We start from the raw sequence: 57,671 nt of genomic DNA, 5'->3' as shown, positions 1-57,671 counted from the left end.
TAGAATCCAATATTATGACCGCCCCACTATCTGTAACACGCCTAATAAGTCGGCCAAAACCTTGCATGATTTTTAAAATCGCAATTGGTAAGGAATAATCATAAAATGGATTTTTCCCTTCACGTTCCAATTTCTCCATTCTCGCCTCTGCCACGGGTTCCGAAGGAACCGGAAATGGAATTTTACAAATGATAACTGTCATTAAATCATCTCCTGGTATATCCACCCCTTCCCAAAACGATTCTGCTCCAAATAAAACGGATCTATCCAGTTCTTTAAAATCCTTTATCATTTGCTCTCTATTCGTCCCAGCAGTTTGTTGAATAGGTGTAATCCCCATTTCCTCACACCAGGGTTGAAGTTCATTAAACGTTTTTTGAAGATGTTTATACGATGTAAATAAAATAAAAGTTCTTCCTTTGGTATACGTTAAAATTTCCTTACATGTATCAACTACATACTTTTCATACCTATTTTTTTTAGGTGTCGTTCCGTTTATTCGTTTTTCAATTGTTGGGGGTGGTGCATTTTCAGGAATCACTAATATAGCTTGCTTTTCATAATCAAACGGAGAATCAATTTGTACTCCTACATAATCATTTCCTATTCCAAGTCTTTTTGAAATAAAATCAAAATCCCCTGCAGTAGTTAAAGTTGCACTTGTTATTACACATGTAACTTCTTTAAATAGCGTTTTTTCGAGTACCGTAGAAGACTCTATCGGTGCCCCTATTAAGCTTGTACAATAGGCCGTTTGTTCATCATCCATTTCTTCTACCTTTACATCCTTTAATGGCTTAAAACTAATCCAGTTGGCCCATCTGCTTGAATCTTTATTTAAAAGAAGATGATCAATTTCTTCCCTTATTTTGTTTACAGACTCAATATAATCACTTAAACCGGAATCGATATTTTTGTGCCATAGTTGGGAACTCTTAATTGTTTTTAAGAAAGATATATAATTATTAAAGAGAAGATTAACTTTTTTACTAGAATTGATTACCGGACTCTGTAATAAGTATTGTCTTTTTTTATTTCTTTTTAATTCATTCCCTATAGCAGTAAAAATAAGTAATAAAGGATCCATTACTCTCTTTTGATGTTCTTTAACTTCCTCCAAAAACTCTTCAGGAAGAGTAATTATTGGCTCTTCATCAATTTCTATATCTTTTTTCATCCAATTAGATTTACGATTTATTAACCTTTCAAATAAACGGTTTATTGTATGTAAAGTTATTTTTTTCTGATAAAAATTTGAAAATACGTCTTCAATTCTATGTCCTTCATCAAAAATAACAGCATCATATTCAGGAAGTATACCAGGGATCCCTTTCTGTTTAAGGTTTAAATCCGTAAAAAATAATGCGTGATTACATATAATAACAATTGAATCCCTTATTTTAATACGATCAATCTGAACAAAACAAGATTCATGAAAAGGGCTATCTTTCCCTAAGCAATCGTCACCACTACTTTGAATTTCCCTCCATAATTCATCGGGAATATCTCCATAATTATCCTTACTATAATCAGAAGTCATATAAGCCGTTAAGTATTTTTTAGCTAATTGCTGCGCAATATCAAAGTGAGGTACTTCCTTTTCATATCCCTGTTTTATATATTCGCTTAGCCTCCTTTTACACATAAAATTCCCTCTACCTTTAGCCAAGCTATACGACAATTCTTTACCTAATAAATTTTTAATGACCTTTTTTACTAAAGGGAGTTCTTTATTTATAAGTTGATTTTGCAAAGTAATTGTATTTGTTGAAATAACAACCGTTTTATTTTCCTCAAGTGCGTATAAAGATGCTGCAACTGAGTATCCTAAAGATTTTCCTGTCCCTGTTCCAGCCTCAATAAGACCATGTTTACCCTTTACTAAAGATTGCATAACGTGTTTGGCCATTTTAATTTGACTGGTTCTTGGTTGATAATCTTTAAAAAAATTACTTAGCTCCCCCCCTTTCATAAATACCTTTTCTACTAACTCGTTATAATGTATATCTGTATTTTCTTTATTGTTACTCATGTTTATGTTTCCACCTCAATTAATGCCTTATATAGCCATTATGTTTTTTGGAAAGACTATCTAAAAAGGTATCATCGATGATAAGGCCTTTTTCCATCATGTTTTTAACGTCCATTTCCATATCCCTTTTATTAATCTCTCTTGGGAACGCAATTTCCTTCCCTTCTATTTCAAGAATATTATTTGGAAAAAACTCTTTAAAGGAAGTAAAAATCCAATTAATTAACAATTTATTCTTATTTTTATCGGTCCTTTTTTTAATCATTTCAAACATGTCCCATATTGGTTCCGGAATATCGAGATTCTGTTGTTTATAACTATTTTCTTTCAAGCAGAATCCTCCTTCCTTGGTTATTTTATACAAATATACACACTTATATTATACAATAACCTAGGTAATAAACCAACCTAAACAGATATAAAAAAGGAATAAAAAAAAACCAGCATTTTACCTTGTTAATGCCGGAAATCACTATCTCTTCAACAGATAAACTGCTGTTCTATTTTGTTTTGTTGAATCAACCATATTTAAATTGAAATTCTCCTTACAATACGCAATTTTTCTCACTATATCAGTATTTTTAATATTGTTCTTCATTTTATATAGATGTTCTATATATTCTTTAGCTAAAGTATAATCACGTGTTTTTTGATAAGTATCAAATAAAATTAACATCCCTTTAGCTAGTTCGTCGTACATACTTTCATCTTTAAAAATCGGTAAAGCTACTTCAATGTTTTTAATCGCTTCTTTATATTTTTTCATGTAAAAATACGTTTCACCAACAGCTAAATGAAAATCAGCGTAACAAAGTTCATTATCGATTTTTGATAAGTACCTTTTTACGGCATTAAAATGTGCAGATGCATCTTCATATCTAAAATTATTAAACATCAAAGAACCTTGAAAATAGTGATAATAAAATAATATTTCGTCTTTATAGTCTCTAGGTATTACTTTGGTTTTATTTTCTTTTAAAAGGTAATGCCAATATTCCAATAAGGAATAGTATATAAGTGCGCTTTCATTTTCATTACTGATCATTAATGTGTCAATTATCGATTTACTTTCCGTGGCTAAATGATAGTTGTTATCTCTAAGTTGTAGGTACCAATCATTCAAATGTGAAAACAAAAAATTGGTATTACCAATATTCATAAATAGAGCTCCTTCTTCGATAACTTAGATGCATTCATGCTTTGGGCCTACGACCATTATACCATTATTAGAAAATACTAGAAACACATTTTTCGACATTGGTTGGTAAAATTGTAATATTTTATAAAAGCAACCATGACGGTTGCTTTTACAATTAAACGGCTTTCTCATTTTCCGCAATTTGCTTCAATATGCTTTCAATATAAAAATGATCATCTTCATTTTCTACTTCTTTATAAGCTAGTTCTTCTTCCACCTTTATTAACTCAAAAAATACTAAAGGTTCTTCAAAATTGGCTTTTTGGCAAACAATAAACTTTTTGTCCTCTTCATTCTTTTCAACTTCTAAAACTATTTGATATACAATGTCTTTCTGTTCAATGTCATCGGTTAAAATGATAAACGACATAACCGGTTATCCCTCCGTCTGATTAGTATCCTTTTTCTTAAAGATTTGTGGTTTTATATCAAACATTTCTTGGACAAGATTCACACGACTTTTCGCATCCATGTACAACGCTCTATGGCTTTGTAACATTTCTTCAATTTGTGCAAATTCCTTCGGATCACTTGTTTGCTTTTTAGCTTTTTTAAATAACTGGATATTTTTATAATGGGTATTCTTTTTACTTTTCCATTCATTTAGATATTCTCTTGGTTGTACATCAAATAAGTTATGTTGCTTATTGAAATCATTAATAATGGATTGTTTAAACTCCTTATCTACCTTCACTACTTCTTCTATACGAATATTTTTTGGGATAGGATTGTTTATATAATGCTTTTCATAGTCTTCAGGAGTTCTGACTTTGATCTCTCTTTGACCGTCTACTTTTAGAGTACTTTTTGATTCAAAATTTAATTGTTTCTGTGCTGCATTTACTTTCATTTCGTAATTCTTCACATTTTTTTCAGCTAAAGATATTAAATCTTGTGTTCCTAGATTTAATGATTTTTTTAATTTTTGAATTTGTTCTGCTGCACCTTTATGATTCAATTGAAATTTATCCAGCTGACCCTTTGACTCGTATTCTTGATAGACCTTCAATTGATGTAGCTCGGCTTTAGCATTTTTTTCTCCTATCATAATCTTATGAACAAAATTCGCTGGCTTAGTTCCACTATTTTGTTTCCATTCAACCTTTACCTGTTCATGTATTTCTTGTGGAGATAATTCCTTTAATGACTTTTCAAGCATAAAATTACTCTTTGGCGGTGTACGCCTCATACTTCTTGCTTTTTCCTGTCTTTCTTTAATTGTGGTATTTGTTGGACCATCGATAGTAACATTTACGTGTTCAATTATTTTATTTAGCCCTGAATTAGAATTTTGTTTTACTTTAAGTATCGTTTCCGTTGGAATACCTAACATATTTTTGGCTACCTGTAATTTTGTTACGGTATTCTTGTAATTACTTTGAGCTTTTCCTATTAATTCTTTAGTTGATAAACCGGACGTTTCTTTTACATTACTAATTGCCTTATATTCATTTGGACTCAATGTTTTATAGGTATCTAAATTTGAATCATTTTCATATTTCTCATACATTTTCAAGTGATTTAATGAGGATTTTGCCTGGTTTTTATCCTCTTTCAATTGCCTAATAAATTCATTTTTGGATATACCGTTTTTAGCACGATTCCAATCTTCAGCAATTAAATTTCGCGCGCCTTCTTCTGATAAACTAGTTACATTTTCCGGTACGGTTACACTAGGTTTACTAGGAGTACGTCTTAATGCTTTAGCGATTGCCTGGCGATCTTTAATTATGTCACCATTACTCAAATGATTAAATTGCTGCATTGGTGTATAATCATTTTCGCTTGGAATCCTTGCTTTATATCCATGATTATCTAGTCCACTCTCCGATGCAGCTGTAACTTCATTCTCTGTATTTAAAAACTGACGATTGTTAATTATGTCACCATTACTTAAATGATTGAATTGCTGCATTGGTGTATGATCATTTTCGCTTGGAATCCTTGCTTTATATCCATGATTATCTAATCCACTCTCCGATGCAGCTGCAACTTCATTCTCTGTATTTAAAAACTGATTATTAAATCTTCTTAAATCTTTGGCAGCATTTTGCCTATTTAAAACTTCTGGTGACAACTGTATTTCATCATCTTCATAATTAGGTATACTTCCTTTTAGGTGCTTCATTGCAAATTGAGCCTTACCTTTATGCTCTTGTCGTTTTTGCTCAAATACAGATTTTTTCCTTAATAATTCATCTTGATAAGTTTGAGCTGCTTTTGTATAGCTGGCTGGATCCGTCGTATTTACACCTGTTGGTAATTGAAGGTTACGATAATCCCCACCTTGCTTTTTGATATCTTTAAGTGTATTAGTAGCATCTTCAATTTGTTTACCAGTAAAAAGGGGCAATCCCTGTTCCATTCTCTCATTAACTTGATTAACAAAATCACTGTAATAAACCGGATTTCCAGTTTCATAACTTCTGTCTTCTGCTTCTTGTTTTTGTCTTTCATACTGTTGATGTAAATATGTTTGAGCATCCGGCCGGAGTCTTTTATTTTGCCAGGAATGGAACCCTTTACTCGCTAATCTATATGCTTTTTCACCACTATATGCTAAAGCTAAAGCTTGAAAAGCTCTATTTTTAATCCTTTGGCCATAGTTACTAGGTCTTTCAATTTCATTTGCAACCGCATGACCACCTTTAGGCATAGCCTCGAATATTCCCATGATTCTCTTACGTTCTAATATTAAGACAATAGCCACTACAAAAAGGGTTACTAATTGCATAATGATATTTCCATCAAAAGCCTTATACATTAGTGTGGATAAGATCATATAGATTGATAGAAAGATGCTTATGAACACCTTATTTAAGATAGCACTAGCAATTCTTCCTAACCATCTTTGTACTACTATAGTTCCTATTCCTGGCCATAAAGATACCAGGAATATTACTCCTGTAAAAGCTATTAATAGTAACGGGATGATTTGGTACACTAACATAAGTACACTGAAAATCACTATTACCACCATTGTAATTAAGGCGTAAACAAGGAATAATATGACTAAAATAAATCTTAAAATGGAATAAGAAAGAGACATCATTTTATTGTCTTGCTTCTTCACTTGATTTTTAACAAAGTTGTCTCTTTCATCAGAATATGGAGCATACTTTAAAAGTTCTTCTCCATTCGCTTCACCTTTTTTTACATTTCCAAACTCCAATATATACCACGGATACTTTACATGGTTTTTCCAAATTGTGTTCCCCATGACAACTACTGCATCATCTATACCATTTACATCTTTATAAACAATTGGTGATGTAGTAGTTAAAATATCTGCAGATGCTTCCTTAGAAATTTCATTAAATTGAGTTAACATTTCGGTTGGCTTTGTAAAAAAGACAGTTGATAAGCCAATCATAATTAATAAAATTATTAACTGTTCCCAAGACTTTTGTCTCTTCATTGCAAACATAAAATTCCATAGTGCAACTAGAGCTGAAATAACAATAAATGTCTTAGAGAATACATCATAAGTAGATGTTTTAACTCCACTAACTATCTTCCCAACATACTTTAAGAGAGAATTTAGAATATCTAAAGTGTAGGCTTGTTCTAATATAAAAATGGCAAATTTAACAATAAAGATGGTTAAATACCATATCATATTATTTAGGCCATTAAATATTTGTAAAACAGGAGCAAAGTTTTCCAAGAAGCTTGCCTCTTTTGAATCCAATTGATAATTTAAAGTTGGTTCGGTACTATAATCTCTCTTTAGCTTAGAACCATTATGAGATGAATGATCAAACATATCATCTATCGGATCAGAGGCTGCATGAACTATAGTTCCTGGTTCGTTATTGGGAAAAAACAAAAAGATCGATAGAAAGAGGAATAAAACTAATATCATCTTATTCCTCATTAAGCAGCCCCTCCCTCACCTTTTTTCTTCTTCGGTGTTGTTTCAAGGGCTAAATGAATATGTTCAAAGATTACATCAATATTTACAATCCCAACATTACCGTCAATGTCCTGCATTAAAGGAGCACCTGATTGAATATTACGTACCATTTCTTTATTTTCTTCAGTAAGTTCTAAATTTAAAAACTCCAATATATCATCGACTTCATTAGAGTCTTTCGAGCGAAAAATAAATTTTACTCCTAAATTATTCTTTGCATCCATCAAGTCACGTACATTTTGCGATATTACATATACTGCAGCATTTAAACTTCTTCCGGTACGAATTAATCTATCAACTAACTCCGCACCTTGTTGAGTTGACATGAAGGCCCAAGCTTCATCTAATAAAGTAACTGTAAATTCTTCTGATAAGGAAAATTTAATAGCAAATTCGCCAATTGGATACATTAAGGCGACAGATAACATTTCAATAATGTCGTAATCCTCTTTTGCCTTACTACGTTTCGGTAATTTTAAACTATCTATTTGTAAAATCGTTACACGCTTATCCAGTTTAATAGTATTAAGCTTTCCATCGAAGAATATCAATTTACCAAACGGCGCTCTTTGAAAAGACCTACACTTTCTAGCTAAATTTTTCCCAATTTCATTTTTACTGCCTTCAAGTACTGTAATCAATTTATACATCGACGGTTCATTTATTCCTTGTAACTCTTCACAAGCATCAATTAATTCATCGTAAACATCATCACCTATTTTTATATCAGCAAGATAAGTAATAATGTTTTGTGCAACTTTGACAGCATCCGAGAACTCTAAGAAACCGAACGGATCTAGCTTTCCATAATCTTCTTCACGGTCATTTAAAGTAACATATTCAAGTTCACCGTCAAATTCTTTCAGGTAAGTTTTCCACTTTTCCCGGTCGCCTTTGGGATCAATGACTAAACCTTTCCCACCATATAAAGAATTTAAATAAATTCCTATATAATTAGCTGCATAAGATTTTCCTCCTCCTAGAGTACCAGTAAAGGAACCTGAAGCAGACTTATTTACTAACGGGGCTTTCCCAGGATTATAAAATACTGGTTTATTTAAATTTCCAGTAAATCCAATGAAAAATCCTTCATTATCTCCTAATTTTTTATGAGCACCTATCATAGAAGCTGCAATTTCAGGAGGGGTCATTCTATGAATATATTCCTTAATAAGATGGCGGTCCGCACCAGGAATAAATTGTTGCATAAGTTGCAATTGATCCCCAGCTGGCCAAACAACTTTAAAGTCAGTTTTTTCAAAAATGGATTTTAGCCATGTTCTTTGATTCTTTAAAGATTCTTCGTCCGGTGCATGGGTTTCTAAAATAATACTGATATCTAATAAAGGAAATTGGAAATTAGTTAAAACTTGGTCCAGGGATTTTGCAGACTCAAAAGCTTGCTGCAATTCTGATGAAAAATCCGTACCCGATTGAGCTGTCATATTACCTTGTTCATTAATTTCAAGTTGTTTATTAGCGACTTTGCGTTTACTTGTTTCCGGATCTATGGGGCTAATATTAATGACAGCACTAACAGGAAAATCAATTTCTTGAATTTGATATAACCATTCATTTCCTGGAATCCAATACCCATCTGGTATATCTGAAATTGTTAAAAACGAGCAGTAGCTTGACCTTATATCTCCTTGATATTCTTGGGTTAATTTAATAGTTCGTTTATCTGATAACTCAACTAATCCCTCCGACAAATTTAGAAACTCTGATTGACGAGGACGTATCACTTTCTTATTATTTTTATGAACAATGTCCATCTTCTTCTTATTTGAATTTATATATATTCCAGATTCAATAATGGCGTTATTTGAAACTTCTTTTTTCTTTTTCTGAAATAGTGAACTTTTTGGTGGCTGTGCAATGCCAAGCCAAAAGGACCTACGACAAAGCCACTCTATTTCTTCTTCATCTAACCTTCTTAACGACCTTCCATTAGAAAAACTATTTACTCTATATTCATTGTATTGCTGGGATTCCAAACCTTTCAAAGTCCTAATTTCATGGTCATAAATTTCAATCCCTGAAAATCCTGCAATTTCTTCTATATCTCTTTTTGACTCTTTAAAAAAGGCTATGATTGAATCTTTAGTAGTCTTTGCAACTTCATTCCATGATTTTATATTGTTTAATTTAAAGAAAACATATTGGGAATGATTAGAACCTTCATTACCTAATAAATCAACTAAATAATCCCTCGTGTCATCAGCATGAGCCTTCGCAAAATTTGCGAAAGGCCCCTGTATTTCTTTTTTCAAGCTATCAAAGTGCTCATGAAAAGAATAGACACGAGGGAGGATCATAATTCTTGTTTCTAGCTTCAAGCTAGAGAAAAAACTAACTAATCTTTTAAAATCCTGAACCTTTTTATTTCTCGATTTATGATCGTATTGAAAACCTACAATCTCATATCCTATCCAGCACTCTTTTTTTGTTGTTATTACAAGATTTCCTTCAAAATAACCAACTGGAAATTCATGAGTTAATACTTTAGGAAATTTCACTCGATTTCCTCCCTCGATTTCTGATTCATGACCCGTTTTTTTCTATTATTTTTTCTTTTTTTTATCTGTCCCAAGTGGTAATTCATAATTCTCTCTGAATTTAATCATATTGCTATATTTAATTATCCCAGGACGACTGACCTTCTTATATCGACAATAAATCTTTGGTAATAGATAATACTTAATTTGACTATAGAAAAACTTATGTGGACTTTTTCCATCGTGTTTTTTCCTACTTAAATAAAATGAAATTACTCCCGGAAATACAACAAACTTAACAATAAACGTGTTAACCCATACTAACAAAGGGGTGTTAGCATTAATGACTATTATTACTAGTTCTGCAATCAAGAAATACCATAATTGCCACCATGTGATAGGTCGAGGTAACTTAAATCTATCAAAACTATAAAAATATCTCTCAAACCTCCACATCCTCTTATATGTTCTTACATATACATGACCATCTTCTTGATATTCCATTTAGTTCAACCCCATCATTAAATACCTAATAAATCTTTTAACCATTTTGTCCCTGTTGATTGTAAAAGGGTTGGATTCCAAATAAATAATCCTGCTACCATCCCAATTACAAGAATCAACGCTAAGTATCCAAATGCACGTTTAGCAATTGCAACAATAAGTAAGATCGCAACAATTGCTGTGTATAGGCCTTTTGCTTGAGTTTGCGCCCAAGTACCTGCACTTTGTCCTGGACCACTGGCTGCAAAAGCTGAAGTTGATGAAAACATTAAATAAATATTCGTAGCTACAAAGGTTGTTAATAAAGCTAAATTTCGTTTAACCTTTTTAATGTTATTCTTTAATTTTGTAGTGATTTTTACTTTCTCCATTCCTTATAACCCCCTGAAAATTGTTTAATTAACCAACGGTCATTTTCATATTTATAAATAAAAGTATGATGTTGTTTCGATGTCATATTTGTAAGTGGGTCAATCCAAGATGTAGTTGTATAAACAAGTACTTCATTTACATCACTATTCGTTTTTGTGTCTGTATTTTTAGTTTTTTGAAAATCAATAACCTGAATATTGTCTAGACTCTCAAAATTAAGTACCCCCTCATACCCTTGCAATTCTTGATTATTAAGCATGTAAACGGCTAATTGACTACTTGAACCACTAGAATATGTTTTAAAAAAGTCTGTTGTCATTTTTTCAATTGTTTCCTTTAATCTACCATCAACTGACGGAAAATCGGGAATCTTAGCCGTCTCCCCTTTCGTTTCAGGGGTTCGATTTACAAAAGTAGGATAATCGTAAACAAATAATTTATTGTCCTCGTACTCTATTGGAACTTGAAGATAACGAACAATTTTTGCATTTCTAACTTTATCGTTATTAACACCTACCTGATCTTGAAGTACACTTGAGTCAACATTTCTAGCTTCGATATCCACTTTTATATAAATATCAGCACGTTTATTATTAATTTGTTTTAGATCTACTACATTTGCGTGATTAACAGTTAATTGAGTGTCCTTATTTGTATCAATTGGAATATCTCCCTTTAATCCATAGGACAAATATGGTGCTAATCTTTTCGAATATTCTTCAGTATCCTGTGAGTTAAAAGTTAAATAATCTGTTGCAAATGCAGAAGCAAATCCCTGTGCTGCACCACTTATAATATAAGGAATCTCATTCGTTACTTTTGCATCAACTTCATTGTGTTTAAAATATGAATTTATCCCCCTAATAAAAGTGAGTATTACAAAGATCCAAAAAACATATTTTCCTATTTTGATAAATTTCGCTTTCATCGGGGTCTTTGATTTAAACTTCAATGGATTCTTCAACATTTTCACCTCCTTTCAATTAATTAGTTTGTGAAAGATAAATCCTTACTTATATTTTTCATTTGTATCACTCCTTTTTGTGGGAAAAGGATCGATGGTTACATCTTTACGATTTTTTTCCATATCAAGTATTCCAATGAATAGAACAAAAATAGTAACTAATAAAACTAGAATTGCTGTTATCCAGCCTTTTCTTTCTGCTATTCTAAAAACCCACCCTAAAGGACCATCTTTCCATGATTCAGGAATATGTATCGATCCTGGTGAAAAATAGTGAAAAAATATTAGAAAACCGCATACAACAACTAAGAAAATTAGAACAAAAGTAAATATCTTTTTAATCTTCTTTTTAGCTTCCGATTGTTTATCTAATTTCAATTTCTCACTCCTTCCATAAATAAGCTTTTTCATGGTTTTTCACATCATAATAATTTGGCTTACCTGGTTGTCCAATAATCTCATTAACTGCTCCTACTAATATTCGACCAACATCACCTCCAAAATCTAATGAGCGTAAAAACAAGGATAGAGATTCTATTTCATCATCTTCTTCCATCAAAAATACTAAACTAGGGTTTAGCGTAGGTGAACTTTCGGAAAAAGATGCTGATAACAAAGAATGTTTTCTTAATCCATATTTTTTAATATTGGCTGCTAATTCATTTAAATACTCTAAGTTCTTGTTTTTAACATAAAAGACTAATTTTGCTTCAGAAAACATTGAGTCTATTTGCTTCAACAAAATTCCATCTGTAAATAGATAATTTTCACCAAATAATTTACTTGCTGTCATATACGAAGGGAGCCATTTAACATTTCCGGCACTTAACGTATGTGACCAGGAAGCTAAATTAGTAATCTGTTTCAAGCTTTTTCTTTGATTATTTAAATTTACAAATATATCACCAAAAGGATCTGTTAGATATTGCTCAATTGTAGTAAATAATAATTCGCTGCAATAATTTCCTTTTTCATACCATGTTCTATAATTTTTACCTATCAATCTTTGATAAGAAAAATTCGTTCTATTATCATTAGATATATAAATTAATACAGGTGGTACTTCTGCTGGGAAACTCTTTAAAACATCATGTTCTTTATAAAATCCGTTTTTAAAATAACTATTTTGACCATTTACTTTTTCGTGCATTTTCTTTTCAGATCGTCTTACAGTCCTTTCATACTCAACAAATATAGGTGTAAATTCAGAAGTAGCTTTATTTCTTATGAACCATAGCGCATCTGGTAAAATAATGTTTTTAAAAGAAGTACCATTTTCTATACGAAACGCAGCATCTTTTTCTCCTCTATATTGCATTTCATATTGTCTAGGAATACTCCTCATTGCTTGAATACTAAAATGTGCTAATTGTAAATGATGTTCAATGTATTCACCTTTTCGATATTTTTTATTTGGATCCCAAGTCACCTCTTTATCGCCATACAACCTTTTTACATATCCAACACCTTTTCCGGCCAATGTATACACATAACCGATTCTTCCTACAACGGACCCATTCTTAATAGATTTATACGGAATTGGATATATGTAACCTTCTTCAGTTAATTTCCTCATTTTTCTATTGACTGTAGATCGAGCAATTTTTTCATTATCAATTTCATCCCAATACTTTCTCCACAAAAACTCAAAATCCAAATAACCAAAATCATATATATCTAGAAAAATGTTTTCTTCTCTTTCTCCAATCGCTACTGCCATAAATTCAACACCTATCCATTTAATTTATAAAAGATCAAATGGATTGGAAGAATGCTTCGATGATTGTTTGTTATCATCAGGTATATTAAACGTAATAATCAAATCATCATCATTTGTATCACTATCACAATCTTCCTTCTCCTTATTCACTTCTAAATCTGAATTATTTTCTTCCCTGCTTAAATGGTTTTCCTGTTCATTATTTTCTATGACTTCATCGTTCACTAAGTTCGCTTCAGCATCACCTAATATTTGTTCCTCGTTTTTAGACTCTGAAGTAACTTGTGATTCATTTTCATACACTTCTTCATCAAGCTTGGATTCAATTGCTACAGAATATTGTTCATCAGTTACAGTTAAATCGCTTTTACAATCTTCCTCATTCTTATTCATTTCTATATCTGGACTTTTATCTTCCCTATCAACTTGATTTTCCTGTTCATTATTTTCTATAACCTTTTCAGTCTTTAAATTTTCCTCTGATTCAACAAATATTTTTTCATCAAACATAGGCAGTTCAATTCGTATACTCTGTTCATTCTTATCCTTCTCGATTTTTACTTTTTCTTCCCTTATCATTGCTTCTTCCCATGTTTTTTGAATGATTTCTTCTAGCAAGGAGTCACTGATTTCATTTGCTCTCGGTGGATCCATTAGAGCTGAAAAAGCTTTAGAAGAGGACCTACCAGTTACAATACTCATATATGCATGGTTTTCTTCAGTCCTCATAATATCCTCTGGATTTAATCGCTCATGATTATAATTAGCCGCTAACGCCAAAGCATCTTTGTTATTTTTAACCCTATATGAAATAATCGTATTAAAGTTCCTTAAAATAGCATTTGCTGCATCTTCAGGGAGTTGTGATACTAGCCCTTGTGCACCTGCAATTAAAGGCACTTTCACATAACGAGTTTTATCCGCCATATCTTCTACAACTTGAGCATTTGTATTAATAAATGAAGGTAATTCATCCACAATTAAAGGATATATTGATAAATTCTCTCCATTTTTAATTAAATCTGCCCTTGTTAAAGCAGCTTGAAAATTCATTGTTAATGCCATTGAACCGTACATCTTCTTTTCATCACTATTTTTTATTCCAGATAAATCCAAAATTGTTATCTTACCTTCATCCATCCATTCTCTCCACCTAATACCACAAGTAGCAGCACCAGTAGATTTACTTAATAACGTAGATAAGCTAAATTGTTCCAATTTATTTCTTGTACTATCTGTTAGTTCTCTGTGTTGCCTTCTATTTTGTGCCTTATTATTTGCATCAGGGTCCATCATTTCAGAAAGTTCCGACAACGTATCATATATTTCTTGATATTCTGGAACATCCTTAATTTGTTCCGCTATTGTTTTACAATATGAAAAATCCCTAAATAGACGGTTAACATTAATAATAGAAGCCTCGCCGCAATACTGAAGTGATATTCCCGCATGTAACATATTTCTATCAGGTCTTACCCCCCAGCCCTCCGGCCATATCCTTTTCAAAACATCAGATATATTTTTACTAATTGAATCAGGAGTAGAATCAAAATCAATATCAAACACATTAAAAGGAAATACACGTTTATCATTAGGACTTGGGCGAATATAAGCAATATGGTCCATTAATTCGCCAGGTAAACTAGTAACCAATTTTCCTGACAACTCACCATGAGGATCTATTAAAAAGAATCCAATTTGACTCTTACCAAACGCCTTTATCTCTTCTAATTTCACCCGTGCTATATCAAGCATTAAATTTTGTAAAAACACCGTTTTCCCTGAACCAGAACCCCCTTGAACTAATACGTGTGTTGATAAATGGTCCAAGTTCAAATATATATTTGTTTCTCTTAACTTATAAATATTTGTCCCTATTTTTAAATGCCTTCCTGGCCCTTTTTGGATTACATTGTTATGAGTAGCAATAACCTCTCTCGGTGGCTCTAAATTTTTCATATATAATCTTTTGAGTTTTGAATCATGAACAGCACTAGAAGGTAATCGCATTAACCCACTTAATTCTTCAATATTTAGAATTACTCTTTTTCGATTAAATTCAAAAATAGGGAATCTTCGTTTTTTCCAATCGGCCAAAAGTAAGGGCTTAATTTGCATCCACTTTTCAGTAACCCTAAAACGATTCAAAGCTTCAGATGTAAACTGTCCAAAACTTCTCCCCATTTCATTTACAATTTGAGTAGCCCTTTCCTTATTTTCAGCATGAGCAACTACTCTAATTACACAATGTCCTAATAGCTTTGTCTGTTTGGAGTAGACACTAGATTCAAATAACTCAACTTTTTCTCGATGTTTTTCAACATCCCATTTCTTAATAATCCTCAAAGCTTTATCAAAATTGTTCTGATATCTCGTCGCTGGCTGCAGCAATATTTGAATACATGCTTTTTCATTTAATCTTAAATCCGAAATACTATTTATTAATCCTGTTTGACTGTCCACTATATCGTTCATAAAGGTTTTTATCTTAACAGGATAGTCACGGTCCAATTTCATTGTTCTAGCTGTTATAAAAGAATCTATCCCCTGTACCATTTCATCCTCTACAGGGTAAATTTCCATTTCAGGATATTCACTTATAATTTTTCGTCTTATTTCTTCACCTATATTTTTATCTGTAGCCCAAAAATAATAAGCAATATCATTAAAATTACTTTCAATTTCCCAACTAAACCATGGCCATTTTACTATTCTACGATACCAAGGACGTTTCAAAACTTCGATGATTTCACCAACTAAAGTCTCGTCTTTAAAATAACTTAATTGATGATCCCTATGAACTAACATTCGATATCTTACTCCAGTTTTCAACAACGGAAATATATGATATCTCATAAACTCCACCCCCCTTACAAACATTTCAATCTAATTTCTTATTTACTCTTCTTAACTACTACTAACTCTTATACTACTCACTTACTCCCCTTACCCAATATTAATAATATATATATACTCTATCTATTCTTCTCTCACTCTTACTCTTACTCTCTCTTACTCTCTCTCTTACTCTACTTAACCACTTACCTCAACCTCATACCTCATACTCAACCTCTCGCACCCCGCCCACCTTCCCCTAAACCCAACCTAACTTCATAGAAAGCCTGGAGCGTTCTTTGCCTTTCTTTCTTAAGTCAGCCTATAGGGGTCACGGGTCGTAATGCAATGGAGAGCCGTGACCCCTATAGGCTGACTCGCCCCCAGAAAGGCTTTGCGGAAGGCTTCACCCCCACTCACAAACTACATGGAAGGTGGGCGGGGTGCGTTTCCAAGAAAACATAATTAAAACTAGTAAAAAACACATTTAAAACAGATAAATAAACAAAATAAAACAAAAGTATTTATTCTAAAATGATACACAAATACTGTTTGTATTGCAATAAATTTCTTGGTAATTTTATACTGGTTTACCTCTAATTTTTACAGAATCAGGATTAGTAATAGTTCCCTCCCGCCCTCCTAATAAACTTTTAAAAAGCGTATAGGGTTTTGGGGCATTAAAATTTGAACCCAATTTTTGACTGCTGCAAGGAAAAATGATGACCTTATTAGATTTTTTATTTGGATCTTGAGGCTTTGTTTTTAAGCGAAAAATGGTCTTTGCAAATCTACCTTTTCCGACAACCTCTTTAGTTATTCTTCCCTTCCGAATTAAATTTTCTACTATTCTATCGAAATTATTCTTTGATTTTTCCCCTAATTCCATCATTGCATTTCGAGTTGTAGTCTCCCAGATACCGCCAAAGTTATGTAAAATAATTAAAAACTCATTGCAAGATTTTTCTAGAGTACTGTTCTTTCTTTCTGCTTCCGATAGTTTTCTAGAATAGAATTTCGGATACATACCAGTGAACTCAAATACTTTCTTCGGAGCAAGATGAAACTTCCCTGCGTAAGCAGATCTAACTTCTCTTTCAACTTCTTCAAATTGGAAATCGTTTTTATCTTTCAAAACTGTACTATACCATTTTGCAAGTTCTGTTATACATTCTTCCATTGAAAAACCACGGTCAAAAAACATCAATCCAATCGTAAAGACCCAATCTCTTCTTTGGCCAACAGCTGGTGAATTTACCATTAATGCATTTAACGCAGGATCATTTTTTAACAAAGATTTAAGGCTGCTAGAACGAGCATAACTCAAACGTAAATTTGCTCTATTGTTCGTATTTTGCGGTTTTTTATGTTTTAAATAGTATTCTTTTCTTAACGCTACAAAATCATTTAATCTGTATCTTGTCTTTGTACAGTGGACAATATTTTGAGGGATTCTAATGTATCTTTCTCCGCCAAAAACATGGTCTGTTCCCTTTTCTTTAGATCCCTCATTTGAATTAAAACGTTCTTTAAAAATCGATACCAACCATTTATTTAGGTCATTATAAAATTTACCTACATTGGTTTCTTTTCCATCTTTTGTTTGGTGAGGTCCTACAGCAACAAATTCAGGAATAAAAGAAAACCAAACATGGTATCCACGTGGAGTAGCGTTAATAAATGTAGGTTCCATTCCAATTTCATCGCAAAATAATACAATGTCATTTAAATTAACGTTTGAATCATCAATATCGATGACAAACGCATGAACGCTGTTTAAAGCACTTCTTCTCTTCTCCCAGTAGTTTCTATTCTTGCTTAAATTAAACGTTCCATAGGTCATGTATTCATAACCATTTTGGACATATTGAAGTATAGTGCTAATGGTCCGTACCCAAGTGGTACCAGTTTGGTTTCTAAGGTCATTTTTATCTTTTCCTAAATGAATCCATCCTGGCCTAACTGGACCTTTTTCATAGCTTGAATATCTTTTAGGGGTGATACCAATCCGTTCATCAAATACGAGATGCAGGATCTCAGATAAATACAACTTCTTTCCGTTCTGGATCCCTACGACTTTATCGTTTTTTAAGGTAGAAAGTAATTCTGTATAGGATTGTTGTTTTACTATTGCAGAGGATTGTTGCAATGAGTTCATTGTGTGCAGCTCCTTTAAGGTATAAAAAAAGACGTAGGAGCACTCCTAACGCCTTGGTTTATTAGCACACACAACAAATAAAAATTAGAGGTTTTTTCATCAAAAATATTGTTTAAATTTTTGATTTAGGGTAAAATAAAGATACGAAATTTGTTTTTATAGTAAACGTTGGAGCGTTTACTTTCGATGCGTTGGAGCGCATCATAATTTCACAAAGTTTTTTTGGTGTGTGGCAGGCGTTGGAGCGTCTGCTCTATTTTTTTGTCTTTTTTATTTTATTATTTTGATAGAAAGTGTCTTTTTTATGTATATCATTTAATTTATAATTCTATTAATTTCGATTATATCTTTTTCAACAAAAAATTGGAATAGCTGACATTTTACGAGCAACAAGAGATGGAAAAATTCATCTCTTTTTTTCTTTTTCTATTCTACTTCATTTATAAAAATAAATAAAGATATTAATCCTGTTTTCATTGCATTTTTTTTAATGCTTTCTCTTACAATGTACTTTTACAATGTAAAATATGAGAATAACAACAATTGCATTGAACAATTACATTGTAAATTTTCTTTAACACACAAAAAACATTGATTTATCAATGTTTACACAATTAAAAATAACATTGCAAATTAACAATGTAATATGCTATAATTCTACTTGTAAATATATTAAACAATCATTTCTAAGGAGGAAATACAATGAGCTTTAACATTGCAAGCATTGATTTAGGAAATTCAGTCGTTCAATTCAAAATTAATGGTAGAAAAGGGGATATGCCAAATACATTAGCCCTTTGCACCGAAGATAAAGTTACATACTATGATTCATCAGAAAAAGACATAAAAGAGTCACTTATCGTAAAGATAGATTCAAAATCTATTAAAAACAAAGGCGAAAAACACTATATTGGTATAAGCGCCACTGATAAAGAAAATAATTCAGAGACAGAAAAAAATAATAAAAAAGCTTCACAAGATAGATCTATCTACATGGCGCTAACGCCATTAGCTTTAGATGCTGTTCAAAATAATACTGACAAAAATAAAATGGATTTAGAAATAGAAATCTTAACTACAGCATTACCAACAAAACAAGTGCTGGCTGATAGAGAAGTGTTAAAAGAAAAATTAATTGGACACCACACTGTTACTTTATGTGATGTTCCAGGTAGGGGAGACGTAACAGTTAATATTCATATTAAAGATTGCCTTGTTGCTGTAGAGTCTATGACTGCATTTTTAGCACTTTCAAGAGATCAAGATACATTACAAGTTAAAGATGAAAGTTTATTCAAAGAAACAATTCTTATCGAGGATCTTGGTGGAGGTTCATTGGATCCAGCTGGATTTGAGAATGGAAAAATTATCGATGGCATTAAAGGAAAGGTATTTGGAATCAATTCTTATTTAGATGATATTATTTCTGAAGTAGAAGATGAAACCGGATATTTGTTTCCTTCAAGATATAGTTTAGAGCAATTATTAATTCAAGGGAAATCTAATTGGAGTATATTAGTTGACCAACAAGATGAAAATATATCTGAAATCATATCTAAACACTTTAAAAAGATGGCCAATAAATATATTGATGAAATTTCCAACGACTTAAAACGTTACCCAAAACTTCAAAATACACGAAGAATATATCCAATTGGTGGACCAATTAAAGTAGCCAAAGAATATATTGAAGAAGAAAATAATAAGAGAGATAAACCATTGAAATTTACATTTGCTGAAGACATTAATGAGTTAAACTTAATTGGACTTTGGATATTAGCTCAAATGGCAAAGAAAAAAATTGAAGGTAGTAAAGAGGTCGCTGCATCAAAGGAAGAATAATTTATGGTCAAATTTAAGCCGAAAAAAATAGGAGACACAACTTCTTTAACTATTAAACCGGAATTTGTTCATATACAAACAGGGGAAACAATAGAAGTTTCACCAGAAATGTTGCGTTACATTAACGATCAATTAAAGGCTGCAGCTTTTACAAATATGATTCTTACTTTAATTTATGAACACATTGAGGGTAGAAATAAAGGAGGAGACATTCAGAGAGAAAAAAAGCTGGATGAAATTCTTTCTATATTAAAGCATGGCCCTATAAATGAAATTGCAGAAATATTGCGCTCCGGAAATCTCCACATAGAGAAGGGGAGTCCTACTTCAAAAGATAGCACCAATGTTAATACTAAAAAAGAAGATATAGAAGACTTTGATGATATCTTAAAGGACTATACACAATAGATTTTCTAATCGAGTAGGAGGAGGTGACTAACCCCCGACCTCTCACACCACCGTACGTACGGTTCCGTATACGGCGGTTCCATTTATGTCTGACGTAGTTGAGAATATCTCACATAAAGACTCTTCAGCCCTCGCATCTCCCAATAGGAGTTTGTGAGGGTTTTCTGTAGGATTGGGCTTCTGGCTATTCTCCAATATTTCTTTCTAGAGTTTCCCCATTCGTATGCCTTCTCTTTTGGAATCCCTAATCCAATGAGTTTTCTTACTTTGGTTTTTGGTTTCTTCCATTCTTTCCATTGGCACATTCTGAGACGCCTTCTAATCCATTCGTCTAATTCTTTGAAAATAGTGGGTGTATCTGCTAATGCATAATATCCGCACCAGCCAATCAAATATTGATTCAGCTTCTCTATTCTATAATCCATTGGAATTGGTTTTGACCTTGAAGTTAATTCTCGTATCCGTTTCTTGACACGTTGAATACTTTGGTTTGACATCCGCACCTTCGGTTTCTTATGAAATGTGAAGCTAAAACCTAAAAACTTTCTTTTCCAAGGTCTGTCTACAGCTGACTTTTCTCGATTCACCTTTAGTTTTAGAGTAAATTCAATGAAAGTAGTAATCGAGTCCATTACTCGCTCTCCGGCTCTTCTCGATTTTACGTAGATATTACAATCATCTGCGTATCGGACAAACTTGTGCCCTCTCTTTTCTAACTCTTTGTCTAGTTCATCTAGAACGATATTGGAGAGTAAAGGACTTAATGGTCCACCTTGGGGCGTACCCTCCTCGGATTTCGTTATGACTCCATTAATCATAATGCCAGACTGTAGATACTTCCGAATTAGTGATAGGAGCGTTCTGTCTTGAATCCTTTTGGATAGAGTCCGCATTAATCTATCATGATTGACTTTATCAAAGAATTTCTCCAAGTCCATGTCGACTACCCATCGGTATCCCTCTTCGATATATTTCTTCGCTTGTCTAACACCGTCATGACCTCGTTTGTTTGGTCGAAAACCATAGCTCTGTGTTGAAAAAGTCGGGTCGAAGATAGGGGTTAAAATCTGAGTAATCGCCTGTTGGATGAAACGGTCTGTCACGGTTGGGATACCTAATAACCTTACTCCACCGTTCGGTTTTGGGATTTCAACCCGACGGACAGGAGAAGGTTGATAAGTACCCTCCATTAAGGATGTTTTAAGTGTATCCCACGTTTCGAGAATATGTCTTCGTAGGTCTTTTACGGACATATTGTCTACTCCATGACTTCCTTTGTTCTTTTCTACTCGCTTTAATGCCAATAAAAGATTTTCCCGTGACAGCATTCGTTCCATTAACATTGAGATTTATCCTTTCTACGTGAACAATACATTCTCATTAAGTGGGTTCTTTACTAAGCCCTCCCGAAGTCCCCCATGGAATTCACCATTTCTTCCTTTCAGGTAGGTTCCGTAAGAATTTTCTGCTTTCATACATAAAGAACCGTTTGCCGAGTGTTTGTTCTCCTAAAATGGTTCAGTCCTTCCTTGATTCTCTCGAGCAAACCAAGTACTACGACTTCGGCTGACTTCTGATTGTTCAGCTATCCATTACTAGATAGGTTACCAAGTGTACTTGGCGTATCAACCAGACCTCCCCGGGTAAGAGTGCAATCTTTCCTTCCATCTATCTGCTTCATTTACTTTGTATCACCTTCGGCAGAAAGGACTTTGTTTTGTATTGCAAACTCATCCAATGATACCTAGCCTTGTATGAAGTTCGTGTTCCTCAGACCGGAAGTTTGCCGCTCGCTTCCTTCAGATTCCGCGTCACCACGGACACCCTTGCGTTAAGCTAACTGCTACTTCTGCCTTCACAGTTCGGGACTTTCACCCTAGAGACTACACCCATGCCGGGCGCACAATTAGAAAGAGCATGTTAAAAATAATTAACATGCTCTTTTTTAACTACTTTGTATATATTTTAAATGAACAATAGGATATAAATTTTTTTGTAAATTTTTCAACTAATATTTTATTTTACTACCTAGGTATACCTATGTTATTTTTAACTAGACGGACTTGAATTTTATTCTCGATTTCTGATTCAGAATCCGTCTTTGACCTGTTTTGCCCTCTATATTCATAGAGGGATTTTTTTATTTAATTATTAATGTCTCTATAGTAATTCATAGGATCAACTGGTTTATCATTAATACGAATTTCTAAATGTAAATGATAGCCCGTAGATTGACCAGTATTACCTACATTTCCTATTTTTTGCCCTTGATCCACTTTTTTTCCCGTTTCCGTTTTGATTTTAGACAAATGGCCATATCTTGATTCTATTCCATTCCCATGATTTATTATTATCACATTACCGTAACCATTCATCGGTCCGGCATATGTAACCTTTCCATCAGCTATAGCGTAAACAGTTTTTCCTGCTATTCCTGGCGCTGATATATCCATCCCTTTGTGAAATTCTGATTCGTTTCCAAATGGATCCTCTCTAGATCCAAAAGGGGAGGTAATATTTGTCGTGTATTTTACAGGCCAAATAAATTTTTCTCCTCCGATAACAACGCCAGCGCTGACATATAGCTCTGCAAAATGAAGCACTTCATTTACATAACTTTGACTATGATTATACGCATAAATCGCTTTTTCTATATTACCTGAAGATGCACCATTCTTTGATAGGTATTTAGCTGAAGAAAAAATAGCATCTTCTAAGTCAAACGGATCTGCTTTACCATCGTTGTTAGCATCTACACCATACCCTCCATATTTTTTTATAATGGCCGGATTAATTAAGTCGCTGTTTGGAATGTTTCCTTGTCCAAGACCAGAACATCCAGGATATGACCAACCAATCCATGTACAAGGCATAAACTGTAAATGTCCAACTGCCCCAACTGGAGAGATCATAGGGTCCATAGTTGAAAATCTTGTTTCTACTCTGTGCTCTGCAGCTAATATATTCCAAGGAACATCATATTTTTCAGCTGCGGCTTTATAAATGGGAATATACTGTGAGGGGATTTGCGCCTCACCAATTTCAGATATTGTTGCATCACCGTAACCAATTTTCACATTAGAGTTTAAAGTTCCGGCCATAAGAAACAAAATTCCGAACATGGCTCCTATACAAAGAATGAAGATAAGTATTGATAATGTTATAAGCTTTTTATATTTCCAAGTAAGTAGGTTTACTCCTATATCGATAACTTCTTTCATACGCAACCACCGTCATCAAAATAAGAGTCTACCTTCCAAGTTTCTTCTTCTTTTTTTAACTCTAAGGAGCCACATTGTTTTATTTCTGAAGTTTTCCCTTTAATATCTTTGTTTTGTAATATTACTTCATATTGCCACTTTTTATTAGTAATACCACCTTGATTGTTATATTCGCTATCGTCTTCCTGTGGATCAATATACAAACTACCTGATATATATTTTGTAAAAATACTGTCTAATGTTTGCCTTCTTATATTCTCTCTTTCATCGTCATAAAATGATTTGGTCATATATTTTTGGCTATTACGGATATACTGATAAGGGTCCTTGCTATTATAAGCTAAATAGTTTTTTAGAAAAGCTGCAGCCACTTCTTTTGAACTAAATTCATTATCACTATTTTGTTCTTTTTTGGCCGGACTAACATTTTTATCTTTAGTTTGTGGTTGTGATGAATCATTGTGCTTGACGTTTATAGTAGGGGCTTTGCTCTTGTCTAATTTATGGACTACTTTTTTAGTGCTAAGTTCATTCCGTTGTGAGTAAAAATGAAATACATTATAACCAATGACAATAAAAAAGAATAATAGGATTAAAAGAACTTTTCTTTTTTGTCGTCTATTCATAAAATGACACCTTCAATCATCTAAAAATTTCAGTCGTAACAAGAATTTTATCGTTTATTTTTATTCCAAAGATAGGGGTCTTAATAGGTACGGTAATTTCTGATACTATCCCAGGATGGGTCATTTGATCTCCGTGTCCATCATTGAAAGGGAGGTCCTCCATTTTAACTATGTGGATTTGATCAACTTTTGCCGGACCAGTAATAAATTTATTATTATCTGGTGAAAGTCTTCTTTGTATTATTTCATTAAACTGTTGTTTCGCATTAACATCATCCGTAATTTCCATATCTACGTTAAATGCGGTATTTTGTATATCTATTAATCTATATAAATCATGATTTGTATCATCTACTGCTTCAGAATACTTCTTATCTAGGTAATAAATTGCTCCTTTGTCTAACAAGATCGCTGCAAATAGAACAATAAAAGGAAATATCCCCATAAACCAAAACATTAAGGTTAGGGATACTCCACCACGTTCATTTTTAATAATGGATATCATTTATCGCACCACCTCTAAGGAAATTGGATATACAGGTGCAATAATTGGTGTATTTATGCTATTTGGATTACCTAATAATGTGGTAGGGTAGGGGAGACTGTATTCATATCTTAATGTTGCCTCCATCTGTTCACCGAAGTTAACTTCTCCTTTTTGAGTCCCTGTGATTCTTACTTTATTTAGGTCAAAGCCTTTTCTTCTTAATTCATCTTGTACAAAGGTTTCTAACTCTGGTGTTAATCCACCATTCATTTGCATTGCATCTTTTACCGTATTGTCAGCAACATAGTTTAATTCAGTTGAATAATGTATATACTTTACACCTGCTAATACAAAGCAAAAAAATACAACGATAACCCCGAAACAGTACAAAAAAGTTACTACACTATCAATTTGTCCCGTTTCATTTTTCAAACAATTTTTCATCAAATGATATTTGGTGACTTTCGCTTTCATTATTAGCTCCCCCCTTACTTGTCCAATTGAAAAGTTTAACAGTCTTCCAAACTATGATTTTTATTTTATATTTCCCTGTATCTATCCTTTTAGGATAAGCCCTATACCTTACGGTAAGTACATCACCTATTTTTGCATTCTGCAATTTCTCAACCTGGTCTTTTAACCAAGCTTCTAAAGGAAAATAATGGAGTTCATATTTCTCATTTACTTTATTCCAAGCACCGCCAGCTTGTAATTCAAAATTAGCCACTTGTTGATTTCCTATATTTTTAATTTCACAACTTGCTAATCTTCCTGTTATTTCATTTTCATGTTCCATATTTATCACCTTAAGAAAAAAAGAAGGGGATCCCTTCTTTTTATAATGTAGTTATATTTGTAAAAGTATCAGTTAGGGAAGTAATAAAGTTGGTTATGATTGTCCTTGCTTGTGGATTAAGAGCTAGAGCTAAACCACCTAATATTATTAATCCAAGAAGAATCATACCAATAGACTCCAAAACTGTTGCAGCACCTTTTTCATTTTTCATAGTTAATTTTGATAACCTAGCTACTTCTTTAATAAATTGAACCTTTTCTTTTAAATAGTTTTTCATCTTTAATTACCTCCAAATATAGTTAATTGTCCTAGCATTTGTATTAAAATAGGTATAGAAAAAAGCATCATAAAGTTAATTAATAACCCTAATGAAAAACACGCCAAAAGCACGTTTTTTTCTGCTGTTTGCTTTTTTATCATTTCTGTCGTAATAGTTCTTGTATTATTGTGCAAAAGCGTAAACATTTTTTGATATTTACCTGAATCATATCCACTAGATAAAGCCATGGAAATTTGGTCATATATACTATGGTTTATTCTAGTCTTCAGCAATTGAAGGCCCTTTATTAAGTTCCCTTTATCTTTTTCAAGCTCTTTATTTACATCCACTAAAATGATCTTTAAGTCTCCAGTAGTTTCTTCTGCAGCCTTTTCTAGGGCATGAAAAGGATTACCACTACCATTGACCATTTCTTTCTCTAAAACATCAATTAATTCAGGAGTTTCATATAAAATCCTTTGAATGTATTCTTTACGCTTCATGAAAGTCAAAATAATTAGCATAAAAGGGGACATTATGGTCAAAATTATTGAAATCACAATCATTATAGGATTATTTTGTGCGATTTTTATAAAAATCACCGTAATTAAACACATGCTAATAAGTATTAAAAGCATATAGTTTATTACTTGTTCTACTGTCCAGGATTCTTTATGTCTGCCCGTTTGGTACAAAAGATTTTCAAACTTTTTATACATTGACTCGGGGAACATTTTCTTAATAAAGTTGTACCATTTATCTTTTATACTAAATGCTCGATTTTCGTTGATAGCCGTATTCTTCCGGATCCGTTTAATCCCTGGGAGCCCTTGAACATATATTTGCTTTCCAACAATAGTCGATATTATCAATACTGTTAAACAAATTAATAATAAAACTAAGTACTTTAGCACCTCCATTTCACCCCTCAGATAGTAAAATTAAACTTCTTGAAACCATCGAAAGCATACCAGTTGTTAAGATCATTAGATTGACTGCAAATTGGCCAAGAATATTATGTTGAAATACCCCTAAGTAGGCAGGCTTGACCAAGAAAAAGATTGCAGCTACTACAAAAAAGAAGATAATCCCTGTACGAATCGTCATTACGTTAGAATAAGTATTAATCCTTCTTTCGGTCGCCAAATCCTTTCTATTTTCAGCTCTTTCAATTAACCTTTCTAACCTTTCATTAAACCCAAATCCTTCATATATTTCAGTTGCAAATGCCGACAAAAAATCCTGAATTATTGGATTCTTAAACTTAAACATCATTTTTTCGATTTCCATAATTGGATCGGCATTATTAACTAAACGAGTATGAAAGTCCTCAAATTCTTTTTTAAATATCGTAGGTGCATATCTATTGGCATATTCTAAAGAAAATAGAGGTTCACTTTTATGTTGGTATACATTGTAAAAAGCATGTAAATATTCTGGAAGCTTTTCGTCAATAATTTGGCTTCTCTTAATGCTCCTTGATTGTACATACTGTTTTGACTGAAAGATCAATAGCATTGATAATAATAAGCCAGCAAATAAATTATTCATTAAATTCGCAAACCCCAAGCCAATTAATAAAGAAATCCATATGGTGCCTATAAGATAGGCTCCCATAGGAATCGATATTCCACTCGTCTGATAATAGACATAAAATAGGGGTTTTGAACTTTCATAATCCTTTTTCCTTTGTTCCCCTGTATTTACTTTGAACCAGGTAAACAAGAGATAAAATATCCATACAGTTGCAACCATGATTAAGATAGCTTGCTTTATTCTCTCGAAATCCACTAACTAACCACCACCCTATCCAAAAATTCACTTGGGATTGGAGTTCCCGATAGGGAGGCTTTCGCTTGTAATTTATTACAGAGTTGAGCACCAGGAATCTTTCTCCATGAACCTTTTAATTCATATTGAGTTTCTTCACTTACATCAAACGTAAAAATTGGCTCATATTTCGGCATTCCATTGATTATCTCACCCGTAAATTGAACAATTTCCCTGACTCTCAATCTATCCATAATAATCATGATGTCATTGTACTTAGCTGATTCTGATATTATTTTCTCTTCAGAATATTGATTACTTGCAGCCATTTGAACCATATAATTGTAAGCATTAATAGCACCATCAGGGTCGTTAGCGTGATAGGTATATAAACTTTGGATACCTTGCTGTAACACGTGAAGCATAGTATGGGCTGATTCATCAAGAAACTCGCCTAAAACTAATACATGTGGAGTTATCTGTTTAACAAGATTCAGTAATTCACTTTCAGTTATCTTATTAGCTTTTTCCCCTACTAGTTCCCTTGTAAATAGCCTTGTTAAATATGGATGCACTTTTTGTATTTCATTAGATGATTGAATTAACGCTACATGTAGTAGAGGATTAATCCAACTAATTAATAGTTGTAATATAGATGTTTTTCCTGATCCGTAAGTACCAGTAACACCTATATTAAATTTTGCCCTTACACAAAACCTTAAAAAGTTCTCTACAGATTCAGACATTGCATATCGGACCTGTTCAGGTTTTAACGGTTCCTTCGCTAATCTCCTGATAAATAATTTAGGTGAATCAGGGCTTATATCAAAGCCCGTAGCTCGGATCCTTAAGTTAAAATCCTCGTCCTCTACCCTTGCGATAGGGGAACTTAAATTATATCTGCCGCCTAATCTACTAATTACCCTACGAGTAAAATTTTCTAGGTTTGAAGGGCTTCCAAAATCGATGTGAACAGGGCGCCATTTTAAATTTTGTTGTATAAATGTTTTACGGTAATCATGGACCGTTATATTATTAATTTCTTTATTTGCTATTAACTGATGGATTAAGCCATAACCAGTTATGGCCTCAATTATATGTTCAGAAAGTTGCTCAATTGGAACACCAGGAATATATAATTTTTTATCTTCAAGAATGGTCTTTACCTTTGGCACTAGAACTTTCATTCTTTTTCTTTCTATTTTTTCGTTATAGCGATCTACTAAAATTTCATTAGTTATATCTACTATATTGCTAAAAGACTGATATTTATTGATTCGTCTTGTTTGAGTCTGTTTTTCCTGGTATTCAATTAAATTAGCCGATCGATTTAAGGTGCTTCGCACTTTGTTTCACACCTTTCTTAAACCGCAATGTAAGTGGTTTAACTTGATCAATCTTTTTATCCTTTCTCGGTGCATATCTAAAAAGTAATTGGTCCATAGCTTTTTTTACTTTCTTTGCTTTAAGGTCATAAACAGCTGGCTTTTCATTTTCAGCACTTCTTAATATCTCTTTTGAATAGGGAAGGGTAGCAATACATTCTAAATTAGTATTTTTCATAATGATATCTTCATCAATATGACCACCTTCACCAGCTTTATTATGGATAATGTCACACTTCGAAATTGGAATATTGTATCGGTCCTTTAAGTTTTTAATTCCTCTTTGCAAATGGTATAGATCCGAAACATGCGTTGAGCAAGGAAACAAAATATTGTCCACCTTCTGCAGGACTGGTAGCCACGCAATTGAATAACCATTACTTTCAGTATCTATAATGACAAAATCATATTCGTCCTTTAAAACATCAATTAATGCTTCGAAGAAACTAGAATCCATATACTCAGAGTCTTCAGGATATTCCGGACCCACCAATACATCAAAACCTTCATGGTAGGTATACAATACATCACGAAGAGCATTTATACTCAATTCATCCACTAAGAATAACTCATGAGCTGCAAGTAATCCTTTTCCACTTTGCCGTTCAATCCCTAATCTTTCGGCAAGATCATCATTTTGTAGATTAAACCCTAATAAAGCAACTTTATAAGAACACTTATTTAGCCATGCGGAGAAATTGATTGCTATTTCAGTTTTGCCATTTCCTCCATTAAAACCGGCTATTGCTATACTTCTATTTTTTTCTGAAGTAGGAACTTTAATATCCGTTATTCTTTCCCACACTTTTTGCTTATGTTCTTCTTGTTCCTTTTCTTTCTTCTCTTCATCTATTACAGCTTGCATACTATCGCTGTATTCTTTATTCTCGATTTCTGATTCAGACTCATATATTTCGAAATGAGGTATTTCCATTTCACCATTGACCATTTTTATAATTTCTTCGCTATTATCATTCCAATAAATATAAGTACAAAATGGAAACTGTGTGTTTACTAACTCGAAAAACTCTTTAAAAGACTTTTCTCCAGGTAGGTCCCTTTGTACTATTACATATTCAGGCGTTGCTTGGATTAATAAATTCAATAATTCTTCTTGGTCTTGTGCATTTTTGTAAATTAAAAAATTACCATCGAGAATCGAAGAAAGTTCATCAAATTTATCCTTAAAAGCAGGAATAGCGAAATAGATTTTTTCAGACATTAGTTCACTCCTCCTTGACTACGCAAAAACAAAGAAAGTGCTCCGTTTTCTTGACCCCAAGCTAACTTCAGAGCATCTTCGGAAGTTACTTTTAGAGTAATCGCATAAGGCGTTGGGTTTCTTTTATCATCTTTAATATTTTGACCTTGTTGAGTTCTTACACTTATAACGGTTCCTTGAGCAATAACTTGACCTTGTTGATTACCTATTTTCCCACTAACTTGTCTAGGGGTGAATATAATGTCTACAACATCTCCTTCCGATACATCACCACCATTTACATATTCCGTTTTGGTTTTAATAGAGTATTCTCCTTCATTAATCTGATAATTAACAACTGGCCTACTATTAAAATCACTCATATCAAGAAAACGCCCTTTTGATACCTTTTTTTGTAAATTCTTTCCTTCGACTTTTTTAAAATCGTCTATCATCCATCCTTCCTTTTTAGTAACTGCTTGTTTTTTGACCACATTTTCGTCCAACTTTTCTCCTGGTTCTAAAGTTTGTTTCGCTACATATACCTCAAACTTTTTACCATTGTGAACACCTGGAAGAAGTAGGTAAATAGTCATGAGACACAATAAACCAAAACATGCGATTATTAAATACTTTTTCAAGTATTCCCCTCCTTTCTTTATATCTATTATGGTATCAAAATACTGTTGTCATTGCAATATTTTTTTGTTAAAATAGTATCATCAAGTAAAATACTGTAAAATATAGAAGGAGCGTGAGATTTTTTGATTCATAAAGGAGATTTATATTTATATGGATTATGTTCGAGTTGCCGACCTGGCGAGGATACTAAAAGTGGATTATGAATTCATTAGAAAGTATTTAAAAGAAGCTGAGGAATCAAAAAAATTCATGTCTGTCTTTGGAAAATATGATGTTGAAAACTTTATTGAACTTCATACTTTTCCTCGAACAAATAAAGATACACCGAAAGAAAATATTAAGGTGGATCTATTAATGAAAGAAGGGGTGGTATCATTACCAGAGGCTCATGAGATAATTCTAAAGTCTGGTATACAAATGCACTATACAACTGTTTGGAGAAAAATTATGAGTAAAAATGTGACCCACATTAAGGTCGGTGCTGCTATTCGTGTACCTAAATATGTAATCGAAAGAGAGATACAAAAGGGAACATTTAATCGAAAAAAATTATAAAAATAAACAGGTCAAAGACGGAAAAACAGGTCAAAGACGTATTCCTGAATTTGAAGCTATCTATTAAATATTTTCAAAAAAATTACTATTTTACAGATCATTTTATTTGATAATCAGGGAGGAATAAAAAAATGAAAAAGATCATTCCAGTTGTGTTAAGTGTTTCTTTATTAGGAGCAATAACTCCAGTCATAGATCAAAATCATAAGGTTGAAGCTGCAACAACAGTAAATAGTTCTCGTTTTAATGATACTAACCTTTATTTATATTCATCTGCGGATAAATACCGAGTAAAAAACGGAGTTTTACAAGTAATTTACAATAAAAAGTTTATTACACCATCCCAAAAATTAATAAAGAACTCTACTCTACTTAATATTGCAAGTTCTTTATTAGATAAAAAACAATATTTGTATATTGATTACAGGAATGGTACTAAAACGAAGCCGCAGACACTTACATTCAATTCAGCAACTTCAAGTACGGCTGCTCAATACGGAGTTAAGCCTATCAGTTATCAATTTTATTTAGATAAAACAAAAAAAACTGAACTTGCTAAGAATGTAAAGGTTAGTCTAACCTTAGATTATTTTTGGTATGACGTAAAAACAGATACCTATTATTCTAAAACATATGAAAATCAATTAAAAAATAGTTTACTTGCTTTATATGGTTCCACAACTGGAAAACAAATATTTAACTATTTGATAGATATCCATAAAAAATACCGTAAAAATATCCCTGATGACGATAAGAGCATAAAATTAAAAAGGAAAATCAAAAATGTACAAATTAATATCCTGGTGGATTCCTTAAATATGTATGTTGATTTTTCTTAATATTAGGGGTTGGATGAAATTTGAAAACAAAGAAAATATTCATTGTGTTCATGGTCGTATTATTAATGTCTTCTTTGATCATGCCAAAGTCAGCTTTTGCTTACCCTGATAATCAAGATGATTTTTATGAGTATATAAAAATGCTAGGTTATCCCGTTACTTTGCCAGATGGAAAAAAAGCCAATTGGACTACCTATAAAAATTACAACGTTATTGTTTGGGGATCTCAACATGGCCGACACAAAAACGGTAGTTTATGTAAAAACGATAGTGAGTACGAATATTTAGGATACGATAGAAAAGTAAAGGATGTTACAAATGCTTGTTTTCCTAATGATGATTCTAGTGGAACTCACCCGAAAAACTGGAACTATATAAGTGTTGATGGTGCTGAAAAAAGTTGGTCGGGTTTGGATGCAAGTGTTGAAAAACATATAAAAAGCAGTCCTTGGACCGGAAATGGGGCTACAGCAAGCAAGCCACTCTTTTACAAAGATATCGGAAGCGAAAGTAAAGTAAAAGTAGAGGTTTCTCCTACATGGCGTGGGAGTGGAGCAGTTTATACTAAAAATAGGGGAAGCAACGGAAAAATATACTACGCTACCTTCGTTGTACCTCCTTTAGCCGGAGCGAATGATGCTATAGTTGATGGTTCATTTGATACGAATAAGGATACTTATACAATAGAAAGTACAGATGATAAAGTTACTGTTAATTATACTGTTACTGCAAACGCTAAAATCTCAGGTTACATGCAATATTCACATATTACAGAGTTAAAAGCAGCTTATAAAAATAACAGCTCCAAAACTTCAGGGCAGTCTACAACAAAACTAAAAGATAGTTTCGATCTAACACGAGATAACTATGATGCTGGAACTTACAATCTTACTCTTGAGGGAACCGTATCATTAAAAACTAAATTTAATGACAATGAATCTAAAAAAGTTTTTAAGAAAATTACATTAGTTGTAAAAAAAGCAACACAGCCCACAATGAGCGCAAAAGGTACTACTGATCCAGGAACAAAAAAGTTTGATAAAGGACAAACTGTTACAGATGTTCCAGTTAAAGTTACTGCAACCGGAACTTTAAAAGGATTAGAAGATACAAGTAAAATCACAAAATACCAATTACTTGCTAGAAAAGAAGAAGATAAAACCGATGTTGTGAAAGAGTTTACGGGAAGCTCCGCTAAAAAGCTTTCTCAATCTAACGTTTTTAATTTTACAATTCCGAAATCAAAAATTGGAAAAAACGAATACACTCAGACTTTTAAAGTCCAGGCTAAAGCGTACTTAAATGATGGGAATGTAATTTCATCATCTGCTACCGTAAGAACAATTGTTTATCCGCCAGGAGTGGATCCCACACCAACAGAGCCACCAGAACCCGAAAACCCTGAGCCGGCTAATGAACCACCAACTGTCACAATCTATGGTCCTGATACTGTTAGGGCAGGGGATAATGTTTGTTTAAATTCTACTTCTCAAGATCCCGATGGAACTATTGAATCTCAGTCCTGGAACACCCCAGGAGCAACGGGGTCTATTTCTGGTAGTTCTGGATGTATTATTTATCCGGTAGAAGGTGACTACTCAGTTACCACTACAGTTACAGATGATAAAGGAGCAACAGGAAGTGACATTCATAATATTGAAGTTACACCCCCGTATCCCAATGCAAATTTTATTGTAACTGGAACATTAAAAGAAAATAGAAAAGTAACGTTAACAGATGCTACAGATACACCTTATCTTTATCCAGTTGATTGGAGTAAGTCATATTGGGAAATAAAAGCAAAAGATCCTTCAAATCAACAATATGTTAGATATAAAGGAAATCTTACGGCCAATGCTGATAAAGTAATTGACTCGCTGTTCAAAAAACAGGGCGATTATACCATTACATTATCTGTTACTAATACTGCAGGATATTCCGATACTTATGAACGTACTATACACATCAATGAGGATGAAAAACCAATTGCTGATTTTTCCACGGTTACAACGATCTATAGAGATAATGTAAATAATACTCAAGCATCTATTAAGCTAACCGATAATTCATATTCTCCTGATTATGATTTAATTGGTCAGCGAATTTGGAAATATAAGTTTGATAGTAATAACGATGGAAATTTCGAGGATGAAACTTGGCAAATTATCGATGACACAAACCTAGAGGATGTAACCTTTGGCGTAAATCATGTAGGAAAATATCTAATAGAATTAGATGTTGTGGAACAGTTTGCCCAAGAAACCATACCCGAGTTTGTGAATGATAGTGACTATCAAAAGGGAAATACCGATAAAAAACGATTAGAAGAAAAGATTGTTGAAGTGAAGAACCTTGCTCCAAATGTATCTTTTCAAGTAGGAAAACGAAAAACAGTTAATTTAAATATTGGTGTTGGTGGTTCCAAATACAATTCTCAGATAGTTCAAAGTAAAATAAATCAAAGCTTGAAACCCGCACTATCTGATGAAAACATCGACTTAAACCTTAATATAAACAATGTGTCTGTTAATGACCAACAAATATTACAAACTGGAGAAGTCCATAAGCTGAATACTTTTCCAACTATGCGTTACAATTATGCTAACGGATATTATTTTGGAGGACGACAATTTTCCTTAGATTCAAACCATTTAATTAGTTATTTAGGTGATTATAATGGAATGCTAACTTTAACCGATTTAACGAACGGGAAAGAAACGTCCTCAAAGCCTGCATATAAAGATTCTAGTGGTTACTATCATTTAGTTTTAACAAATATACTACAATTAAAAAATAAAAACTTATTCTCAGTAGGGGGATGGATGGCTAACAGTGACGGCGCCCACCAGGAACTTCAATATACTGAATCTGCTGTAAGAATTTATGACATTAAATCAGATACTTGGTCCACCGAACCAATTTCAATAGGTTCAAGAGGTTCATCAGCTTTAACTCAATTGAACGACGGAAGAGTGTTCATTGGTTTCGGTACAGATAATAAAGGCAATTGGAATAAGGATGCTTTGCTTTATGATACAGCTACGAAAAAGATTACTTCAACATCAACTGCTCACTATGGTGGTTTTAGATCCGCAACAACTTTAAAAAATGGAAAGGTTCTATTATGGGGCGGAGGAATATATCCGGATAAAGGTTATCCTGATTTAGGGAATAATTATTTAATCTATGACCCATCAAATGATACATGGACAAAAGTTCCAATTCCACAAAAATATGTAGATGATACTAATTTTTATATTGGGACCTTTTATTTAGCTACTTTAGAAGATGGAACTGTTTTTCTAACTAGCAAAAACGGGAGTAGAACTTGGCTATTAGATCCAAATAAAAATACAATTGTTGAAGGTCCGAATCTCCCCATTACAGGAGGAAATTTTTCATTAACAGAAGATAATAGAATTATAGTAACAAGAGGGGCAAATTCTATAGGAGAAGCCTCTCATGATGTATATGAAATTGTATTTCCAAAAAAGTATTCTTATGATTTACCAAAGCCGGATAAAGATGATTATAACTTTAATGCCTTAATTGAGGATAAGGCTTTATCTAATGAAGGTATTCAACTGATTAATAATAGACTCCAGGATACTAAAGAAAACTTTATTGGTATGGGGAACGACATAAATAAATCACAATTAGAATCAATAATTAATAGTAATCAAAAAAAAGGTCAGTACATCGATAACACGAATATTGACAACGCTATTCAACAAATGTCTGATTATATAATAAAAAGGATTAATGCGACAGATATTAATTTACAAATTAGTATTGGAAAAACTGATAAAGTCACAGGAATTAATGAACTTGAATCCAAAATTAATTCGATCATTAAACCTACTCTCGCTGAAAAAAACATTAATCTAAACTTATCTATAAAAAAAGTCCAAACAGAAGGTAATAATGGAACTGCACCACCAACTTGGAGAGATCTTCAGCCCCCAAGTGGATACGTATACACACAGTCTTACTTAGCTCCATCCGGGTATTATGGATCCCTGCCGTTTTTGGATTACTCTAAATATGATTATTATGTAATAGCAAAGAAAACATCCGATAATGTAAGATGGTATGTACATTATATAGATACTAATGGCAAATATAACAGTAAAACGATAGAGGATGCAGGACCATTACCAACTAATTCATATGAAGCAATGGGTGGAGGATTACCGGCAGACTTTAATATTTATAGAAAAGAAAATGATTCGCAGCCATTTAAAATTAACTACAGTGAGGATTTAACATTTGTTTCATATTTAGATGACAATGTTATTAACAGTAGTGTGAATAATACAATTTCTAATGAGCTCACCAAAAATGATGTAGACTTTATTGGTTTAGGTACAACAAATAATCAAGAAACCTTTAGTCAATTAATTCACTCGAACAAAGATAAAGGAACATTTTTTGATACTAGTGAATTTGATATTGCATTAACCAATATGGCTAATTATATTGTTGAACGTGTATTAGATGAAGCAGGTAAAAATGAAGTATATGTAACACTTGGTGATAAGATTTCTTACTATACTTATTACCACGACAGTGAGAACGATCCAAAATACACCATTAATGAAAACACAGGTGAACGATGGAGATATGTACACGATCCTAATGCATTTGAGAATCCAATTGGCAAATATAATAAAAATAATGAAAATCAAGATAAACCAGTAGAACAATTTTATCAGACAGGTTCTTATCAAGTTATACATGCTGAAAGAGATAATCCGGTAAACGATGATGACCGTTTTGATAATTATAGGATGTGGTCAAAGGAAATTGATAATTGGACAATATTTGTTCATCGGAAACCTATTGCTAACTTTTTATTTAATTTCAACTCTTTAGATGGAACCTATTCTATAAAAAATAAAGCATATGATTTAGATAAACAATCAGTAGATATCGGATATGGTGGTGGAATTAGATACCTTGAATATAAATGGAGAGAAAAAGATGGTGATGGCATATGGCAAGATGGATTACCACCTTCTCCTTTAAAACGTAAGATTTATGAAGTTAAACAAACAGTGTATGACTTTCAAGGGGCTTCTAATGAAGTAATAAAAACACTGGATGCAACAAATATTAATCAGCCACCAGTTGCAGACTTTATTCCTCATCCCGATACTGTAGAAGTTGATGAAAACATATCTTTTGAAAATACTTCTTATGATGTAAATGGAGACAACCTAACTGCAGAATGGTCGATTAGAAAGAAAGGTTCTTCAGATCCTTTTAGTAAGTTTTCTAGTGCATATGATGCTACTAAGAAAATGACAACAGAAGGTGAATACGAAGTAAAATTAAAAGTAACGGATCCATTTGGAGCTTCAGATGAAGTGACAAAAACAGTTACTGTTAACATTGGAAACTTTACATCAAGTAATATTAGCCATACAAATAAATGGACCAATTACTATAATGAACGAAATAGGGATTTAGGAACATTCTTAGCCGGAGAACCCTTTGTAGTTACAGCTAATACAAGCAAAAGTGCTATAAAAGTTACAGCAACATTTGATTTTCCAAAAGCTCTAAAAGAAGTTCCTGAATACTTCCTAGATGATCCTACTAATGTATTTCCGGATTTTAAAGGTGTATTTGAACTAAAAAGTAATGATAATGTTAATTGGGAAATTACAGCCTGGAAAAAGCCTTGGATAATGATTCCTGACGGCACTTACCAAGTTATTGTAGAAACAACGTTTAAAAACGGAGCAACACAAAAAGATATATATAACATCCAAATATTAGATCATATTCTTTATAACAAAAAAGTTGGATATAGCAATAAGGGGTAAGATTTGCTAAAATAATTGAGTGTGACCTAGGATAAACTAGGTTACACTTTTTTTAGATATTTTCCTATTTTGAATTTGCGGGGTTACATTGATGAAAATTAAGGAATTTTATTTTGTAAATGAACTAACTACCATAACAGGGTTAAATAAAGATACTATTCATCATTTAGATATCCCTTTTAAAATATCGAAAGACCATCCTAAAACTAATCGTCCTGTAAAAGTTTTTTATTATAAGGACTTTGAAAACCTATTAAATAACAGCAAAGTATTTGATTTTAATATTCCTGAATACAATAAGTACCAGGATAAAAAAAGGCCAGTTAGTAGACAATTTCTAGATTCAAATGAAGCTTCAGAATTTCTTGCTTTAAATGGATTAAAATTAAGGCCCCGTACTATCCATTCTCGAATAAAGCAAAAAGAACTTCCAGCCTATCAAATTGGCCGGAAGTACATGATACCGATTATTTTTTTAATTAAATTACTAGGACTATCTATTGACGATGATTTAGAGAAAAAAATTTCTATAGTAACTAATGAGCCGTATAAATTCCAATTATAAATAAATGAACCATGGTACCAATTGTAAAATGTGGTGCCATTCTTATTTCATTAGATATTTTTTTACAAAATACTTTACTAATAAGTGACCAAATTAATCCTGAAATCATTGCATAAGCGAAGACCAATATAGCTCCTACAAAGCCTAATACTATGCCTATTAAGGCCATTAATTTAATATCTCCACCACCAACGCTATTTCTTTTTGAGATTGCAATGACAAATAAACTAAGTGCTGGCAGCAATCCTAAAAGTAAATAATAGATTAGGCCCAATGGATGATCAATCAGCCTGATTAATGCTGTAATTATTAGAGACGGGTACATTATTTTATTTAGAATTAAACCATTCTTAATATCTGTATAACTAGAAATGGCTAGCACAACTATTAAGAGTAAAATGAGAACATAGTTCATATTTCAGATTCCCTCTTTGACCTATTTTAAATTACTTTGTTTTATTTTTTTCTTCATAATATTTTTCTATAGAAATCCAAAACGGCTGCACTTTGTCACCTTTTTTAATTCCTTGTTTTATGATCTTTTCTTGAGAACTTTTTATATTATGCAAAACAACTAGATTCCAAGGACCGTTTAAAATCCAAGCCTGCGGCATTTTAAATAGTTTTTTTTGATCATCTAATCTTTGGTAACTTTCAATCGTACCTTCTTTTACATTAAATACATTCATAAAAAGAAACGCAGAGCTACAAAAGAAAAATAAAGTTTGCAGGAGTAAGATTACTAAAATGACTCTTTTAGTTTTTCTATAGTTATTTCCTCTATAAATCATCGTTTTGACCTCCTAGCCTATATAATTTTGAATGAAATCCATTAGAAAATTATAACCGGTCCATTTTATTTCAATTATTATTAAAAATATCGCTATCACCATTAAAAAAATCCATATAAAGATTCGTTTATTCATTTTAATAAGTGAATAAAGAGCACCTAGAAAGCAAATTAACGCAATTACTACTAAGATAACGAAAATAAAGTTGAATATATCGTATTCTGTGAAGTCGAGCACCTATTTTCCCTCCATTGCAAATGCATTTTTATATCTCCGATTGATATGTCTTTTAGTAAGAAATGAGCTTGATATTGGTTCCCAGGGAGAGCCATTTTCAAACATTCTTCATATCTTTGTCTTCCGTTCTCTTTTAATAAAAGGTCTGCAGGATCCTCTTCTAATGGCAGCAATACCACTTCATGCTCGATATTATGGTCAGATAACAGCTTACTTGCATGAAATGCTCCTAATTGGCCTTGTCCATTCCTATCAGGATCGAAAATTAACCTCACTTTTTTAGGACTCTTTCTTTGAATATATCGGATATGATGTAAACCAAATTTAGTACATCCTCCAATCGCAATTCCTATTGGAAAGCCATTGGACCATGCTACCAACTGATTAATAGGAGCTTCATAAATATCTAAATATTCCTGGTGTTCTTTAACATAATCATGGCCATAAATTATTTTCTCCCCGTGCATATATAAATGTTTTCTATATGCTTGATTAGAGGTATCTCTAGTATAGAAATCAATTGGCTTTCCATATTTATAGATTGGAAGTACCGCCCTATTAAACATCATATCTAAGCCTTTAGAAGTAATTAATCTATACTTTTTTAGTATTTCATCTGTAAAACCTTTTGTGATAAGATGATCTCTTAATAAAGTTCCTCCAGGTGCGAAGCCCGCATTTACCTTTTGAAGTACATCCATAGATACGCCTCTATTTTGTAAATATGTACTTGTATGCAGCTGCGATTGATAAAACTCTATTACATCTTTATATAGTAAAAATCTCTTTTCATCTTCTTCAGAATATCCAGTTATCGATGAAACATTTAAACTAAAAAGATTTGATAAATATTCAACTGATTCAGTTAAAGAATATCCTAAATATCCTTGTACAAAATTAATTGCTTTCCCTTGAAATTTATCGCCTAAAGCCTCACATCGATAACATTTAAAGTAATTCTTTTGAGCATGTATTCTACTATTATCCCAATCGCCATTACATTTAGGACAAAGAAATGAAATGGATTTACCACTTCCCCTAATAGCAATACCCAGCTTTTTTACTAGCTCGATTATTAAGACTTGCTCATTAATCTCTTCAATAACTTCTCTAGGATAAAAAGGCATCCTATTCACCTCTACTCTTTATATGCTAACTCCTGGTATCAATCAGGAATAAAGGTTACATTAACGTCCATATTTTAAATTAAATTCATATTGGACAAAGGCTTCAGTAAGAATCATCTTTTTGTCGTTTTCGGATAGAGCTTCATATTCTTCCATTGTATCTATGAGCCTTACTTCCATCCATTTCCCATTAACTTCTTCTTCAGTTAAGTAATCAAATGGGACAGGTATTCCTTCCGCAATTAGATTATCTTTTGATATTTGATAAACTGTCTTTGAAACTAAACTCTGAATAGGCACTCCATTTTTCATCGTTTCCTTAGCCTGTTCAAAATTCAAACTTACTCACTCCTTTTTAAGATTCAAGCATTTCTCTGCCACTTTCAAAACGTTTCCCATCTTTAAACCCAAGGAAAAATGCTACATCATCGCCAGCTCTTTTAGGTGTCTGAATATTTTTAGTTGTTAGCGATAATGAATTATAATATTGGACCACTAATGCATCTTGAACGATTGCAAGCTCCAAAGATTCGCATTTTGTTTGATCTTGAAATTTTCTATCTAATCCAGATAAATAACCTTCTATATAATCGTTTTTAAACTGGTGCTTTCTTTTCCATTTCCGTTTAATTTCAGGGCGTAATAGAAAAGTTTTTGAATGGTAATGAATAGATGCTCTTGCAAAGTTATAAATCATCGATGCAATTACAACATCATCCTCCAATCCTACAAATCTAATTTCAGCCTGGTATTGATCTATAGTATTCCTATAGTAACTACACCTAAAATTTTTAGCGATAACTTGCGCCAGTTTTCGATGCCACCATACAAGCCGATTGCGATATATTTTTTCGTTAACAACTACTTTATTGGCTTCTCTTTCATTCATTCCAAGTTCAGATTCTTGAATGCTATGCTTCATCATTAATTTTCTTGCTTTCAGCATTGCTGTGTGGGATTCTTCATCATTAGCATCTTTGGCCAAAGCAAGCAGCTTTTGAATGGTAGATTTAATTGATTCTGTCAAAGGCCCCCCTCCTCCTTATTTTGATTTTAAAACTAATGACTGAAGGACTATTCTTTGTTTTTAAAAGCTGATTCTTTTTCATTCTTACACCTCCTTACGATAATATAATTATAGCAAATAAATATTTAATTTTCAATCGTTTTTAGAATATTTTAAACTGAAAACAACAACAAAAGAAGTGAGATATTTATGATCTCACTCCAATTTACAAATAGTTGCTATACGATTCAAAGGAATCTATAATTGACTGAATTACTTTTTCGCTATTCCCATTCTTTTCTACTTGTCTTATAAAATCTATATACAATAATGAGATAAGTTGTTCTACACTTAGATTTATCTCGTTATTTACATTGTATAGGTCATTTAATAAAATTTCGCCTCGATAAATTTCAGATAATTTCATTCTTATTGTAATGATGGCCACTTTTTCTTTTTTTTCATTTGTTTCCTCTACTTCATTTTGTTCCTGCAGCATAAAAAGATTTTGTGAAACTGCAGTAAGCTTTTTTACTTTCCTATAGGCTTGTACACCTTCCAGATTTAAAAAATTTATTTTAGAAAGCAATACAAGTCCAAGTTCGTTTAAATCCATTCCATCCCCCTGTATCTTCTTCCCTTTTCTTACCTGGTATAAAAATTGAACATATAAAAGATCGATTAATTCATTTATTTGTATTGCCGGAAAGTCTTTTGCAATGACTTTGATATCACTTAATAACACGTTTCCTCTTAAATAATCATAATGAGGAACTTCTATATCTAAATAGCCATATTTAGGTTCCAAAAAGTAATCTAGGAGGCTTTTTTTCCCTTCATTAAGTTTTCTCTTAATAATATTTAGCTTGCTGTAAGATTTCACTGTATAACCCCCTTTTTTCAATATATAGCAGAGCTGAAACCGTTAAATAATACGCTACTTTACTATCTGTTAATCCTTTTCGAATAGTTAATCCATTTTCTCCCCCAATTGTTTGTCTATAAACTTCTTCTAATATCTTGGTTGTCATGTAAAGCTTGGACCCTTTATATGGCATTGTCCAATTGATTATTGATTCATTAGATAAAGCATAGGAAAGAAGTAATGTATTATAAACTGTCTGTGTCATTTGTACGTGAGGATAAATTCGTTTGAATCTAATTAAAGACTGTCTAAACTTCATTTGGATATTTTCATTAACAGGAAATTTTATAGGATGTTTTTTGTCATTTCGTGTCTTACGAGGTTTAGTTTTTTCAGAAATTTTTTTCGGAATTTTCATTTCAAAAATTGGATTTAAATTTTCCATTAGTCCCCTCTCCCCCACTTCGATTAAAAAATATCGTAAATACCTTAGAGATAAAATTCCTCTTTTCCACTTTTCTATAAATATATGAGGTAGTGGGGGAGTGTATAACTATTAATATGTTTAAAAATAAATCTTATTGGCCAAGATGGAAATATAAATAATTTGTCGGGGTGAAGGGGAATGAAAAAGAATAATATATCGAAAAATGCAGCTGTAAATTTCACAAAGTTAGCTAAGAAAGTATCGAAGAACACTGGTTCCAAACTGGTTAAAGTAAAAATAAAATAAGCTCCGGCATAGGAGCTTATTTTATTTGTTTCTAATATTCAACTGGTTCGACAGCTTGAATATTCCATATTAATGTCCGAATTGTAACCGGTTCTTTTTCATTTAAACCTATTCCATATTCGAGAAGAGTCGCTTCTGTATTAGGATTGTTAGTTTCAAAACTTAAAGTATATTCCTTGGTTTGTCCTGCAGAAATGAAAGTACTTTTATCATTGTTAATTATCTTTGAAGTCCCATCGCTAAAATAGACTTTAAACTGGCCAGATTGCAGTTCATCAAAAGTATCATTTTCTTCAACATAAGACATAGAATACTTTTTCCCGTTTCCTGTATTCCCAATATATAAGCTATTTAGCGAAACCCTTAACTTGGTATCTGGTGAATCAACAAAATTTTGATAGAGTGATTTTTCTGGAATGCCAATAATATCATTAAAACGTTTTTTTAAATCTGTTTTCATCTTTGTATCAGGAAGCTTATTTATAGCATCCTTAATCCATTTATATTGTTTTCTCAGCTTATCAAATGAGGAAGGATTATAATACTCCGAATTAAAATCATCAATTATAAGGGATATATCAACTTCATTTTGGTACTTTAATACATAAGCATATGCTGGATCATAATATTTTTTATTAAATGTTGCTCTTAGTGATGGATCCAGCTGATTAAAATATTTTACTTCCTTTGATAAGATGGATTTTAATTCATTCAGATACTTTGATGAATAAGATAAATCACTACTATCAAAATATTGAACAAAGTCATTCTTACCTTGATTGATTCGTCCCCCAGCCAATTTAGCTGCATTAAATTTATTTGCATTTTCAATAATTATACTAACCTTCTTCACTCTATTGGTTAATTTAGTTTTTACAGTTCCTCTTTTTAATCCTTTAACCAGTTTATTAGTTTTTGTAAATGCGCTTTTGGTATTGGCCAAAGTCTTAGAATTAATAGATGAAAAATTCTTCGAAGCAGCTTGTATATTACTATTCAATTTTTTACTCTGAATTTCTAAAGACTTAACAGCAGTTTCTGCGTTCTTTTCAGGACTTGGTTTTTGTGTAACTACTTTATTAGTAGCTGCGAATGACTCATTAGATAAAACGGGTAAAATTGTAAGTGATGCTGTTAAAACAGCTATAATGATATACTTTGTTTTTTTCATTTTTTCCTCCAGTGAATAATTTACTTTTTTAATTGATTTTTCGAATTTGTAAATTAGAATTATAGTTTTACAGGTTTTTTCAATAGAATAGTTTGTTATTATTATAAAGATTATTTATTTTTGAATATAAAGCCCAAAAACATTCTTAGAGCTAATCCCAAAAGCGACAAAGAGAAAAGTGCTAATACATAGGAATTAAAATGTTCCAAACTAATATCATGAAAAAATGGAACCGGAACATTATTGCTTTTAAAAACAAACAAAATGCCAACCAGTAGATAGGATAAAAATAAATATCGAAACGACATAAGCACGGTATTTATAATTCCACTAGAAAAGGATACCAACGGATTACCATAGCTTTTTAAACTTTTCTTCTTTATTAGAACAAAATCTTGAAACGCTTTATGTTGCAGTTCATTTCCATTTTCTTTAATAATTCCTTCCTTTTCTAATATCTCTTTTGCCTTTTTCCATGCAAGTTTTTCATTGATGTATGTTGTTATTTTAAAACCTGCATCCAAAAAAGACATTTTGGTATTTCCAGCATTTTGATAAACGTAATAATGCCCCAACTCATGCGCAAGTGTGATAGCTTGTTCAATATCCGAATCATCAGTAAAAGTGGGAATGATGATTGTATGATGGATTTTTACTTTATGAGTATTTAAAACTGTTATTCTTTGATAAGCCCAAGTCTTTTTTACTGAATACTCAAAAGACCTTTTTATACTAATTCCTTCTTTATAAATAAGTTGAATTACTTTTTCTTTTGATACCTTTCCATATTGTTTATAAGATTCTTTTTCAAAAGGATAATAATTAAAAGGTTTATTCATATATGTAAGTTCACATCCTTCGTTTCTTTCAATTCATGCCTTGATAACGAAAAACTCATTCCTTTCCCTGTTTCGCCAATTATTAATGTGTTTTTATTTTCTTGAGAATAATAGGCTGGCTCTAAAATATTTACTGCTTTGAATTGTTCGTTTTGGCCCATCCCAATAAATACACCTTTATAAATTTCACTAGAAACTTCTACCGTATTTAGAACATCTAAAAAGCGTTGTTTTTCAATTGTTCTCATAAATTTATTCCTCCATTTATTTTAAATTTGGTTGTTACGTTTAATGATTCATTCGTGACCTCCAGTTTGTATTTCAATAACTTCTGCTTCACAATCTTCATCTGTCATAGTATTCAATATTTTTTCGTCATACCCTATTGCTTTTAATAAATCTCTATCTTTTAACATTTAATAATCCTCCTCCTCGTAATTCGGCATTAATATCAGTTGATTAAAGTAAAAATACTTTGCCAGTCAAAATCGCTTAAATAATGGTCTTCGCCGTTATTGTCTTCAATGAATTGACCGTAATTATCCTGACGAATAACATAATTACGTCCTTCTTCTACGAATAATCCTTCAACTTCATGATTTTCTTCCACACAAAGTAAAATTGCTTGATTAACTGTTTTTGACATTTTATTTTCCTCCTAATTAATTCGTATAAAGATTCTTATCTACATTTTTTCCTTAGTACCAATCATAAAACCTATTAACCCAGTCGTAACAAAAGCAACAAATAAAACAACAAATAATGAAATATCCATAATTTCTTTAGTCAATATAACCCCCCCCTAACATTCGGTTTTGTCACTTAATGGTTCTATTGTCGTTTCTACCTCTACCTCTAATATCTTCATAAAAACTTTATAATAAATATCGGAGAATCTTCCCCGTAGGAAGGGGGGCTTCGAAATTTGGATACTATTGAACTTATCAAAGAATTTCCAGATATAGTTGTTATCAACATGTATAGGAGTATTCTTAGATATGCAGCATCTAATGATAATAGTATTAACCAAGAAACTATAACTCTATTAATGTTGCTTTTGTCTGAAGTAAATAGTCGTGAATTGATCTAGCAATAACACACATGTAATAGCACATTAGATTGGTATAAAGGGGAAGGTTCTTCCCTTTAAAATCAGGTATTTAATACTGAGAAGACGTCTAAAATGTAATTTCAACGAACTCCCTTACAATATTTGCATATAATGGATTATGCTTGATTTTGCACTCAAGCACCTTCAATTGGGAAGTGTCTTAGGGCACTTCTCTTTTATTTCATAAATTTCTGCACATACTGGTTCTTACTTTCAGCTGCAGGATTATTATAATTAAAGATTGCCTTCTGAAATAATGATCTATATCCCCTTCCTCTTCCTAAAGTGCCAGTATAAAAATCATGTTCTTCAAGTTTCTCTTTAAATTTTGTTTCCTTGAACTCTCCATTTTCCATTTATATACCTCCCTCTTTCGCTTTCAAGGTTTTACATTTAAATATCTGGGCTAATCAAACTTAAATACGTTTAGGTATAATTATACCGTTTTTATTGCAAAAATGCTAAAAAATTTACAAAATTTAGAGATAAAAATAACCATGAGTTAACAAATCCACCTATATTTTGCGTGATCTTTAAGATTGGTTTTGAAATATTAAGTTCCATGTAAAAAAAGGTATTTTTCCGAATCTATTAACATGTTATCTTAAAAGAAGGAATATTATGGGGGGAAGATGATACTTTATGCCAAATTGTGATTGGGGTAGACCATGTGATTGTAAGGATTGTAGAACAGACCATTTTAGTGTAATATGCCCACATTGTGGATTCAAAAATGCTTTAAAAGTTATTGGTAATGCTGAACTTAAGACGGATAAAAAAGGCAGATCAGGTTATGAATTTACCTATCCATCTGGAACAAAGGATTTAATCTGCTATAGTTGTTCAAAGGGTATTCCAGATGTTCGTTACTATGATGATTATAATGAATACATATGTAAAAATAATATTAAACTTCATCAAAATAAGTTAAATGGACTTGTTTGCAGTTCTTGTGGTGTAACAGATGGGGAACTGAAGGGAATTAAATTTGTAAAACTAATTAAATTCGATAATAAACTTTATTGTCAAGAATGCATTATTGATGAAGGAATAAAAAAATTCCCTGATCCTTCAAATGAAAATGAAAAGTATATCTTTAATGGAGGAAAGTTAAAATGGGAATTACATAAAGTAAGAGTTACCTGTCCTTCTTGCCATAAAAAAAGATGGTTAAATGCTGAAAACAGATGGAAAACAAAATGTAAAAAATGCTACCTAACTTCTTAAGTATTTTAGATATAAAAAGCCTGGTAATCTGGGCTTTATTTTTTTTCGCTATTACGCAAATTACAATATAAAACTGACAAAGAGTTTGTCACTTTAGGTGTTATTTTGCATTAATTTGAGGGGATATATTGCGCTATAAAGGGTAGAGTCAGGAAAAATCTGGTTGTAAAAATCACATTATCCTTATACTACCCCAATTAGATTGATTATTTTAATTTGCTAAAATCTAAAATATAAATAATAGAATACTTCCTTGTTGGATAAGAATATATAACTTGTGCCTTTTTATTAAAGTTGATTTTGCTTTTTGGAAAATAAAAAGTCGTATTAGAAGTATAAGCAGGATAATCTGGCCAATAATCAGAGTTATAACTTAACGATTCATATAAATTAAATAAGCGTTTAAAATCACTGATACTCGCAATATTACATTATTTCTTGAATGATCAAACTTTTTTATAAAGCTACAACAGTACAACTTTCTTTCAAATCTACAATATTACGTTAAATTTATGTGTAATATTATAAAAAAGCGCGTTCAATATAGAAAGCGAATGCTTTTCCACTATTATTAAAAGTGCTATATGTTTTCAATTTTACATCATCTCTTATTGTTACTTCTGCATTTCGCAACAGGAAATCTACACCTGATAATACTTTAAAATTACCTTGTACATATTTTGTAAGATCATAGATATCCTTCAAACCAAAACTTGCTAAGGTAATTCTCTCTTTTAATTCTTTTATATAATCAGAATCATGAACATTCATATTGCCTGAAAAGTAGTCTCTATTAGATTTTTGCCATAACCCATTGTCTTTTAGCTCTACATCATTTTCTAATACATTTAGTGGTATATCTAATAGCAAAACTGCCTGTTCACTTGTAAGTTTATTTCTATACGTTCTAATTGTTACTATTAGGTCTGATATTGTCTGCAAACTAAAATCACCATTTTCAAATGCTTCTTTTATTATAAAAAAATCCCTCACCATTGATAAATCGCTCATTCTTGTTAACCTCCATTACTATTTCATTAACTTGCAACAAGAAAACGCTTTAAGATAATCATATCTAAATGTTAAAATCTCCGCAACTTTCCCTAAAATCTATAAAATTATGATTTTTTTACAGTTAAAATTTACTCCATTTTATTTATCCTTCTAAAGCGAAATAAACCTTAATTAGGAAAATTCTTAAACATTAACTAGTATCATAACTTAAAAGTTTTGACACGCTTTTCCGAGACTGATAGAATCAAGGTATTAGCTTTGTTCATAACTTAGTTCCATAAATCGGATTAAAAATAAGAAAAAAAAGGGTGTTTTTGGTGAAATATGGATACGCTAGGGTGTCCACGATTGGACAAGATTTAGAAGCCCAAATTCAAATGTTAAAAAAAGAAGGTTGTGAAAAAATCTTTTCCGAAAAATACACAGGTACTAAAAAAGATAGACCTGAATTTTCAAAACTTCTTTCAATTGTAAAAAAGGACGACACAATTGTAGTTACAAAGTTGGATCGTTTTGCACGTTCAGCTATGGATGCCATTAAAGTAATTAGAGATTTATTCCAACAAGAAGTAAAAGTACATATCTTGAATATTGGTTTAGTTGAAAATACACCTACAGGAAGATTGATTTTTACTATTATGAGTGCTTTTGCAGAATTTGAAAGAGATATGATTGTTGAACGCACTCAGGAAGGAAAGGCTATAGCAAAACAAAAGGATGATTTTAGAGAAGGTAGACCGAAAAAGTTCGGAAAGAAACAAATAGAAACTGCTCTGAAATTAAAAAAGGATCATTCATATAAACAAGTTGAAGAAATGACAGGTATTTCAAAAAGCACTCTGTATAGGGCTGCTACAAAAAAGAAAATTGATATGTAGGGCTGTCCAATTGGCAGTCTTTTTTGTTGTGTTCAAAATTACAAAAAAATAAAATGATAGATTAAAAGAATGAAATTATGGATACTAATTGCTATAATCTGTTGATATGGGAAATATTAATATGTATTGCTAGAAATTAATTTATATTTGTAATTAAGTATTATAATATGTAGAAATGCTGTGTAAAATATTTAAAAGTGAAAAAAGGTAAGACAAGCTAGAACGTTTTTCCCCTGTTCTATGTATTTACATATCCCTATAATATAATTAAAGATATAGGAAGATACCAAAAACGAGGAACTAACAGTCTATTAAACACTAAAGAACATTCGTTCTGTAACATTAGAAAAAAGGATGCAATATATCTAGTTGTTTTGCATAATCTATAACTAGAATTACATATGTACTAAATGCATATAATAATACAGTAATGATTCATTCTACAGATTCGGCTTCTAAATTAAATTATGGTAGTTACTGATTAGGGCGTTCCAGGTGCCAAAAACCCTGTTTTCATAGATAAATAGAGTCGCATTGGCTCGGAAAGGAAAAGGTGACGCTATTTTGAATGTAAAACAACTGAATAGTAAGTGTAAAAGACCTCCTACAAATTTAATAGTCATGGACACCTTCACTTCGGAGGGGGTGATAACATGTTAAAAAGGTTAATTATGTGGATTGTTCAAACGTTCTTTGGTGGTGCTTTAGTGGAATTTTACTTTTCATTACAAAGCGAGGATTTCAACAGTATGACAGTACCTGAGATTACTCATTTTTTAATGGGGTGTCAATCGCTAAAAGTTGCTGTAATATGTGGAACGTTGTCTCTCTTAATGCTTGTAAGTCCTTGGATAAAGAAAAAATTCCAGACTACGCAATCTGGAATTAAGATGAAATTTTTTAATTTCATAGACGAATTGGTTGAACACCTAAAATCCAATCATTAATTATCAGTGCAGTGATAATTAACAATTACAACACTCCTGTTGCAGCAGGGGTGTTTTTCATATTTATTCTATGCTTTTTGATTCAAAAAAATGATTCAAAAAATGATTCATTTTTATCTTCTAAATGTCTAAATACTTGCCGTAGACAAGTTAAGAATAGCAAACTTCCGAAGTGGAGACAATACAAAACGCTTAAAAAATACAATTTTGGTTACACACTTTTTGGGGAATAATACTTAATATCATTTTAAATCAAAAAAAGGAGATTTATTCACCTTACAAATGAACTTTCAAAATTTATCTTTTATTAGCACTAAGTTAATGCCCCTGCATATGATAAATTCCTTAATCAGCGTTATCTACCAGTTACACCTACGATTTTAGTTCAATCTATTTCCCATGTCATGCTTGAGAATCGTCCTGTGGCGAAATTAACTTTGATTTTCATGATAAATGGTATATAAATGTGATTATTATATTTTAATCTATTCCCTTAAGCTTCTTTATTTGGTCTAATCCATGTTGTATTTTTAAAATATTTCTTTTAAAAGTTTTATCCATCCGAATACGGAGATCCATAAAGGAATTGATAATAAAAATGCATTAATGAACCCTATAGAAAAATTATTTTCCCTTACATTAATGGTGGTATTATCTCTTTTCAAATTATATTCCCTCCTTAAACTTTTTACATACATTTATACCGTTTTGGTTGCAAATATGGGTATAAAAAAGATATCCTCTGCCTATTTGAATATCTTTTTTGATGTTTTAGTTTATACTTGTACCTTAACATTTCAGATATTTTAACAACTATATAATTTAATTAATTTTTTTACTAACTCAAGATTTGGCTTTATTCTATCGTTTTCATAGTCACTTAACTTTTTTACTGTAATATTCAACTTCTCAGCAACTTCTTTTTGAGTAAAATTCTTCGAAAATCTCAGTATTCTTAATTTCGTTCCGATTGATTCTTGCAATTTTGGTTTCCTCTCAATTTAAATCTTACTGGACTAGATAATAAATTTAGCTTCGATTCATTTAAACTAGATCCAATTCTTTTATGATTTTTCCTACAACTTGACGTACCCTTTTATTAAAACCCATTTCTCCATACTCAGTATTCTGAACAATTTGCTCGTTTAAATCCCTTGTTATATCTAAAGTAATGTTATAACTGTAATTTACAGGAGATATGTGTAATCGCTGCTTTTCATTATCAATAACAGCGTATACTTCTTCAAAATCCGTAATAAGAAATTCAAATAACTTTGCTTTCATATAATTTCACTCTCCTTCAAATAATCGTTCATGATAAACATATTGAATTTCCCCTTATGTCTCTTTTCTTGAAAATGCGTGTTGGTTTTCCGGAAAATCTACTACTTCTATATACTCATTTCCTTTTAAAATCTCATTTACTTTAGAGAATGATAATAATTGGTTTTCCTCTTTATTTCTTTTTCTTAATAGTCTTTTAACCTCTTGAGGAGTAATGTTGAAAGACTCGGAAATTGTTTCTGGCGATTCGAATTTATCAAAATATTTATTATTTATATATACTTTAATCATTGATCTTTTTAAAGGAAGATCAAATTTATCAAGTTTATTCTTGAAGTAATTAAGTCCATCTTCACCTTTTAAATTAAGTTCTTGCTGTTCTTTTAGCCATTTTAATTTTAAGTTGAATTTTTCAGTAGCCTTTAAATGATAAAATTTCTCAGCAGTCAGATCTTCCTCAAGGCAATCTAAATTTACATTTTCATCTAAAATAGATTTTACAATATTGTTAATATCCATTGGAATCTCTCCATATTTTTATGAAATGCCTGTTTTATTTTACATTTAATCTTCGGAATGCGACATTAATCTTCGTGATGTTCGTATGCTTCCTGCACCATTTCAAAATTTTCAGTTGGTAGTACATTTTTAGCTACCTGACACCAGTAGCCTAAGTCTTGAACAGCATCCACAAGTTCGTTTATTGCCTGCTCTGTAGAAATAAACACTCCATCTAAAAACCAACTACCTTGTTCATCTCGCTCTAATACCTGGGTATCTTTTTTGTGTAAACATACTTTATACTTCTTCATTTCGCTCTTCTCCTTTATTTCGTTTAATGTGTCTTAACCGAAACACTTTTTCATTTATTTATACATCAATTGTTTTCTTTTTTTCATGAACCAAATATCGTCAATGACAAAATTTAATCTAATCAACCATGAAATATTTTTTCTATACTCTTGCCATATTGTTATAGGATCTATTTCACAAGTTGCAGGATGTTCTGGAATGCGAAATATATTATCTAATTGCATTAATCTAGCAATCTCATATATATTTTTGTTTACAAAATCCCCACAAAACCAATAAGCATCTTTTTCGCACCAATGTAATTTATCCTTTTCATCTATCGAAGGGACAAAATAATCTTTTTGAACGGTGTGCCATCTATCCTTAAGTACATATGATTGAATAAAGTGTCTAATTTCATGTGAAAGTAAATACGTAAATAGAATGTAAAATTCATCGTTTTCATTATAAAATCTATTTTCAACAATGAAAATTTGATTTTCAGGATAATAAAAAACACCGTGGCTTTCTGTTTCATTATTTAAAAAATGTTCTAGTTTTTTCTTAATTGACCTTCTAAGTTTCAGTTTTAGATAATCATCTTCTTTTGATAATACATTTATCACCAAATTTGTTTTGTTCAAGTTATTTTGGAAAAGTTTCAAAATCCCATAAATTTGTTCATCAGATATATATTTGCTAAAGTTATTTAATTTCATGGTTTAAATCACCTATTTACAATAAACCCTTTATTAAACATTAAATTTATTTAAAGCTTTTTTCATTTCATTTAACAGCTTATTTTCTTTATCCTTATTACCCAATATACTATGTGGAAAAAAACTCTCTAAATCTTTTTCATCATAAGCACACCAGGAAAAAGTAATAACAGGAATAGCAAAAATATATTGCGCTGGTTCAACTTCATCATCTTTAGTTACATATAAAATTGCTTCTGTATCTTTGTTAAATACACTTTCACTTATATCAATCGCAATTGTTTCCATTTAGAATCTCCTCTCAAACAACAGATGAAAATAGTTATTTTAGATACTCATTCACTTGACCTTTAATAACTTCAGGATCTTCTATTTTTTTGTATTCTAAAATTACTTTTTTCAATTCATGCTGCAGCTTACTCTTTTCAGATGCATTGGATCCAAAAGAATTAATAAACTGCTTTATAACATCACGAAAAATCTTTGTCCGGCCATTTTTAAGACCGTATTCCTCAACTAATTGGTCCATTTTATTAAACACTTCAATATCCGTCATTAAGAAAAAATCTTCGGTTTCTTGTCCTCTTATGGATGGAAATTCATTTGATGGTACATAATTATTCATAATAAAATTGGCTACTTCATACGTCCTAACTTTTTCGCCAATTAATTTGTTTAATGTTTGCTTGGTACCTTTAGGAACTTTAAAGGCTTGAGCCTTTTGTTCACTTGGAGAAATAGGATTCTTTGTATACTTAGAAATCAATTGCGATATTATATCTCTTATTATCGATGACTTAGTAATTACAACCCCTTTATTTAGGGCCTCACCAACTAAAAGATCAATTTTTTGAATCGATTCTTCGCTTAACCAAATAGGTTCAACTTCGACATTTGTAACATTCTCCTGTAAACATTCTAAGATATCAGGTAACCTATATTCGTTTAATAAGTAATGTTGTAGAAGATAGCTGCTTCTATATTGAGGGACTAACGCTCTATACTGTTCTAAACTTCCAGGAATAAAACTAAAAGATACTCTTTTCATTCAAAACACCTTTTTCATATTAGATAATAGAATTATAGCGAATAAATATAATACCTTTTTAAAAAAATTCCCGAATACTTAGACGGCATTCAGGATGTAAATAAATATATAAACAATCAATCCAAAAAAAGAAATTCGTTCAATTTGGATGACTTGATTATATCATACCTCCTATTATCTAACAATACGCCCTTTAATATCTTCTTTTAAAAGTAGGAGAAAGCTAAACCTTCTCCTATAATCAATGTAAACCAATCTCTTGTTTTTCATCATTTGGGATTACCCATATGTCTTCAGAAGCCATTAACCAATCTCCTTTTTCATTTGCCAACAATGTTCTTAACATGGTTTCCCCGATTGCCTGGGCTGCTGCAGGAGGTACCATATTCCCGATTCTCTCTCTCCATCTCGCATCACTATTACCAGATAAATTCAACGGTTCTCCATTTGGCAAATAAATCGATAATCCTTGTAATACAGCCATTTCTAAAGTAGTCAATGGTCTATGCCATGTCCCATCTTCAGAGACAATAATAAAAACGTCTCTTTCTAAATCGTTAGGGATTCTAGGATCCGCAATCGCTGTAGATCCTGCGTGAATATCACTAGCTCCAATAATCGTTTTACTCGGTTGGTCCCAAGCTTGAACGCCCATAGTACCGGAACGAGGTTTACAACTTAACCGTGGGTCTGAAATACTTTGCGCCCCAGCCTGTATATCTTGTATACCTGTAATGGTGTTTGCGGCTCTGTCCCATTTTAATATTTGCCACTTATTTAAGTATCTTCCTTTTTGATAATTTAACCGTGGATCCGATATACAAGGGGCACCATTATTAGGTCCCAAGGCACCTGTTACGGTTTTACATGGAGCCTCCCATTTTTGGATTCTGTAAATAGCTTGGTGAGTTCCATCCTTAAATTTGGTTCTTGGATCAGAAATACAAGTGATACTATTACTTCTAGAAACTCCTGGTGCTCCTGTAATCGTTCCACACGATTTATTCCAATCACCGATATGAGAAGTTCCAGATTGAGGAAGACTAGTAATTCGATATTTTTCCCACTCTATTTTTTCTAAGTCCCTCCAATCACCACCGGCCTTAATTAAGGCTAATCTAACCCATGTTTTAAATTGCAAATTTGACAGCTGATGAATCTTTCCAAACGCTTTATCACCTGGTAATGGTAATGGCCCAATTACTTCACCAATGGATTTCATTTTATATCTTGGAGGTTGGTATACAAAAGAACTTAATTTCTGCTGATTACGGGCAATAAGTAAAAATCGTTTTCTATGTTGAGCAAGTCCACCAATTTCACCACAATCATGATAATTGTCTTTTTCCTCATTAATTGCATATCCATAAAACCTTAATTGCTGTTTAATTTCTTCCAGTAAATACTTTCCCCTAGTTGTAATTCTAGGTACATTTTCTAATAAGATTAATGAAGGTAAATTATCTTTAAATGCTTCAAGTACTAATTTAATACTTCTGACAGTCAAACGATTAAGAGCTTGATATTTGCTACTTTTTGCTGACTTTTCCGGAAGCAGACCTGAAAAACCCTTACAAGGTGGGCTAGTAAAAACCACATCCGGAATTTCTTTTACTATTTTCCTTAATTTTAGAGGGGTAATTTCCTCAAAATCTTCAGGTGGTTCTTGGCCATGAAATAACGAGTATTGTTCTCTATCAAAAAGGTCAATTCTTTCAGCTCTTGATCCTGTTAATCTTCTAAAATCCTCGCAAGCTTCTTCATCAACATCTATGCCGCAAATTGTTTCAAATTTTCCTTTTATACCTCTGTATTCTTCAAAAGCATTTTGGAATCCTATTGCCCCTCCACCTATACCACAAAATAAATGTAAAACTTTATAAGAAATTTCCATATGTATGACCTCACAATCAATAATTTTATAGCAAATAAATACTACTTTTTGTTACCTAGAACCAAGTTCTTAGAACTTAAAATGGATCCTGTTTTTACGGGGATTATTAAACTATCACCTGCTTGAATGTAAGCAGCATCTACATTATTCTTTTTTTCCACCCACTGAATAAATTCTTGTTTAGACATTTTTGATTCATTTTGATACGTAACAGCATATGACCAGACACTATCCCCTTCTTTCACTTTGATAGAAAGGTAATTTTGACTTTCATCTGTACTGAGATTTAATATAAGAAAAATACTTAAAAGTACTGTCATGATTAGAAGCATTAAAACATAATTATTATTTTTTATTAAATTCCTTACTTGCTTTTTAAAATGAGGTCCAATTTGTCCATTTTTCATAAATAATGTTCCTTTCTTTCCTTGGGTTGATTGTTTAATTAGGCATTTCGAATTTGCCCTTTTTATCTCTAATTTTCAAATTCATATAATTAAAGCGAATAACTATCTTTTTTAACCGAAAAACTACTTAAATTTTATTCCTTTAAATTCTATTACCTTTAAATTGCTTTTTTCCTTCTTTTTTATCATCAAGGAATCATCATACCACTTTTTAATAGTCAGTTTATAACTCATTGTAATCTCCCCTATTTGATATTAAGTAAACAAAAATTATCTTCCAGGTATACTAGATTTTTGAATCGTTATAATCCCTTTAACCTCCTATCTTATTTAAAAGTTTACCAACCAACTGGTTATAATATTATTATAGCGAATATATATTAGAAACGCAAGCGCATTATTAATATAATTATAGTAAATAAATATTATTATTCTCTGAATTATATGTTATAATATAGGTAATACAATAGAATAGCTTGACGAGGGTGGACGGTTCATCCCCAGTGTTTTTGAAAGGGGGTGATCCATGTGACAATTTTTCAAAGTCTTGTCTTGATGATAAGCTTTGCAAGTTTAGTAGTAACTATATTGTCATTCAATAAAAAGAAATAGCCACCCTTGACCAAGCTTAGCAGCAGTAGGGTGGCAACTCTCTGTATGCGAACCGCCACTCTTTAATGGCGATTCTATTGTAAAGGTTATAGGGTGTTCCAGCACCCTATAGCCTTATTTTTATTTTATTAACCTTTGTTATTCATTATACACAAATTTTACTAGAAATAAAAAGTATTTAATATAACGGCCATTCGATAATTTCTTTGTACTACGAAAAAACTTTAATCCCTGTATGCTCTTCTAAAGGGACAGATTTTTTCCCTTTCATAAATATGGTGTGACCTATTTTCTTTTCGTACCTCGAGGAAGCAGATCATCTTCGTCATCACAATGATGAAAAAC

The 57,671-nt window shown here is 31.9% G+C and carries 57 protein-coding genes (1 of these 57 running past the window's edge); 10 read left to right on the top strand and 47 right to left on the bottom strand.

The genetic code is table 11. From position 1 onward, the window contains the following. From NSQ59_RS27405 to NSQ59_RS27345, 13 genes are all read right to left on the bottom strand, one after another. On the bottom strand, positions 1–2,032 hold the 5' portion of the coding sequence (locus tag NSQ59_RS27405) for an ATP-dependent DNA helicase (protein ID WP_340833306.1). The gene continues 107 nt to the left of window position 1, outside the view; the window shows 2,032 of its 2,139 coding nt (coding positions 1–2,032); it begins with the start codon at positions 2,030–2,032; the stop codon falls past the left edge of the window. 19 nt (positions 2,033–2,051) lie between these two features. Continuing rightward, entirely contained in the window at positions 2,052–2,363 is a 312-nt protein-coding gene (locus NSQ59_RS27400; protein WP_340833305.1) for a hypothetical protein, read from the bottom strand. Between the two features lie 141 nt (positions 2,364–2,504). Then, positions 2,505–3,191: a response regulator aspartate phosphatase gene (locus NSQ59_RS27395; RefSeq protein WP_340833303.1), complete on the bottom strand. Its 687-nt coding sequence runs from the start codon at positions 3,189–3,191 to the stop codon at positions 2,505–2,507. 154 nt (positions 3,192–3,345) lie between these two features. Beyond that, on the bottom strand, positions 3,346–3,600 hold the full coding sequence (locus NSQ59_RS27390; protein ID WP_340833302.1) for a hypothetical protein: 255 nt from the start codon (positions 3,598–3,600) through the stop codon (positions 3,346–3,348). A gap of 6 nt (positions 3,601–3,606) precedes the next feature. Continuing rightward, positions 3,607–7,095 carry a CD3337/EF1877 family mobilome membrane protein gene (locus NSQ59_RS27385; protein ID WP_340833301.1) on the bottom strand — a complete coding sequence of 1,163 codons (3,489 nt, stop codon included), beginning with the start codon at positions 7,093–7,095 and terminating at the stop codon, positions 3,607–3,609. An 11-nt stretch (positions 7,096–7,106) separates the two neighbouring features. After that, entirely contained in the window at positions 7,107–9,665 is a 2,559-nt protein-coding gene (locus tag NSQ59_RS27380) for an ATP-binding protein (protein ID WP_340833300.1), read from the bottom strand. A 45-nt stretch (positions 9,666–9,710) separates the two neighbouring features. After that, the gene (locus tag NSQ59_RS27375) at positions 9,711–10,148 is read right to left on the bottom strand and encodes a TcpE family conjugal transfer membrane protein (RefSeq protein ID WP_340833298.1); all 438 of its coding nucleotides are present in this window, start codon (positions 10,146–10,148) and stop codon (positions 9,711–9,713) included. Between the two features lie 17 nt (positions 10,149–10,165). After that, positions 10,166–10,519 (bottom strand): TcpD family membrane protein, encoded by a 354-nt coding sequence (locus NSQ59_RS27370; protein WP_340833296.1) that lies wholly within the window; start codon positions 10,517–10,519, stop codon positions 10,166–10,168. Then, positions 10,507–11,484, bottom strand: coding sequence for a conjugal transfer protein (locus tag NSQ59_RS27365; protein ID WP_340833295.1), 978 nt, complete (start codon positions 11,482–11,484; stop codon positions 10,507–10,509). The genes NSQ59_RS27370 and NSQ59_RS27365 overlap by 13 nt, the downstream gene beginning before the upstream one ends. A gap of 45 nt (positions 11,485–11,529) precedes the next feature. Further along, a complete protein-coding gene (locus NSQ59_RS27360; RefSeq protein ID WP_340833294.1) occupies positions 11,530–11,862 on the bottom strand; it encodes a hypothetical protein in 333 nt (110 codons plus the stop codon). A 4-nt stretch (positions 11,863–11,866) separates the two neighbouring features. Next, entirely contained in the window at positions 11,867–13,204 is a 1,338-nt protein-coding gene (locus tag NSQ59_RS27355) for a hypothetical protein (protein ID WP_340833293.1), read from the bottom strand. A 24-nt stretch (positions 13,205–13,228) separates the two neighbouring features. Beyond that, a complete protein-coding gene (locus NSQ59_RS27350; RefSeq protein ID WP_340833291.1) occupies positions 13,229–16,060 on the bottom strand; it encodes a helicase HerA domain-containing protein in 2,832 nt (943 codons plus the stop codon). Positions 16,061–16,619: 559 nt separating this feature from the next. After that, positions 16,620–18,197 carry a hypothetical protein gene (locus NSQ59_RS27345; RefSeq protein WP_340833290.1) on the bottom strand — a complete coding sequence of 526 codons (1,578 nt, stop codon included), beginning with the start codon at positions 18,195–18,197 and terminating at the stop codon, positions 16,620–16,622. Between the two features lie 702 nt (positions 18,198–18,899). Here NSQ59_RS27345 and NSQ59_RS27340 point away from each other — a divergent pair. Both NSQ59_RS27340 and NSQ59_RS27335 read left to right on the top strand, forming a co-directional pair. After that, the gene (locus tag NSQ59_RS27340; protein ID WP_340833288.1) at positions 18,900–20,039 is read left to right on the top strand and encodes a ParM/StbA family protein; all 1,140 of its coding nucleotides are present in this window, start codon (positions 18,900–18,902) and stop codon (positions 20,037–20,039) included. Positions 20,040–20,042: 3 nt separating this feature from the next. Next, on the top strand, positions 20,043–20,447 hold the full coding sequence (locus NSQ59_RS27335) for a hypothetical protein (protein ID WP_340833287.1): 405 nt from the start codon (positions 20,043–20,045) through the stop codon (positions 20,445–20,447). An 83-nt stretch (positions 20,448–20,530) separates the two neighbouring features. Here NSQ59_RS27335 and ltrA read toward each other — a convergent pair whose 3' ends face one another. The 12 genes from ltrA to NSQ59_RS27275 all read right to left on the bottom strand — a co-directional run bounded on the left by ltrA (position 20,531) and on the right by NSQ59_RS27275 (position 30,833). Further along, positions 20,531–21,790, bottom strand: a complete 1,260-nt coding sequence (ltrA, locus tag NSQ59_RS27330) for a group II intron reverse transcriptase/maturase (protein WP_055737770.1) — start codon at positions 21,788–21,790, stop codon at positions 20,531–20,533. An 801-nt stretch (positions 21,791–22,591) separates the two neighbouring features. After that, entirely contained in the window at positions 22,592–23,668 is a 1,077-nt protein-coding gene (locus tag NSQ59_RS27325) for a peptidoglycan DD-metalloendopeptidase family protein (protein WP_340833285.1), read from the bottom strand. Then, positions 23,665–24,294 carry a hypothetical protein gene (locus NSQ59_RS27320; protein WP_340833284.1) on the bottom strand — a complete coding sequence of 210 codons (630 nt, stop codon included), beginning with the start codon at positions 24,292–24,294 and terminating at the stop codon, positions 23,665–23,667. The genes NSQ59_RS27325 and NSQ59_RS27320 overlap by 4 nt, the downstream gene beginning before the upstream one ends. Positions 24,295–24,310: 16 nt before the next feature. After that, positions 24,311–24,799 carry a hypothetical protein gene (locus tag NSQ59_RS27315; protein WP_340833282.1) on the bottom strand — a complete coding sequence of 163 codons (489 nt, stop codon included), beginning with the start codon at positions 24,797–24,799 and terminating at the stop codon, positions 24,311–24,313. Further along, on the bottom strand, positions 24,800–25,255 hold the full coding sequence (locus NSQ59_RS27310; RefSeq protein WP_340833280.1) for a hypothetical protein: 456 nt from the start codon (positions 25,253–25,255) through the stop codon (positions 24,800–24,802). Beyond that, positions 25,203–25,577 carry a hypothetical protein gene (locus NSQ59_RS27305; protein ID WP_340833279.1) on the bottom strand — a complete coding sequence of 125 codons (375 nt, stop codon included), beginning with the start codon at positions 25,575–25,577 and terminating at the stop codon, positions 25,203–25,205. Before NSQ59_RS27305 ends, NSQ59_RS27310 begins: the two co-directional genes overlap by 53 nt. A 40-nt stretch (positions 25,578–25,617) precedes the next feature. Beyond that, the gene (locus NSQ59_RS27300) at positions 25,618–25,854 is read right to left on the bottom strand and encodes a hypothetical protein (RefSeq protein WP_340833278.1); all 237 of its coding nucleotides are present in this window, start codon (positions 25,852–25,854) and stop codon (positions 25,618–25,620) included. Between the two features lie 2 nt (positions 25,855–25,856). Then, on the bottom strand, positions 25,857–26,756 hold the full coding sequence (locus NSQ59_RS27295) for a hypothetical protein (RefSeq protein WP_340833277.1): 900 nt from the start codon (positions 26,754–26,756) through the stop codon (positions 25,857–25,859). A 1-nt stretch (position 26,757) separates the two neighbouring features. After that, the gene (locus NSQ59_RS27290) at positions 26,758–27,627 is read right to left on the bottom strand and encodes a hypothetical protein (protein WP_340833276.1); all 870 of its coding nucleotides are present in this window, start codon (positions 27,625–27,627) and stop codon (positions 26,758–26,760) included. Then, positions 27,627–28,952 (bottom strand): ATPase, T2SS/T4P/T4SS family, encoded by a 1,326-nt coding sequence (locus NSQ59_RS27285; RefSeq protein WP_340833273.1) that lies wholly within the window; start codon positions 28,950–28,952, stop codon positions 27,627–27,629. The genes NSQ59_RS27290 and NSQ59_RS27285 overlap by 1 nt, the downstream gene beginning before the upstream one ends. Then, positions 28,924–30,213 (bottom strand): AAA family ATPase, encoded by a 1,290-nt coding sequence (locus tag NSQ59_RS27280; RefSeq protein ID WP_340833271.1) that lies wholly within the window; start codon positions 30,211–30,213, stop codon positions 28,924–28,926. The genes NSQ59_RS27285 and NSQ59_RS27280 overlap by 29 nt, the downstream gene beginning before the upstream one ends. After that, the gene (locus tag NSQ59_RS27275) at positions 30,213–30,833 is read right to left on the bottom strand and encodes an RcpC/CpaB family pilus assembly protein (protein WP_340833269.1); all 621 of its coding nucleotides are present in this window, start codon (positions 30,831–30,833) and stop codon (positions 30,213–30,215) included. The genes NSQ59_RS27280 and NSQ59_RS27275 overlap by 1 nt, the downstream gene beginning before the upstream one ends. A gap of 151 nt (positions 30,834–30,984) precedes the next feature. Here NSQ59_RS27275 and NSQ59_RS27270 point away from each other — a divergent pair, with 151 nt between their 5' ends. The 4 genes from NSQ59_RS27270 to NSQ59_RS27255 all read left to right on the top strand — a co-directional run bounded on the left by NSQ59_RS27270 (position 30,985) and on the right by NSQ59_RS27255 (position 38,624). Further along, on the top strand, positions 30,985–31,389 hold the full coding sequence (locus NSQ59_RS27270) for a hypothetical protein (RefSeq protein ID WP_340833268.1): 405 nt from the start codon (positions 30,985–30,987) through the stop codon (positions 31,387–31,389). A 131-nt stretch (positions 31,390–31,520) separates the two neighbouring features. Further along, positions 31,521–32,228 (top strand): hypothetical protein, encoded by a 708-nt coding sequence (locus tag NSQ59_RS27265; RefSeq protein ID WP_340833266.1) that lies wholly within the window; start codon positions 31,521–31,523, stop codon positions 32,226–32,228. A 20-nt stretch (positions 32,229–32,248) separates the two neighbouring features. Then, complete coding sequence (locus NSQ59_RS27260) at positions 32,249–38,059, top strand: PKD domain-containing protein (protein WP_340833265.1); 5,811 nt, start codon at positions 32,249–32,251, stop codon at positions 38,057–38,059. Positions 38,060–38,150: 91 nt separating this feature from the next. After that, positions 38,151–38,624: a helix-turn-helix domain-containing protein gene (locus NSQ59_RS27255; RefSeq protein WP_340833264.1), complete on the top strand. Its 474-nt coding sequence runs from the start codon at positions 38,151–38,153 to the stop codon at positions 38,622–38,624. Here NSQ59_RS27255 and NSQ59_RS27250 read toward each other — a convergent pair. The 12 genes from NSQ59_RS27250 to NSQ59_RS27195 form a co-directional block, all read right to left on the bottom strand. Continuing rightward, positions 38,596–39,039 (bottom strand): A24 family peptidase, encoded by a 444-nt coding sequence (locus tag NSQ59_RS27250; RefSeq protein WP_340833263.1) that lies wholly within the window; start codon positions 39,037–39,039, stop codon positions 38,596–38,598. The genes NSQ59_RS27255 and NSQ59_RS27250 overlap by 29 nt on opposite strands. Before the next feature lie 31 nt (positions 39,040–39,070). Further along, on the bottom strand, positions 39,071–39,415 hold the full coding sequence (locus NSQ59_RS27245) for a hypothetical protein (RefSeq protein WP_340833262.1): 345 nt from the start codon (positions 39,413–39,415) through the stop codon (positions 39,071–39,073). 185 nt (positions 39,416–39,600) lie between these two features. Continuing rightward, complete coding sequence (locus NSQ59_RS27240) at positions 39,601–40,779, bottom strand: CHC2 zinc finger domain-containing protein (RefSeq protein WP_340833261.1); 1,179 nt, start codon at positions 40,777–40,779, stop codon at positions 39,601–39,603. 60 nt (positions 40,780–40,839) lie between these two features. After that, the gene (locus NSQ59_RS27235) at positions 40,840–41,118 is read right to left on the bottom strand and encodes a hypothetical protein (protein WP_340833260.1); all 279 of its coding nucleotides are present in this window, start codon (positions 41,116–41,118) and stop codon (positions 40,840–40,842) included. A 16-nt stretch (positions 41,119–41,134) separates the two neighbouring features. After that, positions 41,135–41,806, bottom strand: coding sequence for a DUF2786 domain-containing protein (locus NSQ59_RS27230; protein WP_340833259.1), 672 nt, complete (start codon positions 41,804–41,806; stop codon positions 41,135–41,137). Between the two features lie 205 nt (positions 41,807–42,011). Continuing rightward, positions 42,012–42,668, bottom strand: a complete 657-nt coding sequence (locus tag NSQ59_RS27225) for a hypothetical protein (RefSeq protein ID WP_340833257.1) — start codon at positions 42,666–42,668, stop codon at positions 42,012–42,014. Beyond that, complete coding sequence (locus tag NSQ59_RS27220) at positions 42,637–43,095, bottom strand: hypothetical protein (protein ID WP_340833256.1); 459 nt, start codon at positions 43,093–43,095, stop codon at positions 42,637–42,639. Before NSQ59_RS27220 ends, NSQ59_RS27225 begins: the two co-directional genes overlap by 32 nt. A 319-nt stretch (positions 43,096–43,414) precedes the next feature. Next, complete coding sequence (locus NSQ59_RS27215; RefSeq protein WP_340833255.1) at positions 43,415–44,554, bottom strand: hypothetical protein; 1,140 nt, start codon at positions 44,552–44,554, stop codon at positions 43,415–43,417. 110 nt (positions 44,555–44,664) lie between these two features. Continuing rightward, the gene (locus tag NSQ59_RS27210) at positions 44,665–45,393 is read right to left on the bottom strand and encodes a hypothetical protein (RefSeq protein ID WP_340833253.1); all 729 of its coding nucleotides are present in this window, start codon (positions 45,391–45,393) and stop codon (positions 44,665–44,667) included. After that, positions 45,390–45,641 (bottom strand): hypothetical protein, encoded by a 252-nt coding sequence (locus tag NSQ59_RS27205; RefSeq protein WP_340833251.1) that lies wholly within the window; start codon positions 45,639–45,641, stop codon positions 45,390–45,392. The genes NSQ59_RS27210 and NSQ59_RS27205 overlap by 4 nt, the downstream gene beginning before the upstream one ends. 203 nt (positions 45,642–45,844) lie before the next feature. Further along, the gene (locus NSQ59_RS27200) at positions 45,845–46,039 is read right to left on the bottom strand and encodes a hypothetical protein (RefSeq protein ID WP_340833250.1); all 195 of its coding nucleotides are present in this window, start codon (positions 46,037–46,039) and stop codon (positions 45,845–45,847) included. 641 nt (positions 46,040–46,680) lie between these two features. Continuing rightward, complete coding sequence (locus tag NSQ59_RS27195) at positions 46,681–46,860, bottom strand: hypothetical protein (protein ID WP_340833249.1); 180 nt, start codon at positions 46,858–46,860, stop codon at positions 46,681–46,683. A 286-nt stretch (positions 46,861–47,146) separates the two neighbouring features. Here NSQ59_RS27195 and NSQ59_RS27190 point away from each other — a divergent pair, with 286 nt between their 5' ends. After that, complete coding sequence (locus tag NSQ59_RS27190) at positions 47,147–47,731, top strand: hypothetical protein (RefSeq protein ID WP_340833248.1); 585 nt, start codon at positions 47,147–47,149, stop codon at positions 47,729–47,731. A 522-nt stretch (positions 47,732–48,253) separates the two neighbouring features. Here the strand turns inward: NSQ59_RS27190 and NSQ59_RS27185 are convergent. Beyond that, positions 48,254–48,742 carry a hypothetical protein gene (locus tag NSQ59_RS27185; protein WP_340833247.1) on the bottom strand — a complete coding sequence of 163 codons (489 nt, stop codon included), beginning with the start codon at positions 48,740–48,742 and terminating at the stop codon, positions 48,254–48,256. Positions 48,743–49,062: 320 nt separating this feature from the next. Here NSQ59_RS27185 and NSQ59_RS27180 point away from each other — a divergent pair, with 320 nt between their 5' ends. Further along, positions 49,063–49,623, top strand: coding sequence for a recombinase family protein (locus tag NSQ59_RS27180; protein WP_340833246.1), 561 nt, complete (start codon positions 49,063–49,065; stop codon positions 49,621–49,623). Between the two features lie 653 nt (positions 49,624–50,276). Further along, positions 50,277–50,570: a hypothetical protein gene (locus tag NSQ59_RS27175; RefSeq protein WP_340833245.1), complete on the top strand. Its 294-nt coding sequence runs from the start codon at positions 50,277–50,279 to the stop codon at positions 50,568–50,570. Positions 50,571–51,376: 806 nt separating this feature from the next. Here the strand turns inward: NSQ59_RS27175 and NSQ59_RS28055 are convergent. The 9 genes from NSQ59_RS28055 to yneA form a co-directional block, all read right to left on the bottom strand. Then, positions 51,377–51,553, bottom strand: a complete 177-nt coding sequence (locus tag NSQ59_RS28055) for a helix-turn-helix transcriptional regulator (RefSeq protein ID WP_445669251.1) — start codon at positions 51,551–51,553, stop codon at positions 51,377–51,379. 61 nt (positions 51,554–51,614) lie between these two features. Then, complete coding sequence (locus NSQ59_RS27170) at positions 51,615–51,854, bottom strand: hypothetical protein (RefSeq protein WP_340833243.1); 240 nt, start codon at positions 51,852–51,854, stop codon at positions 51,615–51,617. Between the two features lie 54 nt (positions 51,855–51,908). Beyond that, positions 51,909–52,373 (bottom strand): hypothetical protein, encoded by a 465-nt coding sequence (locus NSQ59_RS27165; protein WP_340833242.1) that lies wholly within the window; start codon positions 52,371–52,373, stop codon positions 51,909–51,911. Positions 52,374–52,438: 65 nt separating this feature from the next. Beyond that, complete coding sequence (locus NSQ59_RS27160) at positions 52,439–52,666, bottom strand: hypothetical protein (RefSeq protein WP_340833241.1); 228 nt, start codon at positions 52,664–52,666, stop codon at positions 52,439–52,441. Positions 52,667–52,720: 54 nt separating this feature from the next. After that, positions 52,721–53,365, bottom strand: a complete 645-nt coding sequence (locus NSQ59_RS27155; protein WP_340833240.1) for a hypothetical protein — start codon at positions 53,363–53,365, stop codon at positions 52,721–52,723. A 33-nt stretch (positions 53,366–53,398) separates the two neighbouring features. Further along, on the bottom strand, positions 53,399–53,653 hold the full coding sequence (locus NSQ59_RS27150; protein ID WP_340833239.1) for a hypothetical protein: 255 nt from the start codon (positions 53,651–53,653) through the stop codon (positions 53,399–53,401). Between the two features lie 34 nt (positions 53,654–53,687). Next, positions 53,688–54,413, bottom strand: a complete 726-nt coding sequence (locus tag NSQ59_RS27145) for a hypothetical protein (RefSeq protein WP_340833238.1) — start codon at positions 54,411–54,413, stop codon at positions 53,688–53,690. A gap of 241 nt (positions 54,414–54,654) precedes the next feature. Next, on the bottom strand, positions 54,655–56,307 hold the full coding sequence (locus NSQ59_RS27140; RefSeq protein WP_340833236.1) for a DNA cytosine methyltransferase: 1,653 nt from the start codon (positions 56,305–56,307) through the stop codon (positions 54,655–54,657). A 41-nt stretch (positions 56,308–56,348) separates the two neighbouring features. Next, the gene (yneA, locus tag NSQ59_RS27135; RefSeq protein WP_340833235.1) at positions 56,349–56,714 is read right to left on the bottom strand and encodes a cell division suppressor protein YneA; all 366 of its coding nucleotides are present in this window, start codon (positions 56,712–56,714) and stop codon (positions 56,349–56,351) included. A 519-nt stretch (positions 56,715–57,233) separates the two neighbouring features. On the opposite strand from yneA, the gene NSQ59_RS28050 reads away from it, so the two are divergent. After that, positions 57,234–57,326: a putative holin-like toxin gene (locus NSQ59_RS28050; RefSeq protein WP_445669250.1), complete on the top strand. Its 93-nt coding sequence runs from the start codon at positions 57,234–57,236 to the stop codon at positions 57,324–57,326. The last annotated feature ends 345 nt before the right edge of the window (positions 57,327–57,671 follow it).

It is taken from the genome of Margalitia sp. FSL K6-0131 (assembly GCF_038008735.1).
Classification (GTDB): Bacteria; Bacillota; Bacilli; order Bacillales; family Bacillaceae_C; genus Margalitia; species Margalitia shackletonii.
Note: the sequence above shows the minus strand (reverse complement) of the source record. Positions and strands in the feature narration are given on the sequence as shown.

Coding starts and splice junctions, on each gene's coding strand:
- NSQ59_RS27385 (WP_340833301.1), bottom strand. CDS start 7,095: ATGATATTAGTTTTATTCCTCTTTCTATCGATCTTTTTGTTTTTTCCC.
- NSQ59_RS27160 (WP_340833241.1), bottom strand. CDS start 52,666: ATGAAGAAGTATAAAGTATGTTTACACAAAAAAGATACCCAGGTATTA.
- NSQ59_RS27265 (WP_340833266.1), top strand. CDS start 31,521: ATGAAAAAGATCATTCCAGTTGTGTTAAGTGTTTCTTTATTAGGAGCA.
- NSQ59_RS27395 (WP_340833303.1), bottom strand. CDS start 3,191: ATGAATATTGGTAATACCAATTTTTTGTTTTCACATTTGAATGATTGG.
- NSQ59_RS27215 (WP_340833255.1), bottom strand. CDS start 44,554: ATGAAAAAAACAAAGTATATCATTATAGCTGTTTTAACAGCATCACTT.
- ltrA (WP_055737770.1), bottom strand. CDS start 21,790: ATGTTAATGGAACGAATGCTGTCACGGGAAAATCTTTTATTGGCATTA.
- NSQ59_RS27320 (WP_340833284.1), bottom strand. CDS start 24,294: ATGAATAGACGACAAAAAAGAAAAGTTCTTTTAATCCTATTATTCTTT.
- NSQ59_RS27220 (WP_340833256.1), bottom strand. CDS start 43,095: ATGGAAAATTTAAATCCAATTTTTGAAATGAAAATTCCGAAAAAAATT.
- NSQ59_RS27355 (WP_340833293.1), bottom strand. CDS start 13,204: ATGGCAGTAGCGATTGGAGAAAGAGAAGAAAACATTTTTCTAGATATA.
- NSQ59_RS27280 (WP_340833271.1), bottom strand. CDS start 30,213: ATGTCTGAAAAAATCTATTTCGCTATTCCTGCTTTTAAGGATAAATTT.
- NSQ59_RS27145 (WP_340833238.1), bottom strand. CDS start 54,413: ATGAAAAGAGTATCTTTTAGTTTTATTCCTGGAAGTTTAGAACAGTAT.
- NSQ59_RS27345 (WP_340833290.1), bottom strand. CDS start 18,197: ATGAACTCATTGCAACAATCCTCTGCAATAGTAAAACAACAATCCTAT.
- NSQ59_RS27335 (WP_340833287.1), top strand. CDS start 20,043: ATGGTCAAATTTAAGCCGAAAAAAATAGGAGACACAACTTCTTTAACT.
- NSQ59_RS27210 (WP_340833253.1), bottom strand. CDS start 45,393: ATGAATAAACCTTTTAATTATTATCCTTTTGAAAAAGAATCTTATAAA.
- NSQ59_RS27190 (WP_340833248.1), top strand. CDS start 47,147: ATGCCAAATTGTGATTGGGGTAGACCATGTGATTGTAAGGATTGTAGA.
- NSQ59_RS27255 (WP_340833264.1), top strand. CDS start 38,151: ATGAAAATTAAGGAATTTTATTTTGTAAATGAACTAACTACCATAACA.
- NSQ59_RS27340 (WP_340833288.1), top strand. CDS start 18,900: ATGAGCTTTAACATTGCAAGCATTGATTTAGGAAATTCAGTCGTTCAA.
- NSQ59_RS27195 (WP_340833249.1), bottom strand. CDS start 46,860: ATGGAAAATGGAGAGTTCAAGGAAACAAAATTTAAAGAGAAACTTGAA.
- NSQ59_RS27315 (WP_340833282.1), bottom strand. CDS start 24,799: ATGATATCCATTATTAAAAATGAACGTGGTGGAGTATCCCTAACCTTA.
- NSQ59_RS27390 (WP_340833302.1), bottom strand. CDS start 3,600: ATGTCGTTTATCATTTTAACCGATGACATTGAACAGAAAGACATTGTA.
- NSQ59_RS27140 (WP_340833236.1), bottom strand. CDS start 56,307: ATGGAAATTTCTTATAAAGTTTTACATTTATTTTGTGGTATAGGTGGA.
- NSQ59_RS27375 (WP_340833298.1), bottom strand. CDS start 10,148: ATGGAATATCAAGAAGATGGTCATGTATATGTAAGAACATATAAGAGG.
- NSQ59_RS27245 (WP_340833262.1), bottom strand. CDS start 39,415: ATGATTTATAGAGGAAATAACTATAGAAAAACTAAAAGAGTCATTTTA.
- yneA (WP_340833235.1), bottom strand. CDS start 56,714: ATGAAAAATGGACAAATTGGACCTCATTTTAAAAAGCAAGTAAGGAAT.
- NSQ59_RS27170 (WP_340833243.1), bottom strand. CDS start 51,854: ATGAAAGCAAAGTTATTTGAATTTCTTATTACGGATTTTGAAGAAGTA.
- NSQ59_RS27250 (WP_340833263.1), bottom strand. CDS start 39,039: ATGAACTATGTTCTCATTTTACTCTTAATAGTTGTGCTAGCCATTTCT.
- NSQ59_RS27240 (WP_340833261.1), bottom strand. CDS start 40,779: ATGCCTTTTTATCCTAGAGAAGTTATTGAAGAGATTAATGAGCAAGTC.
- NSQ59_RS27295 (WP_340833277.1), bottom strand. CDS start 26,756: ATGGAGGTGCTAAAGTACTTAGTTTTATTATTAATTTGTTTAACAGTA.
- NSQ59_RS27300 (WP_340833278.1), bottom strand. CDS start 25,854: ATGAAAAACTATTTAAAAGAAAAGGTTCAATTTATTAAAGAAGTAGCT.
- NSQ59_RS27350 (WP_340833291.1), bottom strand. CDS start 16,060: ATGAGATATCATATATTTCCGTTGTTGAAAACTGGAGTAAGATATCGA.
- NSQ59_RS27370 (WP_340833296.1), bottom strand. CDS start 10,519: ATGGAGAAAGTAAAAATCACTACAAAATTAAAGAATAACATTAAAAAG.
- NSQ59_RS27175 (WP_340833245.1), top strand. CDS start 50,277: ATGTTAAAAAGGTTAATTATGTGGATTGTTCAAACGTTCTTTGGTGGT.
- NSQ59_RS27305 (WP_340833279.1), bottom strand. CDS start 25,577: ATGGAACATGAAAATGAAATAACAGGAAGATTAGCAAGTTGTGAAATT.
- NSQ59_RS27325 (WP_340833285.1), bottom strand. CDS start 23,668: ATGAAAGAAGTTATCGATATAGGAGTAAACCTACTTACTTGGAAATAT.
- NSQ59_RS27165 (WP_340833242.1), bottom strand. CDS start 52,373: ATGGATATTAACAATATTGTAAAATCTATTTTAGATGAAAATGTAAAT.
- NSQ59_RS27155 (WP_340833240.1), bottom strand. CDS start 53,365: ATGAAATTAAATAACTTTAGCAAATATATATCTGATGAACAAATTTAT.
- NSQ59_RS27185 (WP_340833247.1), bottom strand. CDS start 48,742: ATGAGCGATTTATCAATGGTGAGGGATTTTTTTATAATAAAAGAAGCA.
- NSQ59_RS27200 (WP_340833250.1), bottom strand. CDS start 46,039: ATGTCAAAAACAGTTAATCAAGCAATTTTACTTTGTGTGGAAGAAAAT.
- NSQ59_RS27205 (WP_340833251.1), bottom strand. CDS start 45,641: ATGAGAACAATTGAAAAACAACGCTTTTTAGATGTTCTAAATACGGTA.
- NSQ59_RS27150 (WP_340833239.1), bottom strand. CDS start 53,653: ATGGAAACAATTGCGATTGATATAAGTGAAAGTGTATTTAACAAAGAT.
- NSQ59_RS27270 (WP_340833268.1), top strand. CDS start 30,985: ATGGATTATGTTCGAGTTGCCGACCTGGCGAGGATACTAAAAGTGGAT.
- NSQ59_RS27310 (WP_340833280.1), bottom strand. CDS start 25,255: ATGAAAGCGAAAGTCACCAAATATCATTTGATGAAAAATTGTTTGAAA.